Below are 57,671 nucleotides of genomic sequence, written 5' to 3' on the forward strand. Positions count from 1 at the left end.
CCTGACGCGCTTTACCGGCAGCTACGCGTCCGATTCCCACGTGGGCGGGCACCTGGATGTCAGCCGTCGATTCGGCTCGGAAAACCAGTTCGGTGTGCGCTTCAACGGCAGCCTCCAGGGTGGCGACACGGCTATCGACGACCAGGAGCGCGAGCTCGGCATCGGTGCCATTGCTCTGGATTATCGGGGCGAGCGTTTGCGCTTGAACCTCGACTTCATCAGCCAGAAAGAAAGCTTTGACGGCGCCTCGCGGCCCTTCACCGTCGCGCCTGGCGTTGAAATTCCATCCGCCCCCAACGGTCGTACCAATGCGTCACAGAAATGGGGTTGGTCGGACACCAAGGAGCAGTCGGCCTTGCTGGGTGGCGAATACGACCTGACGGACGCGGTCACGGTGTTTGCCCACGCCGGCGGTGGTCGCTCGGACGTCAAGCGGATGTCCGACCAGGTACCAAGAATCCTCAACAACGCCGGCGATATCAGCAACACGCCGGGGTATTACAAATTCAACGTAGACCGTTCGACAGCCGATGTGGGGGTTCGTGGGGTGTTCGACACCGGCCCTGTCAGCCACACGACCACGCTGATGGCGACCACTTACCAGGATGAACTGTCCCGGGGGATCAACAATGGGCCGGAGGTCCGCTCGAACATCTATCACCCGGTGGACGTGCCCAAGCCGGCCATCAATGCGCCCAAGGTGCTGCGGGTTTCCGAGTCGCAGCTGTCCGGCTTCGCCTTGACCGACACCTTGTCGGTACTGGATGACCGTCTGCAACTGACCCTGGGGCTGCGTCGGCAAAATATCGAGTCGCGCAACTACAATGCCAGCGGCTCGGTCAGTTCCCGTTATGACGACAGCGCAACGACCCCGCTGGTCGGCGTGGTGGTCAAGCCCTGGGAGGACGTGTCGCTCTACTACAACTATGTCGAGGGGCTGAGTAAAGGTGACGTCGCGCCAGGCAACGCGAGCAATGCCGGCGAAACGTTTGCACCTTATGAATCCAAGCAGCATGAGATTGGGGTCAAGTACGAGCACGGCACGTTCATGACCACCCTGGCGCTGTTCCAGATCGAGAAGCCCAGTGGCGAAATCGGTGCGAACAGCGTTTTCTCTGTGCAGGCTGAACAGCGCAACCGTGGCCTGGAGTTGAGCGTGTTCGGCGAAGTGGCCCCCGGCACACGCTTGATGGGGGGCGTGACATTGCTCGACGGTGAGCTGACGGATTCCGCCACAGCGGCCAACCGTGGCAATAAGCCGGTGGGTGTGCCAGACGTACAAGCCAACCTGTGGGCCGAATGGGACACCCCGTGGGTGGAAGGCTTTACCCTCACCAGTGGCGCGATCTACACCAGCAGCCAATACGTGAACCAGGCCAACACCCAGGAGCTGGATGCCTGGACCCGCTTCGATGCGGGCGCTCGCTACGCCACCAAGATCGAAGGTCGACCGACGACTTTCCGAGCCACGGTCCAGAACGTCTTTGACCGCGAGTACTGGTCGGGGGTCGCCTCGTACGGCGCCTTCTCCCCAGGTTCTCCACGCACATTGCAATTGTCGGCCACGGTGGATTTCTGAGGCATGGCGAGGGGTGGCTCTAGCACAGGGTCACCCCTCTCACTTTTCTTTCCCGATCTCTTCTATATAAGGTAATGCTGTTCACTTAGGAAAAACGATGAACCTGTGGCCAGACAAACCTTAAGCGAACAGCATTATTGGCCTTTGGCAGGCAGCCCCATCTTCGCCAGCGTCAGCGTTTCATCGGCGCGCCCCCAGCCACCGTCTGCCACCTCTTCGACCAGGACCATGGTGAATGGACGGACCCCTTCGCCGAAGTATTCGACGAACATTTCCGTGGTGCGATGGATGATCTCTTCCTTGCGGGCGTGGTCCAGGATTCCTTCGGGAAATTTGTAGTTGGCAAATGGCATGGATCGACTCCGTAGGTGTGAAAGATTCGCCAGGGGCGATGGCCCCTGGCGCGCATCTTTCTCCTTTATGCCCGTGGAATAAATCCTTCTGGATTGGCATCTGAATTCAACGTACGTGAACAATCGGCCGCTTGGACTCAGTGCGAATGACGCGGCTCGCCACTGCGGGCGATCACGCGCAGATGCAACGTGGCAGGCTCCAGGCAGCCCCCGGTGGACAATTGCCCGACCAGTTGCCGGTACAGTTCCTGCCAAGGCGTTTGCGACGGTGGGATGTTCGGTGTCCATTCGAGTCGACGCCGGGCCATCTCTTCGTCGTCGATCAGCAGGTTCACGGTGCGTGTATTCAGGTCCACTTTCAGCCGGTCGTTGGTTTGCAGCAACGCCAGGCCGCCGCCCACGGCTGCTTCAGGGGACATGTTGAGGATCGATGGGCTCGCCGAGGTGCCGCTCTGGCGACCGTCGCCCAGGCAGGGCAGGGAGTCGATGCCCTGTTTGATCAGCGCGGCCGGTGGGGCCATGTTCACCACCTCGGCACTGCCGGGGTAGCCCACGGTGCCGACACCGCGAATCACGAGGATGCAGCGCTCGTCGATGTCCAGCGCCGGATCGTCGATGCGGGCGTGGTAATCCTCCGGTCCTTCGAACACGATGGCCCGGGCTTCGAAACTGTTCTCGGCACCGGGCTCGGAGAGGTAGGTCTTGCGAAACGCTTCGCCCACCACCGACATCTTCATGATCGCGCTGTCGAAGAAATTGCCGCTGAGCACGATGAAGCCGGCGCGGTGCTTGAGCGGGGTGTCGAAGGGATGGATCACGTCGGCGTTGCTGGTCAGGCTGCTGCTGACGATTTCGCCGATGGTCCTGCCGCTGACCGTGGCGCAGTCTTCGTGCAGGCGTCCGGCTTTTTGCAGTTCGTGCATGACCGAGGGCACACCGCCGGCCCGATGGAAACCTTCACCCAGGTACTTGCCGGCTGGCATGCAATTGACCAGCAGCGGCACGTCCTCGCCAATTCGTTGCCAATCATCCAGGCTCAGTTCGACGCCCATGTGCCGGGCGATGGCGATCAGGTGCGGCGGGCAGTTACTCGAAGCACCCAGGGCCGAGGCGACGGCGATGGCGTTCTCGAAGGCCTGGCGGGTCATGATCTGTGACGGACGAATGTCTTGCAGCACCAGCTCGCAGATGCGCTTGCCGGTGGCATAGGCCATTTGCCCGCGCTCGCGATAGGGCGCCGGAATGCTCGCGCAACCGGGCAGCGACATGCCCAGGGCTTCGGCCAGGGCGTTCATCGACAAGGCGGTGCCCATGGTGTTGCAGTGACCCACCGATGGCGATGCCGCAGTGGTCATTTCCATGAAGCCTTCGTAATCGATCTCGCCGGCGGCCATCAGGTTGCGCGCATGCCAGAGCACGGTGCCCGAGCCGATCAACTCGCCCTTGTGATGGCCGTCGAGCATCGGCCCGCCGGACAAGACAATGGCGGGCAAGTCGGTGGTCGCCGCCGCCATCAGGCAGGCGGGCGTGGTCTTGTCGCAACCGGTGGTGAGCACCACGCCGTCCAACGGGTAGCCGTGGAGGATTTCCACCAGCCCCAGGTAGGCCAGGTTGCGGTCCAGGGCAGCGGTGGGGCGCCGTGACTGTTCGGCGATCGGGTGCACCGGGAATTCCATGGGGATGCCACCGGCGTCACGGATGCCGGCCTTGACCCGTTGGGCCAGTTCCAGGTGATGACGGTTGCAGGGGGTCAGGTCGCTGCCGGTCTGGGCGATGCCGATGATCGGGCGTCCCGATTGCAGCTCTTCGCGGGTCATGCCGTAGTTCATGTAGCGTTCGACATACAGGGCGGTCATGTCCGCGTGAGCCGGGTCATTGAACCATTGCTCGCTGCGCAGGCGGCGTTCAGGCGTGTCACTCATGATTCATGTCTCTCTTGTAATTGGATGAATCGGTCACGGTCGTAGCGTCAGCGGCCCAGCAGTCCGCGGGCAGCGAGGTTGCGCAACAAGGCGCTGACGCCAAAGGTCCAGGGGGCGGCGTCGCAGCTGTGGGTCACCTCATTATGCAGGCTGCCGAGCAAGGGGCTGCTGATGCTGACCCGGTCCCCGCGTTTGTGGGTGAAACCGCTGCCGGGATGGTCGCGGTCTTCGGTGGGGGCGAACAGGGTACCGAGAAACAGCACAAAACCATCCGGATATTGGTGGTTGGCGTTAAGTGTCTGGCTTGCCAGGTCCTGTGGGTCACGGCTGATCTGGCTCATGGAGCTCGAACCGTGCAGGCGGTAGCCATCTTCGCCTTGTACCTGGAGGTCGACCACGCAGGCGCGTACGTCATTCAGGCTGAAGTGTTCGTCGAACAGGCGAATGAACGGCCCGATGGCGCAGGACGCATTGTTGTCCTTGGCCTTGCTCAGCAACAGCGCGCTGCGACCTTCGATGTCTCGCAGGTTGACATCGTTGCCCAGGGTGGCGCCGTGGATCTGGCCACGGCTGTTTACCGCCAGCACCACTTCCGGTTCCGGGTTGTTCCATTGCGATACCGGATGAATGCCAATTTGGCTGCCGCTGCCCACGGCGGACAGGATCGGTGCCTTGGTGAAGATCTCCGCATCCGGGCCGATGCCGACTTCCAGGTACTGCGACCACATGCCCTGTTCGATGAGCAAGGCTTTCAGGCGCATGGCTTGCTCGGAACCCGGCACGATCGCCCGCAGGTTATCGTCGATCACGCTGTGCACGGTGGCGCGTACCGCCTCGGCCCTTGCCGCGTCGCCGCCGGCCTGTTCCTCGATCACTCGCTCGATCATGCTGGCGGCGAAGGTCACGCCGGCGGCCTTGATCACTTGCAAGTCCAGCGGCGGCAACAGAAATGGCTTGGCCGGGTCGGCATGAATGCCGGTGTTGGCCAGCAGCGCTTCGACGCTGGCGATGAAAATGCCGGGCGTTTGCCTGACTTCCGCCAACGGTGAGGACGTTTCCAGCAAATCGCTCAAGGTCGCGAAACGGTCCGACAGGTCGAACACCCCATCGCTGCGCAACACGACGGGTGAAGGTCCGGCGACACGGCCAGGCACCCAGGCACGACCGATGAGGGTGCCGGCGACGCCATCGACGGGCAGGGTGTTCTCGGGAGTAAGCATCAGTGACATGGGCAGTCTTCCGGGTTCGTAAAGCTTTCAAGCTAGGGCCCGCGGTTGATGAACTCCAATGAGATATATTCAGTATCTGATAACGTCCGGTTATTGCATCGTCGAGGATTGCCCATGTCCGATCTGTCTTTCTCCAGCTTCTGCGGCTGGCTCAAATTCCGCCATCTGCTGTTGATCGATACCTTGGGGCGAACCTGCAACATGCATCTGGCGGCCGAGCAGATGAACCTCAGCCAGCCCGCCGTGAGCAAGATGCTCAAGGAAATCGAAAGCCTGCTCGGCTTCGCCCTGTTCGAGCGCCGCTCCCGGAGCATGCCGCCCACCGCATTGGGTGAGCACGTACTGCGTTACGCGCAGATCGCCTTGAACGATGCCCGTTCGTTCGTCGAGCAAATCAGCAGCCTGCGCGAAGGTGGCCATGGCTACCTCAAGGTCGGCGGTATCTTTGCCGCGACGGCGGTGGCCTTGCCTGAGGCGATCCTGCAGATCAAGCAACGCTGGCCCTTGCTGTCCATCGAGGTGGTGGAGCAGACCAGCAACCATCTGATGAAGATGCTTGAAGAGAAAAAACTCGATCTGGCGGTAGCCAGGTTTACCGAGCAAAGCCAGCAACAGCGCTACGACTTCCAGCCCCTGGCCCCGGAACCGTTCTGCATCGTGGTCAATGACCGCCATCCCCTGGCGAACGCCGGGCCGACCTCCCTGCAGCAACTGGTGGACCTGCCGTGGATTCTCTACCCGGTCGGCACGCCGATCCGTGCACGCATGGAACTGGCCTTCGCCGAGGCCGGGGTGGGAATGCCGCGCAATACCATCGACACCATTTCCATGCAGACCTTCCTCCAGGTGCTGCAACGCGGGCCCATGATCGGCATGCTGCCCAATGCCATGGTCGATCCGCTGCTCGACAGCGGCCAGCTCAAGACCCTCGATACCCCGCTGCACCTGGTGCCCCAGGACTACGGCATCCTCACGCGAAAGGACGAACCGCTGGTGGGCGCGGCGCTGGAGTTCGCCGAGATTCTCAAGGACAACGCCCGTCTGAGCGGTTGAGTGTGCCGCCGCCATCGCGAGCAAGCTCGCTCCCACAGGAGGCGGGAGTGTCGCGGATCTTTCAGTCAACACGAAACAACTGTGGGAGCGAGCTTGCTCGCGATGGCGGCGGATCAGCCTGCACTGAACCCTGTGGCGAGGGAGCTTGCTCCCGCTGGGCTACGCAGTAGCCCCCTTGCCAAACCCAAGCCTCGATAACAATACGTTATCGACTAATCCAAAAATGCCATTGGGAAAGAATCGATTCCCGACAGTAGAGTCCTCGTTCAATCGCCGGATGAGTCACTCATTCGACGTGACCCAATAAAAACAATCAGGGGTTACCTCATGCAAACCATCTCCGAGCCGTTGCCCGCCCAGGCACAAGCCGGCCAGCTGGATTTCGAAGACCGGACCTACCGCAAGGTGATCTGGCGGATCCTGCCCGTGTTGCTGTTGTGCTACATGGCGGCGTACCTCGATCGTGTGAACATCGGGTTCGCCAAGCTCGACATGCTCAACGAGCTGCAATTCAGCAACACGGTGTATGCCTTGGGCGCCAGTATGTTTTTCTGGGGCTATTTCCTCTTCGAAGTGCCCAGCAACCTGTTGCTGCATCGCTTTGGCGCACGGTTCTGGATCGCCCGGATCATGCTCAGTTGGGCGGTGATCTCCATGGCCGTGGCCTACACCGTGCCGCTGGCGGCTTTCTTCCACATCGAATCGAGCACGATGTTCTATGTGCTGCGCTTCCTGTTGGGCATCTGCGAAGCGGGCTTTTTCCCTGGCGTGATCCTCTACCTCAACTACTGGTTTCCGACCCACCGGCAGAGCCGGGTGATGTCCGGGTTCCTGCTGGCGCTGCCCGTCAGCCTGACCCTGGGCGGCATACTTTCCGGCTGGCTGATGAACAGCATGCAAGGGGTGCATGGCTTGTCCGGCTGGCAATGGATGCTGCTCATCGAAGGCATTCCATCGATCATCATGGCGTTCGTGGTGATCGTCTGCCTGGCCGACAACATCGACAAAGCCAAATGGCTGACGGTCGCGGAAAAAGCCCTGCTCAAGGCCAATCTGCAAACCGACAACCAGGGCAAGGCCACGCGCTTGAGCGAAGTGTTCTTCAACCCGCGGGTGTGGTTGCTGGTATTGATCCTGCTGACCTTCAACACCGGTTTCTATGGCCTGGCGTTCTGGATGCCTTCGATCATCAAGAGCACCGGCATCACCAACAGCTTGCACATCGGTTTGCTCACCGCCATCCCTTATTCGGTGGCGGTGGTGGCGATGCTGCTCAACGCTCGGCACTCCAACCGCACCGGTGAGCGGCGCTTGCACGCGGCGATCCCGGCGTTCATTGGCGGCGTCGGCCTGATCCTCAGTGCCTTCTTCGCTGACAACCTGGTGTTGTCCGTGCTCTTTCTCAGCGTCTCCGCTTCGGGGATCCTCAGCCTGATGCCGATTTTCTGGACCCTGCCGGGCACCGTGCTGTCGGGGGTCGCCGCCGCAGCCGGCATCGGCATGATCAACGCCATCGGCAACTTGTCGGGCTTTACCGGCTCGATGATCACTGCCGTGGCCGAAACCCTCACGGGCAACATCAACAACGGCACTTATGTACTGGCCTTGTGTCTTTTGGTCAGCGGCGGGCTGATCCTGGCCATCCCCGCTTCGATGCTCGGCAGGACCCCCAAGCACGCCGCCACGGCAGCGCAACTGGAGGCCGCATGAACCTGCAGAACAAGCGCGTGCTGGTGACGGCAGCGGGGCAGGGCATTGGCTTGGCCAGCGCCATTGCCTTCGCCCGGGCTGGGGCCGAGGTGATCGCCACGGACATCGATATCTATGCACTGGCGGGGATCGAAGAGGTCACCGCCATGTCCCTGGATGTCACCTCGACCGCTGCCATTAGCGCCGCCTGCGAGCGCATCGGCGGGCTCGACGTGCTGTTCAACTGCGCAGGCTACGTGCACAGCGGCAACATACTGCAATGCGACGAAGCGGCCTGGGCGCGTTCGATGGACCTCAATGTCACGGCCATGTATCGGATGATCCACGCGTTTTTGCCGGGCATGCTGGCCCGTGGCGGCGGCTCGATCATCAACATGTCGTCGGTGGCCTCCAGCGTCAAGGGTGTGCCCAATCGCTTCGCCTATGCCACCAGCAAGGCGGCGGTGGTGGGCCTGACCAAGGCTGTCGCCATCGACTTCGTCAACCAGGGCATCCGTTGCAACGCGATCTGCCCGGGCACCGTGGACTCGCCTTCGCTGCGCCAGCGCATCGCCGAGCAGGCCGTGCAACAGGGCGTCGATGAGGCGCAGGTCTACCGGCAATTCCTCGACCGTCAGCCCATGGGACGCATCGGCAGCACTGAAGAGATCGCCCAGTTGGCGGTGTACCTGGGCAGCGATGCATCGGCCTACACCACGGGTGCCATTCACGTCGTCGACGGTGGCATGAGCATCTGAACCCCGGTCTTCACTTGAGCAGGAGCACGACATGAAACTATTGCGCTACGGCGAAAAAGGCTCGGAAAAACCCGGGCTGTTGGATACCGACAATCAGCTGCGCGATCTCTCCGGCCATGTGCCGGACATCACCGGGCAGGTCCTGGGCGCGGACAGCCTGGCAGCGCTCGCCGCCCTCGACCCGCGTAGCCTGCCGCTCGTTGCCGGCCAGCCGCGTATCGGTGCCTGCGTCGGCCAGGTCGGCAAATTCATCTGCATCGGCCTGAACTACGCCGACCATGCGGCCGAGTCGAACATGGAGGTGCCGAAAGAGCCGATCATCTTCAACAAATGGACCAGTGCCATCTGCGGGCCGAACGACGATATCCAGATCCCGCGCGGCTCCCTCAAGACTGATTGGGAAGTCGAGCTGGGCGTGGTCATCGGTAAAGGCGGGCGCTACATCGACGAAGCCAATGCCATGGAGCATGTCGCCGGCTACTGCGTCATCAACGATGTGTCCGAGCGCGAGTGGCAACTGGAGCGCGGCGGCACCTGGGACAAGGGGAAGGGTTTCGACACCTTCGGCCCACTTGGCCCCTGGCTGGTGACCCGGGATGAAATCGCCGACCCGCATACGCTGGATCTGTGGCTGGAGGTTGACGGACACCGCTATCAGAACGGCAATACCCGAACGCTGATCTTCAGCGTGCCGCAACTGATTGCCTACCTGAGCCGCTGCATGAGCCTGCAACCGGGGGATGTGATCTCCACCGGCACGCCACCCGGCGTCGGCTTGGGCATCAAGCCCGCCCCGGTGTTCCTGCGGCCGGGCCAGACCATCCGCCTGGGGATCGAGGGCTTGGGCGAACAGCGTCAGGTCACGGTGCAGGCGGACTGATCGCAGGGCTCGCTGCCCCCTCAGGCCCCTGTGGGAGCGGGCTTGCTCGCGATAGCGGTGTGTCTGCCGGCATCCATTCAACTGACCAGACGCCATCGCGAGCAAGCTCGCTTGTATGTTTAGACTTGAAGGGGTGGGCGGGACTAAAAGCTCGATTCCGACTCTAGCCAGTACGGACCGTGGGAGACTTCTCGTCCCGCCCCTTCTACCTAAAGCGCCGATAAGGAATTCATCGGTAAAACCGACGATAGAGGCAAGCCAGCGCTACGGTAGACCCCGACAAGCATCTAAACCCTAGCTCCGAGGATTCGAGATGACAATCCTTACCTCCTCAACGGTTATCGGTATTGATGTAGCCAAGGCCGAAATCGTCGCTTATCGCGAAGATCTGAACAGCACTCAAGTGATCGAAAACACCCGCGAAGCTATTGGTCGCTGGCTCAAAACGTTGCCAGCGCAAAGTTCGATTGCCCTGGAAGCCACCAGCATCTATCACTTGGACACTGCTGAGCTGGCTCATGGAATGGGGCATCGGGTTTACATTGTGGATGCTTATCGAGTGGCCCATTACCGCGAAAGCATTGGGCAGCGGGCAAAAACTGACCCCTGCGATGCACGTCTGCTAGCACGCTATCTGACAAGTGAGCAACAACGGCTACGTATCTGGAGTCCACCTCCGCATGCCTACAAGCTATTGAAGAGCTTGCTAAAAAAACGAGCAGAACTCATCAAGGCGCGCGTCAGCATCACGCTGAGTTGGTCGGGAGAGCCGCTTCTGAAGGATATCCTGGATCAGCAGATGGAGGCGTTCAAACAAAGTGAGCGAGCCATTCAGAAGTTGATGCGTGAGGTCAGTCAAGAGGCGGGGATTACTGAGAATATCAAGCGCTGCAAGGCCATCGAGGGGATTGGCGAGCTGACGGCAATGGGCTTGGCAACTGCGTTCATGCGGGGGCACTTCGTCAACGGCGATGCGTTCATTGCCTTTTTAGGATTGGATTTAAGACCAAAGGATTCCGGGAAAAAACATAGCCCCAGGTATCTGAGCAAGAAAGGAGACGGCGAGCTACGACGTTTGGCACACACCGCAGCTATGGCGGCTTGCCGGTCCCCCACCTGGAAACCTTACTATGAGTCCTATTTGGCGCGAGGCCTCGCCAGAACCCAGGCTCTTGTAATCCTTGCCCGCAAGTTGTGCCGAGTGGCATTCGCTCTGATGAAAAAACAGAGCGAATACCGGCCAAATTTAACGGTGCAGGGTTCCCCTGCAACATAGAATCTCCCACACTGTTCCGAGGCGCTACACATATTGATGCCTTACCAATCCCCCTGTGGGAGCGAGCTTGCTCGCGATAGCGCTGGCCCGGCCGGGCCTCACTTTGGATCAACCCGCCTGACACGCTTCATCACCACCACGAAAAACACCGGCACGAACACCACCGCCAGCGTGGCGGTGATCATCCCGCCGATCACCCCGGTGCCGATGGCCTGCTGGCTCGCCGAGCTGGCACCGGTGGCAATCGCCAGCGGTACCACCCCGAGGATGAACGCCAGCGAGGTCATGATGATCGGTCGCAGGCGCAGGCGTGCGGCCTGGAGCGTGGCGTCGATCAGGTCGTGGCCTTCGTCGTACAGGCTCTTGGCGAACTCGATGATCAGGATCGCGTTCTTCGCCGACAGGCCGATGATGGTGATCAACCCGATCTTGAAGAACACGTCGTTGGGCATGCCGCGCAACGACACGGCCAGTACCGCGCCAAGCACACCCAGTGGCACCACCAGCAACACCGAGGTCGGGATCGACCAGCTCTCGTACAGAGCCGCCAGGCACAGGAACACCACGAGCAACGACAGGCCCAACAGGATCGGTGCCTGGCTGCCGGACAAGCGTTCCTGCAAGGACAACCCGGTCCATTCCTGGCCCAGGCCCGTCGGCCCCAGGGCCACCAGCCGTTCTATTTCGGCCATAGCTTGCCCGGTGCTGTAGCCCGGTGCCGGTTCGCCGGAAATGCTCACCGCCGGATAACCGTTATAGCGGGTCAATTGCGCCGGCCCCTGGGTCCAGCGGGCCTGGACGAATGCCGACAACGGGACCATTTTCCCGCTGTTGTTGCGCACGTGGATCTTCAGCAGATCCTCGACCTGGCTGCGCTGGTCGCCCTCGGCCTGGACCACCACCCGCTGCATCCGCCCCTGGTTGGGGAAGTCGTTGATGTAGGCCGAACCCACCGCCGTGGACAACACGCTGCCGACATCGGCAAAGGAAATGCCCAGGGCATTGGCCTGCTTGCGGTCGACCTCCAGTTGCACCTGCGGCGCCTCCGCCAGGGCGCTTTCGCGCACATTCATCAGCATCGGGCTTTTTTCGGCGGCGGCGAGCAATTCGCTGCGGGCCTGCATCAAGGTGGCATGGCCGAGTCCGCCACGGTCCTGCAAACGGAACTCGAAACCGCTGGAGGTGCCCAGGCCATCCACGGGCGGCGGCAGCACCGAGAACGCCATGGCATCCTTGATTTGACCCAGGGCCAGGTTGGCGCGGTCGGCAATTGATGCCGCCGAGTCCTCGGCGCCGCGTTGCGACCAGTCCTTGAGGGTGGTGAAGGCCAGGGCTGCGTTCTGCCCGCTGCCGGAAAAGCTGAAACCGAGAATGATCGTGCTGTCGCCAACCCCCGGCTCGCCGGCGTTGTGGGCTTCGATCTGCTCCACCACCTGCACCGTCCGGTTTTTGCTCGCACCCGGTGGCAGTTGGATGTCGGTGATGGTGTAGCCCTGGTCTTCCACCGGCAGGAACGAGGAGGGCAGGCGACTGAACAACAGGCCCATGCCCACCAGCAGCACGCCGTAGATCAGCAGATAACGGCCGCTGCGTTTCACCGCATAGGCCACCCACCCCTGATAGTGGTCGCCGAAACGGTCGAAGCCACGGTTGAACCAGCCGAAGAAGCCGCTTTTGGCGTGGTGATCACCTTGGGCGATCGGTTTGAGCAAGGTCGCGCAAAGCGCCGGGGTCAAGGTCAGGGCGAGAAAGGCCGAGAACAGGATCGAGGTAGCCATCGACAGCGAGAATTGCTGGTAGATCACCCCCACCGAGCCCTGCATGAACGCCATCGGAATGAACACCGCCACCAGCACCAGCGTGATGCCGATGATCGCACCGGTGATCTGCCCCATGGCCTTGCGCGTGGCCTCCTTGGGCGACAAGCCTTCCTGGGCCATGATCCGCTCGACGTTCTCCACCACGACGATGGCATCGTCCACCAGGATACCGATGGCCAGCACCATGCCGAACATGGTCAGCACGTTGATCGAGAACTCCAGCGCGAGCATCGTCGCGAAGGTACCCATCAATGCCACCGGCACCACCAGGGTCGGGATCAGGGTGTAGCGGATGTTCTGCAGGAACAGGAACATCACCGCGAACACCAGCAACATCGCCTCGCCGAGGGTGTAGATCACCTTGGTGATCGAGACCTTGACGAACGGCGAGGTGTCGTAGGGGATCTTGTACGCCACGCCGGCCGGGAAGTAGCGCGACAGCTCGTCCATTTTGTTGCGTACCAGGGTCGCGGTGTTCAAGGCATTGGCGCCCGGCGACAGTTGCACCGCCACCGCGGTGGACGGCTTGCCGTTCAGGCGTGTGGAAAACTGGTATTCCTGGCTGCCGATCTCCACCCGTGCCACGTCGGCGATGCGCACCGTCGAGCCATCGGGATTGGCCTTGAGCACAATGTCGGCGAACTCTTGCGGCGTGTTGAGCTGGCCTTTGACGACGATGGTCGCGGTGATTTCCTGGGTGCTGCGGCTCGGCAATTCCCCCAGGCTGCCTGCCGACACCTGGGCGTTCTGCGCCACGATGGCGGCATTGACATCGGCCGGGGTCAGGTTGAAGCCGACGAGTTTCTGCGGGTCGATCCAGATCCGCATGGCGCGCTCGGCCCCGTACAACTGGGCCTTGCCGACACCGTCCAGGCGCTTGATCTCGTTCATCACGTTGCGCGCCAGGTAATCGCTGAGGGCCACGTCGTCGAGCTTGCCGTCGCTGGAGGTAAGGGTGATCAGCAGCAGGAAGCCGGCGGAGACTTTGTCCACTTGCAAGCCCTGCTGCGTGACCGCTTGCGGCAGGCGCGACTCCACCGCCTTGAGGCGGTTCTGCACGTCGACCTGGGCCAGTTCCGGGTTGGTACCGGGGTGGAAGGTCGCGGTGATGGTGGCGCTGCCCAGGCTGCTTTGGGATTCGAAATACAGCAGGTTGTCGGCGCCGTTGAGTTCTGCCTCGATCAGGCTGACCACGCTTTCGTCCACGGTTTGCGCCGAGGCGCCCGGGTAGACGGTGTAGATCTCGATTTGTGGCGGCGCCACCACCGGGTATTGCGCCACCGGCAGTTGTGGAATGGCCAGGACACCGGACAACAAGATGAACAAGGCGACGACCCAGGCGAATACCGGACGGTCGATGAAAAATTGCGGCATGGCTTAGTGTCCTGCCTGTGGCCCGGGAACCTGGGCGAGGGGGAGTGGAGCATCGTCTATCCGGACATGTTCGCCGGGACGGGCGTGTTGCAGGCCTTCGATGACGATGCGGTCGCCGGGTTTCAAACCGTGGGTGACGACCCAGCGATCGTTTTGCGCGGCGCCCAGTTGCACCGGTTGCTGGCTGACCTTCTGCTCGGCGTCCAGCAGCAACACCTGGGCGATGCCGGCGCTGTCGCGCAAGATGGCCCGTTGCGGCACGGTGATGCCCTGGCTGTTGACCGCCTGTTCCAGGCGCACGCGGATGAAACTGCCCGGCAGCAGGTCCAGGTCGGGGTTGGGGAACTCGCTGCGCAGGGTGATCTGGCCGGTGCTCGGGTCGACGCTGAGGTCGGTGAACAGCAACTTGCCGGGCAGCGGATAAGGGCTGCCGTCGTCCTGGATCAAGGTGGCCTTGGCCTGGCCCTGGCCGACCGCTTGCAGTTGCCCTGCGCGAAAGGCGCGGCGCAGGTCATTGAGTTCGCGGGTCGATTGCGTGAGGTCGGCGTGGATCGGGTCCAGTTGCTGGATCAACGCCAACGGCGTGCTTTCGTTCTGCCCCACCAAGGCACCTTCCGTCACCAGGGCGCGGCCGATGCGCCCGGATATCGGCGCGGTCACCGTGGCATACCCGAGGTTCAGTTTCGCCCGTTCCACCGCGGCTTTGTTGGCGGCGACGTCCGCGGCCGTCTGGCGCACGTTGGCCCTGGCGTTGTCGTAGTCCTGGCCACTGATCGCCTTGTCATCGATCAATTGGGCGTAACGCTGTGCCTGCAAGCGGGCCTGGAACGCATTGGCCTCGGCCTTGCGCAACGCCGCCTCGGCACTGTCCAGGTCGGCCTTGAACGGCGCCGGATCGATGCGAAACAGCACCTCGCCTTGTTTGACGTCGCGGCCTTCGTGAAACACCCGCTGCAAGACCACGCCGGCTACCCGCGCACGGACTTCGGCGACCCGTGGCGCGGCGATCCGACCGCTCAGCTCGTTGCTGATCGACAGTGGCCGGGCCTGGACCGTTTCGACACGCACGCTTGCCAGCGGGGCGGAGGCTTGCGGGTTCGAGGCATTATCACAGCCACTGAGCAGCAGCGCGCCGACCAACAGGCCCAGTGTGACGAAAGGAATCTTGGACATGGTGCTTCCCCAATATTGAGCCGCCCATGGTAGGGGTCGAGGCCAATGCCAGGGGTGAAGCTTTGTAGGCGCTCTGTGAAATTGTGTAAGCGCACAGGCCACTAGATCCGGAAATGCCCCACCAACTGCTGTTGATGGTTGGCCATGGCATGCAACGAGTGGCTTGCCTGCGACGCTTCTTCCATCCGGCTGGTCAAGGTTTCGCTGATTGCGCGAATGTCGCTGACGCGATGGCTGATGTCTTCCACTACAGTGCTTTGCTCCAGGGCGGCGCTGGCGATCTGTTGGTTCATGTGTTCGATCACTTCCACGGCGTCGGTGATGTGTTGCAACGCCACATGGGTCTTTTCGACTTGGGCGACGCTGTCCTTGGCCTGTTCGCGGCTCAGTTGGGTGCTGTGCACGACCTCCTGGCTCAACTGTTGCAACGCTTCGATCACTGTGCGTATCTGCTCGACCGAGTTCTGGGTGTTGCTGGCCAGATGGCGAACTTCGTCGGCCACCACGGCGAAGCCGCGCCCCTGTTCACCGGCCCTGGCCGCTTCGATGGCGGCATTCAAGGCCAGCAGGTTGGTCTGTTGGGCAATGGCACAAATCACGTCCAGCACCTGGCCAATGTGTTGGCTGTTGCCGGCCAGCGCCTGCACTTGCACGAGTGTGGTTTCCAGGCGCCGGTCGAGACTGTCGATGCTGGTGACTGCGTTGGCGAACAATTCCCGCCCCGATCGGCTTGCGTTTTCGGCGACGGTGGCGGCATCGGCCGCCTGGTGGGAATGGCGAGCCACTTCCTGGGCGCTGGTGCTCATTTCATGCAAGGCGGTCGCTGCCAGCTCGACTTCCCGGTACTGCGTGTGCATGCCGGCGCTGACTTCCCGGGCCACCCGCGCCGACGTATCGGCGGTGTTGCGGGTGTCCAGGGAGGCTTGCTGGATATCGCGGATAATGGGCTGCAACTTGTCGAGAAAGCGGTTGAAACCCCTGGCCAGATGGCCCAACTCATCATGGCGGTCGTTGGGCAGGCGCTGGGTGAGATCGCCATCGCCTTCGACAATCGCATCGAGCATATGCGCCACCCTCAGCAGTGGCCGGGTCACGCCGTAAGCGGTGAGCCAGATGAGCAACAGTCCCAAGCCGGCAGCCAGCAGGCCCAGGCTGAGGTTGAGCCAGTTGGCCTGGCGATACTTGTCGTCCAACTGCGCCTGCATGTGCAGAGCTGGCGCTTGCACAAGCGCTTCAGGTACGCGTATCTGCAATTGCCAGGGGCTATTGTCGGGAGCGGTTTGCACGGCTTGCCGAACGTCGACCGAGGTGCCGTCAACCGTGCCGCTATGGCCGGCAACTTGCCCTGATGGGGAAAGAATGTTGATCTCGCTGTGGCCGGGATACAGGTCGTTGGCCAGGCTGGCGGCCAGTTGCTGGAGGGTATCGAGGCTGATGTCCATGCCCACCACGCCGATGACGTTGCCCTGGTCCAGCAGCGGTATGGAGATGCTGCTCATCAACGTCTTCTGGCCTTCGACCTCGATCGCGTAGGGCTCTGTCACGCAGGTGCGTCCCAGGGTCTGCGGGCAGACGTACCAGGCGTTGGCCGGCTCGCTGCCCGGTGGTGCGGTGTTGGCGCTGATCTGGGCTTCGCTGAGCACCTCCTGCACCAAGTGGCCGGGTTGGCTTTGCGACCAGTACAAGGCGAAGCGACCCTTTTCGTTGCCGGCCAGATCGCGCTGGCCAATGAAACCGGCATCTTCACCGACCAGCGCGTCGGGAAGCAGCACCACGTAGAAGCCGAGGACTTTTTCGCGGTTCTGGAGGGCTTGGCGGGTCGCGGCGATCAGGTCCTGGCGCAGTTGCCCCGGTGTCAGTCGCCCGTTCCACGCCTGGGCGCGCAGTTGCAGGACCTGCTGGGCAAAACCTTCCCCATAGATCGCGGTTTCGCTGAAAAAGCGCTCCACCCGCTGACCGTGTGCCAGGCCCTGCGCCTGCAGGCCTTCCAGGGCCGAGCGCCCGAGCAGTTGACTGCTTTGCTGCTTGAGCAGCGTTGCGCCTTGCTGGTTCTGATACAGGGAGGTACCGGTCAATGCCCCGACGACGGCCAGCAGGCACAGCCCACTCAGGAGCGTGATCCGCCATTGGATAGAGAGACGAGCGAAGAACATGCTGAGATTTTCCTGCGCTTAGGGATTTTTATTGTTCTGTGCCCCGCACTGTTTGAACGGCGGGCGAGGCTATCTTGCGGCAGGAAGCGCTTGCCGGTTATCCCGAATCGGCAGCCGTTGTGCCCAGGCGTTGGGCAATGCGGTTCCGCCAAGAAAACACAAAACCTGTGGCGAGGGAGCAAGCTCCCTCGCCACAGGTTGTCGTTTGGTCCAGGGACATGGTCAGCGTTACAGCATTGGGCTGACCTGTTTTGGGGCGCCGCCTCGGATGCTGCCGTTTTGGGATAGCGAAGGGTTTTGGCAAGGGCCTAGCATCGAATCCAGCGTGCAAGCAGAACAATAAGCTTTTGGACGTCGGCGAAACTGGCCGTCTCCGATCCAGCAACAACTGCCTCATACAATAAGGTCAAGAACAATGAGTGTATCTTTCCCGATCAGCAGCTCGACGGAGTTGAAGCGCGGCGCCCTGGGCGTCGGCTTCATCATCTTCTTTGTGATTTCGGCGGCGAGCCCCTTGAGCGTCATCGCCGGCGGTTTCCCCATCGGCATCATGCTGGGCAACGGCGCGGGTACGCCGGCGTTGCTGCTCCTGGCGCTGTTGGTGTTGCTGGCCTTCTCGGCGGGCTACACGGCCATGTCCCGGCACATGACCAACGCCGGTGGTTTCTATGCGTTCACCTCTCGCGGTTTGGGTGGCCTGGCCGGTGGCGCGGCGGGGGTGCTGGCGATGTTCGCCTACAACATTCTCCAGGTCGGGCTGTACGGCATGTTCGGTGGCGTGGTCAGCGGCACGATGGCCAGTGTCTTTGGCCTGGATTTGCCGTGGTGGACGTATTCGCTCCTGGCGATGGCGAGCATCGCGATTCTCGGTTATCGCAAGATCGACCTGTCGGCCCGGGTGCTGTCGGTGGTGGTCATTGCCGAGTACCTGGCGATCCTGACGCTGGATTTCGCCATCCTCAAGACCGGTGGCGACAGTGGCATCAATCTCGATTCGTTCGATCGCAGCCATGTGTTCAGCGGCACGCCGTCCATCGGCTTGCTGTTCTGCTTCGCGGCGTTCATCGGCTTCGAGGCCACCACCATCTACGGCGAGGAGGCCAGGAACCCGCACCGTACGATTCCCATCGCCACCTACAGCTCGGTGCTGTTGATCGGCGGGTTCTATGCCCTGTCGGTTTGGGCCATGGTGGTTGGCGTAGGCGCGGACAAGATCGTACCGACCTTGCAGGCGCTCCAGGATCCCACCACGTTCATCTACGGCATGTCCGATCACTTTGTCGGCCCACACCTGACCCAGATCATCCGAGTGCTGTTCATGGTCAGCATCTACGCCGGCCTGCTGGCGTTCCACAACGCTGCGGCGCGTTATTTCTATGCCATCGGGCGTGACGGTTTGCTGCACAGCCGGTTGGGCACCACCCATCGCGTGCACCAGAGTCCGCACATGGGCTCGGTCCTGCAAAGCCTGATCGCAGCGGTGGTGGTGCTGATCTTCGCCGCACTGGACGCCGATCCGATCCTGCAATTGTTCGCCTGGTTCTCCAACCTGGCCACGTTGTGCGTGATCCTGCTCATGGCCCTGACCTCTGCGGCGGTATGGGTCTATTTCCGCTCGCATCCGGAGTTGAAGCTGGGGCTCTGGCGCGGACGGATTCTTCCGGGTTTTTCGTGCCTGGCATTGCTGGCGGTCCTGGCCCTTGCGGTGATGCATTTTGACGTGCTGACCGGCGCCAGCCAACTGTTGTCCTACGGCCTTTGCGCCGTCATTCCCGCCGCGCTGATTGTCGGCGTATTCCTCGCCGCCCGATTGCGCAAGTCCTCGCCCGAGCGGTTCATGGCGTTGGGCAGCCACAAGCTCTAGGGCGCCACGCGACCACGTCAAACCACACAAAAAATTGCGCTGTCGTTCGGGACGGTCCGGCCGCGCGTGAAAGGAAGATGTTATGCACGATTATCAAATGCTCATCAATGGGGCCCGGGTCGACGGCGAAAACGGCCACTTCGATGTGATCAATCCGGCGACCGGCACCGTGTTCGCCCGTTGCGCGGCCGGTTCCCTGGCCCAGCTGGACCTCGCCGTCGAAGCGGCGCAGTCGGCCTTTATCGAATGGCGATACAGCAGCCATGAAGATCGCCGCCAGCGCCTGCTGAGCATCGCGGCGGACATCGAACAGGACGCCGAGTCGTTGGCCCGTCTGATTGTCCTGGAGCAGGGCAAGCCGCTGGAGCTGGCGTTTTCCGAGGTGATGGGCGCGGTGGCCTGGACGCGTTACGCCGCCGAACAACAGATCCCCGTGGAGTTGGTGGAGCAGACCCCGAGCCAGCGCATTGAACTGCACCGCAAGCCGTTGGGCGTCGTCGCATCGATCACGCCCTGGAACTGGCCCTTCATGATTGCCGTCTGGCACATCATGCCGGCGTTGCGGGCCGGCAACTGCGTGATCAGCAAACCGTCGAGCCTGACCCCGCTGAGCACTTTGCGCCTGGTGGAGATCATCGCGCGCCATGTCCCTGGGGGCGTGATCAATAGCGTGACCGGCGAACAGGGTTTCGGCAGCGCGATCACTGCCCACGCCGGCATCCAGAAGATCGTCTTCACTGGCTCGACCGCCACCGGCCAAAGCGTGATGCGCGGCGCCGCGGGCAACCTCAAGCGCCTGACCCTGGAACTGGGCGGTAACGATGCCGCCATTGTGCTGCCCGGCACGCCGGTCGAGGCAGTGGCCGAAGACATTTTCCAGGCGGCCTTCCTGAACATGGGACAGACCTGCGCCGCCCTCAAGCGTTTGTACATCCACCAATCCCAGTACGAGGCCTTTGCCGAGACCCTGGCCGTTATCGCCAGGCGTCAGGTGGTGGGTGACGGCCTGGCGCCTGGGGTCACGTTTGGCCCGGTGCAGAACCTCGAACAACTGACACTGGTTGAGGAACTGGTGGCGGACGCCCGTGCCCAGGGGGCGCGGGTGTTGTGCGGCGGTGCCCGTCTGGACCGCCCGGGCTTTTTCTATCCGCCGACGCTGGTCGCCGATGTGACCGACGGACAGCGCCTGGTGGACGAGGAACAGTTCGGTCCGGTGTTGCCCCTGATCGCCTATCAGGATGTCGAGGATGTCTTGCGCCGCGCCAATGCCGGCGACATGGGCCTGGGAGGGTCGGTCTGGGGCCGCGACAGCGAGCAGGCACAGGCATTGGCCAGTCGCCTGGAATGTGGCATGGCCTGGGTCAATTGCCATGCGCAGATCCAGCCGAATACGCCGTTTGGCGGCAGCAAGATGTCCGGGTTCGGCGTCGAGTTCGGCCTTGAAGGGCTGCTGGAGTTTACCGGCCAGCAGCTGCTGTACGTACGCAAGCGTGAAACTGAGTGAGGACTGCAACCATGTACGAGCACTACAAGACAGCGCAGAAGAAATTCTGGCACCCGATGAGTTCTTCGGCGCCAGCCAACCGCTCCAAGACGTTGATCATCGCCCGTGGCGACGGCAACTACATCACCGATATCGAGGGCCATCGCATGCTCGATGGTGTGGGTGGCCTCTGGAACGTGAACGTGGGCCATAACCGGCCTTCGGTGAAGGCGGCCATCGCTGCGCAACTGGACGAACTGGCCTATTACCAGACCTTCGACGGCATCGCCCACCCGCGGGTGTTCGACCTGGCCGAGCGGCTGACGTCGATGTTCGCCCAGGAAAACATGGCGCGGGTGCTGTTCAGTTCCGGCGGTTCCGATGCGGTCGAGACGGCCCTGAAAATGGCCCGTCAATACTGGATCGCCAGCGGCGAGCCAGGGCGCACGCGCTTCCTGTCGTTGCGCAATGGCTACCATGGCGTGCACGTGGGCGGCACCTCCGTGGGCGGCAATGGGGTCTATCACTACAACCACGGGCCGCTGTTGGCCGGCTGTCATCTGCTCGATACGCCGTGGCTGTACCGCAATCCCTGGGACTGCCGCGATCCGGAGGAATTGACGGCTCACTGCATTCGCCAGTTGGAAGACCAGATCGCGCTGCTGGGTTCGCAGACCATTGCCGCGTTGGTCGCCGAGCCGGTGCAAGGTGCCGGTGGCGTAATCGTGCCGCCGGCGCATTACTGGAAAAGGCTGCGTGAAGTCTGTGATCGCCACGGCATCTTGTTGATTGCCGATGAAGTGGTCACAGGGTTCGGCCGCACCGGCTGCATGCTCGGCAGTCGAGGTTGGGGCGTCGCGCCCGACGTGCTGTGCCTGGCCAAGGGCATCACCGCCGGCTACATCCCCATGGGGGCGACGGTGTTCAACCAGCGTATCGCCGATGCCATCGAGAACGGTCCGGGTTTCAGTAGCGTGATCATGCACGGCTACACCTACAGCGGCCACCCGACGGCGTGTGCGGCGGCCCTGGCGGTGCTGGACATCGTCGAAGCCGAGGACTTGCCGGGCAATGCCGGGAAAGTCGGGGCCCAATTGCTGGAGCAACTGCAGCCGCTGACCGAACGTTATGCGGTGGTGGGCGAAGTGCGCGGCAAGGGCTTGATGATCGCCGTGGACCTGGTGGCGGACAAGGTCACCCGCGAGCCGCTGGACCCGGCCAACGGCCTGGCCTCGCGTATCGCCGAGCAGGCGCGCCGCGCCGGCGTACTGGTGCGCCCGATAGGCAACAAAATCGTGATGTCGCCACCGCTGACCCTGACCTCCGACGAGGCCGCCATGATGGTCGGTGCGTTGGACGGCGCGCTCGCAGATTGCCGCTAGCCCGACCCGCCGGCGCAGCGTGCTGCGCCGGCTCCTGAATATAAAGACAGCCTTTGAAGGCGCACCACAAGGAGCTCCCGCCATGCGGAACCTATCGCGTATGGAATTTTTCGGCAGTGGCCTTGCCTGTACGCTGGCGCTCTGCGCCGCGAGTCAGGTCCAGGCCTATGCGTTGTATGCCGATGACGACACTCACCTCAACGCCGACATGCTAGCGGTGTTCGGCCATTTCAACAGTCGCAAGAACTACGACGGCAGGCCCGGCGGTTCAACCTGGCGCGAAGGCTTCATCAAGTATGGCGTCAGCGGCGACCAGGGCCTGGCCGGTCGTGGCAGCGCCTACGGTGCGTTCAGCCTGGTCAGCTCCGCCACCTGGGGCGATGGCGACGCGGCCGGCAATACACTGGGCAGCGAGCGCACGACGAAGATCGAAGACGCTTACCTGGGCTGGCGCTCCGCCGATCTGTTCCCTGTGTTGGGGCAGGACGGTGTCGATATCTCCGGCGGTCGCCAGGTGGTCAAGCTGGGCAGGGGATTCTTGATCAACGATGACGGGCCGAACCTGGGCAAAGGGCCTGCCGATGGTCGCTTGAATCGCGGGGGGGCCTATTACCTGGCCGCCCGGCATGCGTTCGACCAGACCGCCGTATTGCGTCTGGGCGGGCAGGAGGGGTTGCATGGCAGTGCGGTCTGGCTCAAGTCCGACAACCGTGCCCAGGCCGAAGCCGAACTGGCCGCTGGCACGCTGGACTACACCGCCAAGGCCGGGACATTGGGCTTGACCTGGATCCATGGCCTGGATGTGAGCGACCAGTGGGCCAGTGACTTCCAGAAGCAACGCAAGGGCATGGATGTCTACAGCATTCGTGGTGAAGGCGACGCGGGCATCGAGAACGCCAGCCTGGCATTCGAATACGCCTGGCAGGACAAGGACGCCGGCCCGCAGAACGCCTGGTACGCCGAGGCCGGTTATAGATTTGCCGATCTCGCTTGGGCGCCCAAGCTGACGTACCGCTACAGCCGCTATTCGCAGAAGTGGGATTCGCTGTTCACCGGGCAGAGCACGGGTTATGGCACGTGGTTCCAGGGTGAAGTCGCGGGCAATTATGCCGGGCCCTTCAACAGCAACACGGGCATTCATCATGTCGGCCTGACAGCCACGCCGCTGGAGAACCTGACCCTCGGTGCGTTGTACTTCGATTACAACACCGTACGTAAAGACAACGCCCTGAACCTGGATGCCCGCGAGCTGGATGTGTATGCCGAGTGGGTCGTCAACGAGCATTTGATCGTCACCCCGCTGATCGGCCTCTACAAGCCGGATCGGGATGCGACGACGGGAGGCAATCAAGTGACGGGCAATGGCACCAACGTGTACAGCCAGGTGACGGTGGCCGTGCCGTTCTGAGGCCGGAGTTGTTCGATAAAACCTTGTGGGAGCGGGCTTGCTCGCGATGACGGCGGCCCCATCAACATCCATCTCAACTGACCCACCGCAATCGCGAGCAAGCTCGCTCCCACAGGGAATTTGGGGGGAATTCAAATCCTGCAGTCATCCCGAAACTCGGCCCAGAGCGGTTAGCTCCCTCGCCACAGGGCACTGGTATGGCTGCACCTCCGGTTTCTAGCCGACGGCAGGCTGGGTATGCATCCGCTCGGCAATCCGCCGGGTGGTGTCCATCACCATTTCAACCACGGTTTCCTGGCGCAGCAGTTTGAAGCTGTGGGTGCTGCCCACGGCCGAAAGGCTGCCCACCACCTCGTCGAGCTCCGGGTTGACGATCGGCGCCGCGATACCGGTGAGGCCCAGGTTGAGTTCGTCGTGGGTCATGCAATAGCCATCCTTGCGGATTTTTTTCGTGGCCTTGGAAAAGCTTGCCCAGTCATGGCCGCTGTCGGGGTCGTTGGCCAGGTGTTCTTCGAACAGGCGTTGCAGGCGCCGACCCTTTTGGAAGGCGATCAGTACCTTGGATTGCGCACCGCGAAAAAACGGCAGTGGTTGGCCGCGGCCGAATGAGAACTGGTAGGTGTCACTGGGTTCGGCGATGTAGGTGTTGATGATGCGGCCGTCGTAGAAAACGCTGGCGAACACCGCCAGGCCAGTGGCGTCGGACAGCTCGTGCATCAACTCGCGGCCTGCCACGAGGATCGGGTCGTACTGCCGCATCATCCAGTCCAGCTCAATGATGCGTGGCCCCAGGCCGTAGCTGCCGGCATCCACGCGCACCAGCAGGCCGGCATCGCACAAGTCCTTGACGTAGCGGTACACGGTCGCCCGTGAGAGGCCCATGCGCTCGGCGATGGTCTCGGGGTCGATCTTCAATGTGGCCGGGCCGAAAAGGTCCAGCACACTCAGCATTTTGCTCAGACTGCTCATTTCGCTCCTAAAGGGGGGAATGGCGCGTAGGGGGTCGTTGGGTGAGCACTATAGGTAGCCGCGGCGCTGATGAAAAGCCCGCGCACTCGCTCAGGAGCGCGTCGCCACGGTAACCCAATGCTTGAGAAATACAAGCGGATTTTCAGTCGTTTACCTTCATAAAATATGCATTAATCTCAAAATATGATTTTAATGCAGAAAAATAGCTTGTTTTGTCGATTGTGCTGTGTGATAAATCTCAGCCACTGCAAACGCTCGATGAAGAGGGCTGGAAATGAATGGTGCGCAACTGATAGTGAAGGCGGCGGTGGCAAGCGGTATCGAATACTGCTTCGCCAATCCCGGAACGACTGAAATTCCCCTGGTGGCAGCCATGGCCAGTGCGCCAGCCCTCAAGCCGGTGTTGTCCTTGTTCGAAGGGGTGTGCACCGGTGCTGCGGACGGCTACGGCCGGATTGCCGGCAAGCCGGCGATGACCCTGACGCACCTGGGGCCAGGCTTTGCCAATGGCATTGCCAACCTGCACAACGCGCGTCGCGCCAACACCCCGATCGTCAACGTCATCGGCGATCACGCGTCATGGCACGTCAATTACGATCCGCCACTGGCCAGTGATATCCAGGCCTTGGCCGGCAGCGTTTCCAAGTGGGTACGGACCTCGCGCACGGCGTCGGGCGTCGGTGAGGATTTCCAGGAGGCGGTGCGTGCCGCCTGGCAAGCCAACGGTCAGATCGCCAGCCTGATTCTGCCGATGGACCTGCAAGCCAACACCGTGCAGCACGAGAAAGCCTTCACGGCATTGCAGGCTCCGGTCCGGCGTTTTGCCGGTGACCGGATCGAGGCGGTCGCCCAGGCCTTGCGCGATGGTCGGCGCCTGGTGTTTATCGTCGGCGACCAAGGCTTGTCCGTCGCCGGCCTGGAAGCGGCGGGGCGCCTGGCGCAACTGCCAGGCGTGCGCCTGTTCGCCGAAACCTTTCCGCGCTTGAGTTATCGCGGTGGTGGCCTGCCAGACCTGGATCGCCTGCCTTACTTCCCGGAAGTGGCCATCGAGATCCTTGACCAATACGACGCGGTGGTCTGTGCCGGCGTCCCCGAGCCCATCAGCTACTTCGGCTACGAAGGCATTGCCTCCCGGCTGGCAGAGCGTGAACGCCTGCTGTGTCTGGCCGAGGTGGGGGACGACGTTGCCGGGGCACTCACTGCGCTGGCCGATGCGCTTGAGGCGCCGGCTTACGTGCCTACGCCAACCGGTATCGAACTGCCGCCCGGCGAAGCCACGTTGACACCGCAGTCGGTGGGCCAGGTGCTGGCCGCATCGTTGCCGGACGACTGCATCGTTTCGGTGGAAGGCGGCACGTGCGGTTATCCGTTCTTCACCGCTTCGGCCCATGCCGCACGGCATCGGGTCCTGACCAACACCGGTGGAGCCATCGGCCAGGGCATCCCGGTGGGCTTTGGCGCCGCCATGGCCGAGCGTGGCAACAAGGTGTTCTGCCTGCAGTCGGACGGCAGTGCCCAGTACACCATTCAGACCTTATGGAGCATCGCCCGCGAGCAACTGCCGGTGGTGATCCTGATTGCGGCCAACCACCGCTACGCCATCCTGCAGAACGAGCTGCGCCGCTTCGGCATGACCGAGCTGGGCCCCGAGGCCCTGAGCCTGACGGTGCTGGACCGTCCACGTATCGATTGGAAGGCCCTGGCCAAGGGCTACGGCTTGCCGGCCAGCACTGTGCACACCAACGGTGAGTTGCAACGCGCCTTGGCCAACGCCAAGGCCGACGGTGGTCCTTGCCTGATCGAAATGGCGCTGTGAAGGAGCGGATATGAACCCGATTCAATTGTTACCTGCGGTCGAGAAGTTCCTGTCGCAACCGGGGCGTCTATTTATTGGCGGCACTTGGCAGGACGCCGCCAATGGTCGCCGGTTTGCCGTGGAAAACCCGGCCACTGAACACCCCCTGGCTGAAGTCGCCGAAGGTGGCGAACGCGACGTGGATGCCGCCGTCGCTGCCGCCCGCGCGGCCTTCACGGGGACCTGGGCACAGCAGTCCCCAGCCCAGCGCGGGTTGCTGCTGTTTCGCCTGGCGGAACTGCTCGACCAGCATCGCGAAGAGCTGGCGCAACTGATCACCCTGGAAAACGGCAAGCCAATCGGCGCGGCCCGGGGCGAAGCGGCCAGTGCGGCCAATATCATTCGTTACTTCGCCGGTTGGCCGACCAAGATCGAAGGCAGCACGCTGCCGGTGTCGCCCTCCAGTGGCGCGCCGATGCTCAATTACACCTTGCGCGAGCCGGTGGGCGTCTGCGCGTTGATCGTGCCGTGGAACTTCCCGCTGACGATGTGCGTGTGGAAACTCGGCCCGGTGCTGGCGACCGGTTGTGTCGCGGTGCTCAAGCCCGCCGAGCAGACGCCCCTGGTTGCCATTCGCCTGGTGCAGTTGATCGAGGCCGCCGGTTTCCCGGCCGGGGTGGTCAACCTGCTCACTGGCCTGGGTGCGCAGACCGGTGCACCGCTGGCCCAGCACCCGGACGTGGACAAGATCGCCTTCACCGGCTCGACCCAGGTGGGACGACTGATCGCCCAGGCGGCCACTGGCAACATGAAGAAGGTCTCCCTGGAACTGGGGGGCAAGTCCCCCAACATCATCCTGCCGGACGCCGACATTGTCCGGGCCGCCAAAGGCGCCGCCGATGGCATTTTCTACAACCAGGGCCAGGTTTGCACCGCCGGATCGCGTCTGTATGTGCACGCCAGCGTTCTCGACCAGGTGCTTGAAGAACTCCAGCGCCACGCGGCCGCCCATGTATTGGGGCCAGGCCTGGATCCGGCCAGCAGCATGGGCCCGCTGGTTTCGGCCCGGCAATTGGGCACGGTGCGTGGCTACCTGCAACGGGGCCAGGAAGAGGGCGCCGAACTGATCTGCGGCGGTGATCGGCCGGCCCACCTGGAGCGCGGCCACTTCATCCGCCCCAGCGTGTTTCTCGACCGCGCCGAGCGCGCCTGTGTCGCCCGGGAAGAAATCTTCGGCCCGGTACTGACCGTCATGAGCTGGACCGAAATCGATGAACTGGTGCTGCGCGCCAACGACTCGCCTTACGGTCTGGCGGCAGGTCTCTGGACCCGTGACTTGCGCTCCGCCCATCGCGTGGCGGCGCAGTTGAAGGCCGGCTCGGTGTGGATCAACTGCTGGAACGTCGTCGACCCGGCCTCGCCATTTGGCGGCTACAAGCAATCCGGCTGGGGTCGGGAAATGGGTAAGAACGTGATCGATGCCTACACCGAAACCAAAAGTGTCTTCGTCGATCTGGCCTGAACCGAATAATCACAAGAGGAACTGCTATGGATCTGGAATTGCAAGGCCGCGTGGCGATCGTCACCGGCGGCGGTATGGGCATCGGCAAGGAAGTCGCGCGCTTTTTGTCCCAGGAAGGTTGCAAGGTAGTGATCTGTGCGCGACGCATGGAGTTTCTCCAGCAAGCCGCCGAGGAAATCACCGCCGAGACCGGCAACGAAGTGCTGCCGCTGTACTGTGACACCAACCAGATGTCGGCGGTGTCCGACATGGTCGAGGCGGCCCACAAACACTTTGGCCGCATCGACATCCTGGTCAACGGCGCTGCGGCACCGTCCGGCGTGGTGCGCAACGACATCGAACATGCCGGCGACGACGAATTGCTTTCGGACCTCAACACCAAGGTGATCGGCTATTTCCGTTGCGCCAAGGCGGTGACCCCGCACATGAAGGCCGGTGGCTTCGGTCGCATCATCAACATCGGTGGCTTGACCGGGCGTGGCAGCAAGGTGCTCTCGGGCATGCGCAACCTGGCCATCGCCCACATGACCAAGACGCTCTCCGACCAACTGGGCCCTTCCGGCATCACCGTCAACCTGATCCACCCCGGTGTGGTCGACACCCCGCACATCCAGGAGCTGTACGAGCGCGAAGGGGTCAAGCAGGGCAAGACGCCTGAGCAGGTGGAGCAGGGCTACATCGACGCGACGCCGATCCGGCGCACCCTGGCACCCATCGAAATGGGCTGGCTGATCGGTTTCCTCGCATCCCCCAAGGCGGGCGCCGTGACCGGGGAATCCATTGGCATCGACGGCGGCTTGACCCGTGGCATCTTCATTTGAGGAGCAGCAGTGATGAGTAACGGAACCCTTTTGGTCGCCACCGTAGGGCAAGCGGTGATCCGCAGCGCCGACGATGGCCGTACCTGGCATCGCCTGGGCCTGGGCCAGGACCTGGAATTCGATGCGATCACCCGATCCCTGAGTTTCCACCCGGCTACGCCCGAGGTGATCTATGCCGGCACCGACGTTGGCTTGTGCATCAGCCGTGATACCGGCGGCCATTGGCAGCAGGTGGATTCGCCGTTCAACGGGCAGACCGTCTGGAAGGTGGCGGTGGATCCCCAGGATGCACAGCGTATTTTCGTGGGCACCGGTGCGCCGTCGCGCGCCGTGCTGTGGCGCACCCTCGACGGTGGCCAGCACTGGGACCGTGCCCCCGTGGAGATCCCGGAGTTCTGCGACGGCGTCAGTCGTCCACGCCTGCTGGCTTTCGCCTACGATCCGACGGACCGCAACCAGCTCTGGTTCGGCCTGGAAGAGGGCGGGTTGTTCCACAGTCGCGACGGGGGCGAGAGCTGGACCCGTGTCGATGATCGCTTGTTGTGGGACTTCAACTCGGACGTGCACAACATCGTGGTCCTGCCCAACCATGGGCAGAAGGTCATCGTCGTGGTGTGCGTCAACGCCGTTTACCGCAGCCTCGACGAGGGGCAGACCTGGACCGGCATCGTCGCCCGGGAAGCTTTCGGTCTGTATTACGTGCGCGCCATGAATGCACCGTTGGGCGGCGAGGATACGCTCTACCTGAGCATCTCCGACGGCACCCCAGGCACCACCAGCAAGGTCCTGGTTTCCCGGGATGCCGCCCTCAGTTGGGAAGTGCTGCCGCTGCCGCAACAACCCAACTCCTGTGTCTGGGCGATTGCCTTGAACCCTGCCGACCCTCGCCAGATCGTCGCCGGCACCAAGTACGGGCATCTGTTCACCTCCGAAAATGGCGGTGACGGCTGGCAGAAGCAGTGGCGTGAGTTCAGTGAAATCGCTGATGTGCTCTGGACCCCCGCCGTGGCGAAAATCAAGTCCGGGCATCAATCCATCATCAAGAAAAACTGAGGTATCGCGCGATGAAAGTCGAAGTCGTTCGTACTCACCTGTCGTTGTTCGTGAGCGACCCGGAAGTGTCGGCCCGCTGGTACGCCGATGTGCTGGGCATGCATGAAAGCGCCCGGGGTGAAAGCTGGATCATGATGGCGTTTGGTGCCAAGCATCACGACATCGCATTGCTCCGCGCAGAGCCCGGCGCCCACCAGGGCGGCCTGGGGTTGCAGCACTACGGGCTGGAGATCGCGGGCGACATGACCACCCTGCGCAAGCTCTACGGCATGTTGCTGAACAAGGGCGTCGAGGTGGTGAAGATCACTGACCACGAGATCGGCAACGGCGTGTACTTCAACGACCCCGATGGCAATCGCATGGAGTTTTTCCTCGAGTCCGAACACGACGACGAGCGCGGCAAGGCCCGCTTCAAGGCCGCTGGGGCCCCCAGCCGGCATTTCGATCTCGACCCACTTTAAAGAGGCAAGTCTGATGAAGACCGCAAATTTCGCCAGTTACCACATCCGCAAATGGTACAGCTTCGTCGAGGAAACCCTGGCCAACGAAACCGGCCAGTTGGCCGATGGCGAGCCGCTGTTCAAGTACGCCATTGGGGCGGTGATCGCCAACCCTTATGCCGGACGTTTCAGCGAAAGCCTGGCCGAGTTGATAGAGCCGTCACCTTTGCTGGGCCAGGAGTTTGGTCGGCGTATCCAGGCCCTGGCCGGCGAGCGTGAGATTGTCAGTTACGGCAAGGCGTGCCTGGTGGGCAGCCAGGGCGAGTACGAGCACGGCAATGCGTTGCTGACCAATCCGGCGGCGGATCCGATCCGTGTCGCATTGGGCGGTGGCAAGTCCTGGGTGCCCTCCACCGGCAAGCGTGGCGGGCCTGGCGTGACCATCGACGTACCGCTGGCTCACAAGGACGCGCTGTATGTCCGCTCCCATTACGACAGCATTTCCCTGTCGTTCGGCGATGGTCCCTCGGCCGACGAGTTGATCATCATCTGGGCCTTCGCCACGCGTGGGCGTTTGCATGCACGTCTGGGTGGTCTGCAGGCCGCTGACGTCAAGGGCAATGACGGCCTGTATTGAGGTGCGCTGACGTGGGAAGCCAACGAATGTCTGCAAACAGCCGGTTCTTCACCAATCGTTCGGGGATGCGCCTGCACTACTTGTCGTGGGGCAATGCGTCAGGCATTCCCGTGTTGCTGCTGCATGGGCTGCGGGCCTATGCCCAGACCTGGGCGTCCCTGGCCAATGCCTTGGGCGAGCAATTCTGTTGCCATGCCCTGGACCAGCGCGGCCGTGGCGACAGCGACTGGGCAGAGGCTTCCAGCTACCGGACCGAAGCCTATGTCAGCGATCTGGAAGATTGGGTCACGCACCTGGGGCTGGAGCGTTTCGTCCTGGTCGGGCATTCCCTCGGCGGCACCAATGCGCTGGAATATGCCCGGCTCAATCCTGGACGCCTGCAAGCCCTGGTGATCGAAGACATTGGCCCTGGCTCGTCGATCAGCGGCGACGGTGCCGAGCGCATCCGTCGCGAGATGAGCCAGACGCCCCTGTTGTTTCCCGACTGGGAAAGTGCCGCGCAATTCTGGCGCCGCTCACGTCCCGGTCTGTCCGCCCAGGGGCTGGCGTCCAGGTTGACCCATTCGATGAAGGAAACCCCGGCAGGCATCGGCTGGCGTCATGATCAGGCCGGCATTGCCCAGGCGCGCCTGAGCATCACCCCGACCGATCTTTGGCCGGCGGTCCGGGCACTGGATTGCCCGACGCTGTTCATCCGTGGTGCGCGTTCCGATTTTCTGCCCGAGGCGACCCTGGAGGCCATGAAGGAGGCCAATCCACGCGTGCATACAGCGCAAATCGCCGACGCCAGCCATTATGTCCATGACGACCAGGAGGACACGTTCAACCGTGTCGTCATGGATTACTTGCACGACCAATGCCTACAACCACAACAACAAAGCGGTGAATAACGATGAAGCAGGAGAAGACCCAGGTTGTCATCGTGGGCGGCGGCCCGAACGGGATCACGGCCGCTCATTACATGGGGCTGTACGGTATCGACTGCATCGTCCTGGAATTGGCTGACGGCGTCCTGCCGTATCCCCGCGCGGTGGGCATGGATGACGAGGCGCTGCGGGTGTTGCAGGGCATCGGCATCGCCGAGCTGGCCGCGCGCGACATGATCTGCAACGTGCCCCTGCGTTACTACAATGCGCGAGGCGTCTGTTTTGCCGAGGTCAAGCCGAGCACGGCGAACTATGGCTGGCCGATGCGCAACATCTTCATGCAACAGTTGCTTGAAACGACATTGCGCGAGCAGTTGGGCAAACACACCACTGTCGAGTTGCGCCAGGGCCATGAAATGCTCGACCTGGAGCAGGATGCCGAGGGTGTGACCTTGCAGGTGCGCGATGCCTGGGGCGAGCTCTATCAACTGCAGGCGCAGTACGTGATCGGTGCCGATGGCGGACGCTCCAGCGTGCGCAAGAAACTCGGCATCGAACTGCTGGGGCTGACCCATCCGCGCAAATGGGTGGTGATCGATACGGCCAACGACAGCCTGGATGCACCTTATACGGCGTTGCATGCCGACCCCCAGCGACCTTTCGTCTGTATCTACCTGCCGTATCAGCAGCGGCGCTGGGAGTTCATGCTCCTGGAGGGCGAAGACGAAACCCGGATGTGCGAAGAGGCGACGATCCGGGACTTGATCCGTGGGCATATCGGCGACGCGGTCGACCAACTGGAAATCATCCGGATCCGCGCCTACACCCACAACTCCCGGGTCGCGGCGCGCTTTGTCCAGGGCCGTGTGGCATTGGTGGGGGACGCGGCGCATATTTCCCCTCCATGGGCCGGGCAGGGGCTCAATTCGGGCTTGCGTGATGTGGCCAACGTCAGCTGGAAGCTCGCCGCGATTCTCCAAGGGCGGGCGTCGCCGACGATCCTGGCCAGTTACGACCAGGAGCGCCGTGGGCATGCGACCGATCTCATCGCGTTGGCCGACAACATGGGCGCCGTCCTGGGGCTGACCAACCCGTTGATGGCGGGTGTGCGTGACTGGTTGTTCCAGGCCGTCAACAGCGTCGACAACTTGCGTTCGCATTTGCTGGAATTCAAGTTCAAACCCAAGGCGACCATCACCAAAGGCCTGGTGTATCACGAGCGCGCCGAGTTGCATGAGGATGATCTGGTCGGGCAGTTGTTCATCCAACCGTCCATCGAAGATGCCCAGGGCCAGCGCCGACGCCTGGACGAGGTGCTGGGGCATTCCTATGCAGTGCTGGGGTATCGGGTCGACCCGAGCGAACAGCTCAGCGAAGAAACCGCCGCCTGGTGGGCGCGCTGGGAGACGCGCTTCATCCAGATCAATCGCTCGCGCAGTGGCGTGGGGCGCAACCAACCTTTGTCGGCCAGCGGGGCCATTTGCGTCGAGGACGTCGATAATCGCTTGGGCGAATGGTTTTCCAAGGTGCGAGACTGCATCGTGGTGGTGCGGCCGGATCGGTTCGTGGCCGCGATCACCACGCCCGAGCGGCTTGAGGGCGTGTTGCGCAAACTGGCGGAGCAACTCTCATGAGCCGCGAAGATCATCTGTTGGTCCGGCTTCACGATGCCGCGCAGGCCGTGCACGCCTTGCCTTCGTTGGAGCCACAGGCCGTCGACCTGCCGATGGGCTACACCTTGCAGCGCGAGGCGCTGCGTCGGCGCCAGGCCGGTGGTGAGCGCTTGACCGGATGGAAAGTGGCCTTCGCCGGCCGCGCCGCCCAGGACCGTTTCGGTATTGATGAGCCGGTCTTGGGCGCACTGACCGATGCCATGGTCGTGGACCCCGGCCGTGGGGTGTCGCTTGCGCGGCTGATCCAGCCAAAGTTGGAAATCGAGCTGGCGTTTGTCCTGGGGCGTACGCTGGTGCCCGGTTTCTACAGCGACGAGGACATCCTCGCCGCGGTGTCCGAGATCGCGCCGGCATTCGAAATTGCCGATTGTCGCTGGCAGGGCTGGCGTTTCGGCGTCGGCGCGTTTCTTGCCGACAATGCCGCCGCGGGGCTGTATTGCCTGGGGCCGCGGGTCAGGTTCCATCCCGAGCAATTGGCCCACCTGAACTATCGCTTGGCGTGCGATGGGGTGCCCTGTGGCGAGGGCAATGCCCAGGCGCGCGAAGACACGCCCCAGGCCAACCTGTGCTGGCTGGTCCGGCGCTTGCTGGCCGACGGGCAGTGCGTTGACGCGGGCCAGGTGGTGCTGTCCGGCGCTTTGTTGGCACCGTTGGAGATCAAGGCCTCCGAGTACCGGTTGTACATGCTTGGCATGGAACTGGCTTTGGTTTTCCGGCAGTAAGCACCGTTCACCCAAAGGAGCCCGTGGCGAGGGAGCTTGCTCCCGCTTGAGTGCGAAGCGCTCACAAAAATGGGTCTGCTGCGCAACCCAGCGGGAGCAAGCTCCCTCGCCACGGGTTTTAGAGGTCCTTGAACAACGGTACCAGGCAATAAACGCAGGGCCACCGAGGAACAATGATCATGTTCGCCGAAGTCCGTACCTTCAATGATCCTCAGCAACACGCCGGTTCGATCCTGGGCTGGCAACAAGTCTATGACCAGCTCGGGCGTGGATGTCTTTCCAGCGAGCTGCGCCAGGTGTGCGCCGAACGTTTCCAGATTTTCCAGGAGGTGCTGGATAAACGCGTGGTGCAGCACGGTTGCGCGCCAAAAGGGCGCTTGTGCATTGCCATGTCGCTGGGCGGTGCGCCGGTGGTCCAGGGGCACCAAGTGGGCGCTCAGAGCGTGGTGTTGTTGCGTGATGGCGAGGACTTCGTCTTGCACGCCCCGGAGGGCATGCATTTCTTCGCGGCCAATGTCGACACGGTGCGGTTCGCCAAGCTGGCGGCCTACGAACTGTCGAGCGAACAGCTCAAGCGTTTGAAAAACGTGTCCCAGGTCAGCGTGGATGAAGTGGTACTGCGCCGCGTGCAACAACGCATCCACCCACTGTTTCGTCGCCTTTTGGAACAGGCGGACGCCGTCAATCCCGCCTCGGAAAAAATCCTCGAAGACGTTCTGCTCAATGCCTTTCTCGACCTGTTCAGCCACGCCTCGGACGAGGTGCGTGGCCGACGCGGCAACTTTGCCGTCAGTGCCTACCTGGTCAAGCGTTGCCAGGAGCTGGTCGTCGCCAGTGCCGATGTGCCCTTGAGCATTCTCGACTTGTGCGAGCAATTGCGGGTCAGCCGCAGGACCCTGCAGAACAGTTTCCAGGCGGTGACCGGGATGCGCCCGGTGGAGTACCTGCGCAACCTGCGGCTCAATGCCGTGCGTCGCCGTTTGATCACGACCCGTGCGGCGGCGCAGAACGTCGGTGAGATCGCCGTGGAGATGGGGTTTTTCCACCTGAGCCATTTTGCGTTCCATTATCGGGCGCTGTTTGGCGAGTCACCTTCGGATACGCCCAGGGCGCCGGCGTGATGAGCCGCCGTTTGCGGTGTTACCGAAGCACCATCGCGCACCTGTAAAGGGCAGCCACTGAGCTGTTTGGTAGCACACGGCTGCAGCCTCGCCAGTGGCAGGGCTCACGGCAGCCAGTCACTTTTCCTCGGTAAATTCCTTCAAATCAAACGCTTGCACGATTGCGTGAGAAGTTGGCACGCATTCTGCCTTTTTGAATTCATGGATAATTGGATACAAAAATGCAGAAGGTGCTGCCATGCAATTTGCTCCGACATACGCTGAACGCCCGCCCATGACCGCCGAGGAGGAGGCCTACAACTTCCTGCTCGATGCCATTTGTGGCGGTCGGTTACGCAAGGGTGACCGGTTGATTGCCGAGGACATTGCCAACGAGATCGGCATGAGCCGGATGCCGGTGCGCGAGGCCTTTCGCCGTCTGGATGCCCAGGGCCTGGTGACCCTGCGGCCCAATCGCGGGGCGGTTGTCAGCGGCTTGGACATTGATGAGCTGCACGAAGTCTTCGAAATGCGCAGCGCCCTGGAAGGCCTGGCGGTCCGTGTCGCGACAGCACGCATTGGCGAGCGCCAGTTGGCCGCCTTGGAGCGCTTGCTGGATGAGATGGACGACTACCGCGAGGAAAGCGCCGAGTGGGTCAGCCGCCATCGCGCCTTCCATGAATACCTGTGCAGCCTCAGCGGTCGCCCACGATTGCTCAAGCAGATCAGCGCGCTTTACTCCCTGATCGAAGCGCCCATGCGCCTATGGCTGCAGCATGTGGAAAAGCCCCTGAGTGCGCGTCAGGAGCACATGTTGATCCTCGATGCCCTGCGTGCGGGCGATGCCGAGAAGGCCGAGGCGGTGGTGCGTGGGCACATCGAAGGCACCGTTCCTGAATTGATCGAGTTCCTGCAATCGAAAAAATAACGAGAGCAGGCCCCGAGCCTGCCCGTGTTCTGACTTTGAGTACTGCCCGTTACCTACTGAACTGGAGTGTCTGGTCATGCATAAGCCTCGCCTGTTGGTTGCCGTTTTATCCTTGGGTTTCTGTGCGCAGTGGGCGGTTGCCGCGCCCGTTGTCCCGGAGCGTTTGCTCAAGGTCGACAAACTCGTCTACTGCTCAGGCATGGATTCGCCGCCGCTGGTGTCTTTTGATGAAGCGCAGAAACCCAAGGGATTGACCGTGGACCTGGGGCTGGAAATCGCCAAGCGCCTGGGTGACAAGAAGGTGGAGTGGCGGGTCATTCCCTTTTCCGGATTGCTCCCCGCGTTGCTGGCCCGCCAGTGCGACATGATCGTCGATCAGCTGTTTGACAAGCCCGAGCGCCGCGAGGTGATCGACATCGTCAACTACATGTATTCCAGCCAGGCGGTGGTGGTGCCCAAGGGCAATCCGAAGGGCCTCAAGACACTGCCGGATCTCTCCGGGCACAAGGTCGCGGTGCTCAACGGTTCCACCATCAAGACCCTGCTCGACGCCGAGAACGAAACCCTGGCCAAGGCCGGCAAGCCGGCGATGAAGCTGGTGGTCTACAACACCGACACCGATGCCTTCCAGGCCCTGCGCATCAGCCAGGTCGACGCCTACGGCACCACCGTGGAAACCGCCGGTTACTACGCGGCCATGGCGCCCGACCTGTTCGAGGAAGGCGTGCCGGCCTTCAGCCGGATCCTCACCGGCCTGGGCATCCGCAAAGACGATCCGCAACTGACCGCCGCCGTGCAGCAGGTGATCGGCGATATGCGCAGCGATGGCAGCTACAGCCAACTGCTTGGCAAATGGCATGTCGCCAGTGACACACTTGATTGAGGTGAACCATCGATGAATTTCAATTGGGATGTGTTCTGGCAGTACCTGCTGCAGCCCAGTGGGGTGTACCTCACCGGGCTCTGGCTGACCTGCCTGATCAGTGTGCTGGCGATGCTGCTGGGCTGTGCCCTGGGGCTGGCCGCCGCGTTGCTGCGGTTGTCGAGCAACCCGTTGCTGCATTTGCCGGTGCGCTTTTACGTGTGGCTGATGCGCGGCACGCCGTTGCTGGTGCAGATCGTCTTTCTCTACACCGCGCTGGCCGCCGGCGGGATTTTCCGCTTCGAAGACATCGACCTGTTCGGCCTGGTGATCCCCGGCAATATCCAGGCGGCGATCATCGCCCTGGGCCTCAACGAGGGGGCCTACATGGCCGAGATCATCCGCGCCGGCATCGGCGCGGTGGACAAGGGCCAATACGAGGCCGGGCGTTCCCTGGGCATGACCTTCGCCAAATTGATGCGCCGCATTGTCCTGCCCCAGGCGTTCCGGGTCATCGTTCCGCCGCTGGGCAACGAGTTCAACGTGATGCTCAAGAACACCACGCTGGTCAGTGTGATCGGCGTCCAGGAACTGTTGCTCAGTACCCAGATGGTCACGTCGGCGACGTTCCGGGTGTTCGAGCTGTACCTGGTGGTGGCGATCTACTTCCTGTTGCTGACCACGTTGTGGGGCTTTTTCCAGCGCTGGCTGGAGACCCGTTTCGGCCAATCGGATCGGCCTTCGTCGCCACCGCCGGCGTCGACGCGAATGTTCGGTCGCAGCACCTTGAATCTGCTGAGGGCACGTTAACCATGGCGCATAAAAGCGAAGAGCTGATCATCGAGGCGCTGGACGTTCACAAGTCCTTCGGCGAGCTGCAGATTCTCAAGGGCATTTCCCTGCAAGTGCGGCGTGGCGAAGTGGTGGTGCTGATCGGTGCGTCGGGCTCCGGCAAGACCACCTTCATTCGTTGCATCAATCTGCTGGAAGACATCCAGGGCGGACGCATCCGCGTCAATGGCCGGGCCATGGGGTATCGCGAGCGGGCCGACGGCAGCCTGGTGCGTGAGTCGGAGCGCAACATCGCCCGGCAGCGGCGGGACATCGGCATGGTGTTCCAGCGCTTCAACCTGTTCCCCCACATGACCGCCCTGGAGAACATCATCGAGGCGCCGATCCAGGTGCTCGGGGTGTCGCGTGCCGCTGCATTGAAACAGGCCCGCGGGTTGCTGGAGCGGGTCGGCCTGGCGGACAAGGCCGATCACTACCCGTCGATGCTCTCCGGCGGCCAGCAACAGCGGGTGGCGATTGCCCGGGCCCTGGCCATGAAACCCCAGGCCATGCTGTTCGACGAGCCCACCAGCGCCCTCGACCCGGAGACCGTCGGCGAGGTGCTGCAAGTGATGAAGGAGTTGGCCGAGGAGGGGATGACCATGGTCGTGGTGACCCACGAGATGGGCTTCGCCCGGGAAGTGGCCGACCGTGTGGTGGTCCTGGACCAGGGCGAGCTTATCGAGCAAGGGCCGCCGGAGCAGATCTTCTGTCACCCCATTCATCCGCGGACCCGGGCTTTCCTCAGCCGGGTGCTATGACCCCTGCAAAGTTGTTTACCCCCTTGAGTCCGGTCAATCAATTCCCGTATTGAAGAGTCTTCGCCATGCTGACATTTTCTGCCCACGAATACCCTTATCCATCCCAGCGCCAGAGCGTTTTCGCCCGTCGGGGCATGGTCGCCGCGTCCCAGCCCCTGGCGGCCCAGGCGGGCATCGAGATCATGCAAAAAGGCGGCAATGCCATCGACGCCGCCATCGCCACGGCAGCAGCGCTGACGGTGGTGGAGCCCACTGGCTGCGGCATCGGCGGTGACGCTTTCGCCCTGGTCTGGTGCAAGGGCCAGTTACACGGCCTCAACGGCAACGGGCATGCGCCGGCGGCCTTGAGCATCGAGGCGGTCAAGGCCGCCGGTCATGGGCAGATGCCGATCCATGGCTGGACACCGGTAACCGTCCCGGGCTGCCCATCGGCTTGGGCGCAGTTGTCGCAGCGCTTTGGCAAGCTGCCCTTTGCCGAGCTGCTGCAACCGGCCATCAGCCTGGCCCGGGACGGCTTTGCGCTGTCGCCGGTAGTTGCCCATCAATGGCAGATCGCGCTGAACGAGTTCACGCCCCATCGCGATGCCGTCCTGGAAGCCTGGTTCGAGACTTTCCTGATCGAAGGCCGGGCGCCCCGGGCCGGGGAGATTTTTCGCAACCCGGCCCAGGCGCGCACGCTCCAGGAATTGGCCGACACCGGCTGTGAAAGCCTCTATCGCGGGGCGTTGGCCGAACGCCTGGACGCCCACTCCCGGGCCAGCGGCGGCTACCTGCGCGCCTCGGACCTCAGGGATTATCGCGCCGAGTGGGTCGACCCGATCCACGTCAATTACCGAGGCGTGGATGTCTGGGAAATCCCGCCGAGCGGGCAGGGCCTGGTGGCCTTGATGGCGCTGAAGATTCTGGAAGGTTTCGACTTCGATCAGCGTGACAGCCAACAGACCTGGCATCGTCAACTGGAAGCGATGAAGTTGGCCTACAGCGACGGCCTGCACTACATCACCGACCCCCTGCACATGCGTGTGGCGGTGGCTGACCTGCTCAGCGATGACTACAGCGCCCGTCGGCGCGGGCAGATCGGCGAACAGGCCCAACCGCCCAAGCCCGGCGACCCCCACGCCAGCGGCACGGTGTACCTGGCCACCGCGGATGGGGAGGGCAACATGGTCTCGTTCATCCAGAGCAACTACCACGGGTTCGGCTCCGGCGTGGTGCTGCCCGACAGCGGAATCGCCCTGCAGAATCGCGGGCAGGAGTTCAGCCTCGATCCGAGCCACGCCAACTGCCTGGCCCCGGGCAAGAAAACCTTCCACACCATCATTCCCGGGTTCCTTACCCGTAATGGCGAGGCCCTCGGCCCCTTCGGCGTGATGGGCGGCTACATGCAGCCCCAGGGGCATGTGCAGATGGTCATGAACCTGGTGGATTTCGGCCTGAACCCGCAAGCGGCCTTGGACGCACCGCGTTGGCAATGGCTGGGAGACATGAAGGTCGGGATCGAACACGGGGCTTCAAGGGACCTGGCCAATGCCCTGGCGCGACGGGGGCATGAGGTGCAGATCGCCAGCGACCTGACCGACTATGGGCGTGGCCAGATCATCCTGCGCGACCCGGTCAGTGGTGTGCTGTGCGGCGGGACCGAGCCCCGGGCGGATTCGCATATTGCTGTGTGGTGATGAGCGCAGGTAAACGGGTTTCACTCATCGGCTATGCCTGAGTGGATCTTGATGACGACCTTGCCCTTGGACCGTCCTTGCTCGACATAATCCAGGGCATCCGCCGTCGCGTCGAAGGTGAAGGATCGGTCAACCACCGGCTTGATGCTGCCGGACTCGACGAGCGTGGTGATCTCACGCAGTTGAGGACCACTGGCGCGCATGAACACGAAGGCGTAGCTCACCCCCTTTCGGCGGGCCTTGCGGCGTATGCCACTGCTCAGCAGGCCCATGATCAGCCGCAGCGGCCAGGAAAATCCCTGGGCCTGGGCGAACTGTGGGGTGGGTGGTCCCGAGATGGAAATGAGTTGGCCACCGGGTTTGAGGATCTTCAGCGACTTCTCCAGTTCATCGGCGCCCAAGCTGTTCAACACGACGTCATAGTCCTGCAGCACGCTTGAGAAATCCTGCTGTTTGTAATCGATGACAACGTCCGCTCCCAGCGCCTTGACCCAAGGTACATTGGCGGTGCTGGTGGTGGTCGCAACGAAGGCGCCGAGGTGTTTGGCCAGTTGGATGGCGAGGGTGCCGACGCCACCTGAACCGGCGTGGATGAACACCTTTTGGCCTTTCTTTACCTGGGCGGTTTCAACCAGCACCTGCCAGGCCGTCAGGGCGACCAAGGGCAGGGCGGCGGCTTCCTCCTGGCTGACGTTTGTGGGTTTCAGGGCCAGGGCATTTTCGTTCACTGCAATCTGCTCGGCGAAGGTGCCGATGTGCCCATCCGGGACGCGGGCATAGACTTCATCCCCCGGTTTGAAATGCTCGACACGGGATCCCACCCGCATCACGACCCCGGCCACGTCATGCCCCAATACCAAGGGAAACGAGTAGGGCAGGATCAGCTTGAATTCGCCTTTGCGGATCTTTGAGTCCAGGAGGTTGACGCTGGCGGCATGCACGCGGACCAGCACGTCGTGGTCAGCCACTGCTGGGGCCGGTATGTCGCCCATACGGCCGCTGTGCTTGGCGTAGCGGTCGATTAAAAATGCCTTCATGGTGCTTTGCTCTCATAAGGGATGCTGCGGACTGGTCACCCGGCCAGGCATCCAGGAATGCCAGCGCTGTCCTTCGCGCCGGCGCCCGCTGAACGATGATTACGCCAGGTCTTGATAGCGCTCGGCAACCTGGGACTGCTTGATTTGCCCGAGCAGGCCTTGGCGCGCCGCCTGCAAGGCATCCCAGCGTGCCTCTTCCTGCAGCGGCGGGATGGTCACCGGCTCGCGACGGTCAAAACCGACCAGCGCGGCGTCGACCAGGTCACCGACTTCCATGACTTCATTCAAGGTGTTGATGTCGATGCCCGCGCGCTCCCAGATCTCGGTACGGGTCGCGGCCGGCAGGACGGCTTGCACGTAGACACCTTTAGGCGACAGTTCCAGGCTGAGTCCCTGGGAGAGGAACAACACGAACGCCTTGGTCGCGCCGTAGACCGACATGCCGAATTCCGGTGCCAGGCCGACCACGGAGCCGATGTTGATGATCGCACCGTCACCCGCCTTGACCAGGCGGGGGGCGATGGCGCTGGCCAATCGGACCAGCGCGGTGGTGTTGAGCGACACGAGGTTCGCGACGCTGTCGGTCGACTGCTCGATGAAGGTGCCGGACTGGGCGGCGCCGGCGTTGTTGACCAGGATACCGATGCTGGCGTCGTCCCGCAGGCGGGCTTCGACGCTCGTCAGGTCGCTGATCTGGGTCAGGTCGGCCTGGAGAATGTCGATGGCAACAGTGTGTTCGCTGCGCAGCTTGGCGGCCAGGGCTTGCAGGCGCGCGCCGTCGCGGGCCACCAGGACGAGATTGTGGCCGCGTTGCGCAAAGCGCTGGGCATAGACTGCGCCGATGCCGGTGGAAGCGCCAGTGATGAGAACGGTTGTGCGAGTGTCCATGGGTGATTCTCTTCTTCAGGGATTGATGAGCGAATCGCGCGCTGTTGTCCAGGCGCTCGGTTGGGGTCGGGGCAGTGTTACCGCGCGCTGGATTGCGCGAGCGTTGGGTAGTCGATGTAGCCCGCCGCACCGCCGCCGTAGAGGGTGGCGGGATTGAACGCCGACAGCGGCGAGCCGGTTCTGAGTCGTTCCACCAGGTCTGGGTTGCCAATGAACGGCCGGCCAAAGGCGATCAGGTCAGCCTGGTCTTCGGCGAGTCGCGAAGTGGCCAGGTCCAGGTCGTAGCCGTTGTTGGCGATGTAGGTGTTATTGAAGCGCTGGCGCAACGCGGCGAAGTCGAAGGGCGCAACATCGCGCGGCCCGCCCGTCGCACCTTCGACCACGTGCAGGTAAACGATGTCCAGGGCGTTGAGCTGGTCGACCAGGTAGTCGAACTGGGCTTGTGGCGCGCTGCTGGACACACCATTGGCCGGCGACACAGGCGAAATGCGCAGGCCGGTACGTTCGGCGCCGACTTCTTTCACGACGGCCGCGGTCACTTCCAGCAGCAGGCGAGCACGGTTTTCAATCGAGCCACCGTAGGCGTCGGTGCGCACGTTGGCGCCGTCCTTGAGGAACTGGTCCAGCAGATAGCCGTTCGCGCCGTGGATCTCTACGCCGTCAAATCCTGCCGCGATGGCGTTCGCTGCCGCCTGGCGAAAATCGTTGACGATTCCGGGCAACTCGCTGATGTCCAGCGCTCGTGGTTCGGAAACGTCTTGGAAACTGTTGTTGACGAATACCTTGGTCGCCGCACGCAAGGCGGAGGGGGCCACGGGCGCCGCGCCGTTCGCTTGCAGGTCAACGTGGGAAACCCGCCCGACATGCCACAGTTGCAGGAAGATCCGCCCGCCTTTGGCATGCACGGCATCGGTCACCTTGCGCCAGCCGTCGATCTGCGCCGGTGTGTAGATCCCGGGGGTGTCCTGGTAACCCTGGCCCTGCTGGGAAATCTGTGAGGCTTCGGAGATCAGCAGGCCGGCGGACGCTCGCTGGCTGTAGTAAGTGGCCGCGAACTCGCTCGGTACAAAACCTTGCCCCGCACGGTTGCGTGTCAGCGGTGCCAGGACCACGCGGTTGGAAAGCGTGAGATTACCCAGCTTATGAGGTGTGAACAGATTCTGGTCGGTCATGGCGTCTTGTTTCCGTGGGTTGGATAAGAATTGCGTGCAACCTGCCGAGGTGAGCGCGGCTTTTCATTAGGATGATGACCGAAATCTAAACTGTCAACGAATTTGATTATGCTCGACATCTATGTATGATGTGAGCGTGATTTTCGAGCAGCACGAGGAGTTAAAAAATGCGGGTGACCAAGGCCCAGGCCCAGGCAAATCGGGAGCACATCGTCGAGACGGCGTCTGTCTTGTTCCGTGAGCGAGGCTTTGACGGCGTGGGTGTGGCGGATCTGATGGCGGCCGCCGGGTTCACCCACGGCGGTTTCTACAAACATTTCGGCTCCAAGGCCGACCTGATGGCCGAAGCGGCCGCGCGCAGCCTTGCGCAATCGCTGACCAACAACGCGGGTCTCGACGTGCCCGGGTTCGTCAATCTCTACGTGTCCCGGGATCACCGTGACGCCCCGGGTGGCGGTTGCACCATGGCGGCACTGTGCGGGGACGCTGCCCGTCAATCGCCCGAGCTGAAGGCGACTTTTTCCAGCGGTATCGAAAACATGCTGGCGGCGCTCGCGAGCCGGTACGAGACCGGGCAAGACGCGCCGCAGGCAGAGGTCAGGGCGAAAATGCTCGACATGTTGGCCCATGTCGTCGGCGCGGTCATGTTGTCGCGGGCCTGCCCGGACGATTCCGCCCTGGCTGATGAAATCCTCGAGGTCTGCCGCACCCGGATCATCGCATCACTGCCGCCATCGCCCGCGCAGCAGCCCTGACGGATACCGGTTGGCCTTACAGCGACGCCCTGACCACCAGTGGGCAATCCACCGGCTGGGCGCCCGTCAGTTCGAGGGTCTCGATCAGGTGCCGGGCCGCCTGGCGACCGATCTCGTAGTAGGGCAGTTGGACCGTGGTCAGCGGCGGCATGAACAGTTCGGCGATGCCGATCATGTTGTCATAGCCCAGCACTGCGACATCGTCAGGAATTTTCAAGCCGCGACCCAACAGCAGTTGATAGGCGCAGAAGGCGATGCGGTCGTTGCCACAGACCAGGATGTCGAATTGCGGACGGCCGTCGACGATATGCCGGTCGAGAATGGCGGCGGTTTCACCGTAGGCATCGTGATCGGAAAGGTCGTATTGCAGGAGTGCTTCAGGCGCCAGCCCGAATGCCTGGCAGGCGCGTTGCAGACCTTGTTGGCGCAGATTCCAGGCGACACTCTTCCTGGGCAAGTTGATACACAGCGGGCGCCGATAGCCTTGGCTCAAGGCATGATGCACGGCGCGGTACTGCCCGGCTTCATCATCCGGCACGTAGCTGACCAGTTGGCTGTCATCGGCCAGGCAATTGGCGAGTACCAGCGGCTTGCTCTTGAGTCGCTCGGGAATGCTCACCTGGCGCAACCCCATGGCACTGAAGATCAACCCGTCGGGGCGATGCGACAGCATCAGGTCGATGTTCTGGTCGGTGGGCGGGTTGCTCAGCAGGTTGAGGATGAAGACGTTCCAGCCAGCCTGCTGCGCGGTCTGTTCGATGGACAGCAGCAACTCGACGGCGAACGGCGTGGTCGCGGTGTCCAGGGCGAACACACCGATGGTGCGCGCCTGCAAGTTGTCGCCGCGCATCCTGCGCGCCGACAGGCTCGGTACGAATTGCAGTTCATCGATGGCGCGGCGTACCCGCTGAAGGGTCTCGGGGCTCAGTTTTTCCGGCGTGTTGAGCGCGCGCGAAACCGTCATCAGGGATACGCCGGCCAGCTGTGCAACGTCTTTCACGGAAGTCATGCGAAGTGCGGCCAGTCAGGTTGACGCAGAATCATGACACAGCGCCCGGGCTTCTCGCGACTCGAATGACGCGACTCACAGCCAACCCGAGGCCAGGGGCCAGGCGTTGGAAATGGCGACGTGCCCGCCCGTCCCGCTCGCCAACAGCTTCACCCCGAGGCTGTCGGGCCGCGGATAGAGGCGACTGCTGAGGCTGAAGCGGCCGCTTTGCTCAAACACCTCGATGGATGAACGATCGAGAAACACCCGCAGATGCAGTTGCGTTTGCGCCGGCTCTATCGGCACGCTGCGCTGGCCGCTCACTTGCGCACCCGAGCGACTGCGATCGAGCACCAGGCGTCGCAGTGACGCGTCGTAGTACAGCAGGGTCTGTTCCTGCTCATCGGCACTGCAGCGCAAGGCGATGCCCAACTGACCTTCGGTGCAATCGAGCAGGTCCAGATGCACATGGATCTCCAGTCGGTCGCCACTTACTTGCGGCACCCAGCGGCTGCCCGACTCGCCCCACGGCGCAATGCTCGGCAACGGCGCCTGGCGCAGCGCAACCAGTTCCCGCGCCGGAAACACGCCGAGGCGATCGCCCTGCAGTTCCAGCTCCCGTGGCAAACCGAGCATGCCGCACCAGTGATGGGCCTGGCTCGGCATCGGGCTTTCCCACATGTCCAGCCAGGCCCACACCAGGCGCCGGCCATCAGCGGCCACCAAGGTTTGCGCGGCATAGAAATCGTGGCCGTTATCCAGCTCGATGAACGGCCCGCCGCTGAAGTGCCATTCGCTGTCGAGTTGGCCAATGCGATAACCGGTCTGATACTTGTTGAGCCGTTCGTACCCCGCCGGTTGCATGCCTTGGGGGGAGTACAGCAGTACGTCGCGTCCGTTGAGGCGAAACAGGTCTGGGCATTCCCACATGTAGCCGTCGCCGTCAGTACCCCTGGACACGTAATCGAGAAACTCCCAGGCGCGCAGGTCCGTGGAGCGATACAGCGGCAGCAGCGGCGTGTCGCCCAGGCGCGCCCCGGCAATCAGGTACCAATAACCATCCTCCTGCCAGACCTTGGGGTCGCGAAAGTGCATGATCGCCGCTTGCGGCGCGTCCTCGATAACGGCGCCATGCTTGACGAAGCGGACGCCGTCGACACTGGTGGCCAGGCACTGGACCTGGCGGATCAGGCGTTCGTCGCCCACTTCTCCCAGCCAGGTGTGTCCGGTGTAGATCAGCGCCAGGGTGTCGCCACACACCACCGCGCTACCGGAAAAACAGCCGTCGCGGTCGAAATCGTCGCCCGGTGCCAGGGCAATGGGCAGATGTTGCCAATGAACCAGGTCGGCGCTCTTGGCGTGGCCCCAGTACATCGGGCCCCATTTGGCGTCGAAGGGGTGGTGTTGGTAGAACACGTGGTACTCGCCCCGAAAAAACACCACCCCGTTAGGGTCGTTCATCCAGCCCGTTGGCGGGGCCAGATGATAGTCGGGTCGATAGTCGTGGATCAGGCGAGACAGGCCATCACGCAGGGCCTGCTGCGCATGTTCAAGAGAGGCGGGCATCGGATTGCTCAGGCTATTCAAGGATAAAGTCATAGGGCGCCCGCATGGGCCGGGCGCAGGGCGACGTCATCGGGCAGGCGGTCGATGGCGTGGCGCTGCAACGCCGTGCCGTGTGTGTCGAACACATGCAGATTGTCGATATCCAGTTGCAGTTCGACCCGATCGCCCACTCGCCATCCGGCGTTGACCTCACAACGACAGACCATGGGGTCGTCCTGGCCGGTGTCGAGGTGCACATAGGTTTCACTTCCCAGGTATTCGACCCCGCTCACCGCGATGCCGGCCGTTCCCTGGGCCGCCTTGAGGGCGATATGTTCCGGACGAATCCCCAGGCTCAGTTGCGTATTCGCCGCCAGCCCCGAGCTGTCGAAGGGCAGGGACGTCATGCCCAGCACCAGGCTTTCAACCTGGCTGGTTTCGCCTGGCGTATGCAGGAACGCGGCAAGGAAATTCATCCTGGGTGAGCCCAGGAAACCGGCGACAAAGCGGCTGGCCGGACGCTCATAGAGTTCCCGTGGCGAGCCGACCTGCTCGATGCGGCCGCCATTGAGCACGACAATCTTGTCGGCCAGGGTCATCGCTTCAACCTGGTCGTGGGTCACGTAGATCATGGTCGAGCCCAGTCGTCCATGCAGCCGGGCGATTTCGTTGCGCATCTGCACGCGCAGGGACGCGTCGAGGTTGGACAGTGGCTCGTCGAACAACAGAATGTCCGGCTCCCGCGCCATGGCCCGGCCCATGGCCACGCGCTGGCGCTGGCCGCCCGACAGTTCCCGTGGCTTGCGTTGCAGCAGTTTGTCCAATTGCAGGATCTGCGCGGTTTTCAGCACCCGCTCGCGCAGGCTGGTCTTTTCGGTCTTGGCCAGCTTGAGGCCAAAGCTGATGTTGTCGTAGACGCTCATGTGCGGGTACAGCGCATAGGACTGGAACACCATGCCGACGCCACGCTCGCGCGGCTCCAGGTCGTTGACCCGGCGTCCGTCGATCAGCAGGTCGCCGCCACAGATCGAATCCAGCCCGGCGATCAGCCGCAGCAGGGTCGACTTCCCACAGCCCGAAGGGCCGACGAAGACCACGAATTCGCCTGCCGAGATTTCCAGGCTGACGTCGCGAAGAATGCGTGCGCCGCCCAATTGTTTGTTCACGTTGTCCAGCTTCAACTTGATCACGATGCTGTTCCTTTTTTTGTCTGTGTTGGGCCTCAACCCTTTAACGCACCGGCAGTGAGGCCGGAAACAATGCGGCGCTGGAAGATCAGCACCAGAATCACCAAGGGCACCGTGACCAGCACCGACGCCGCCATCAACAGGCCCCAAGGCAGCTCATGGGGACTGCCGCCGGAAATCAGCGCGATGGCGACTGGGACCGTGCGTTGCGAGTCGGTCAGGGTGAAGGTCAGGGCAAAGAGGAACTCGTTCCATGCGGCGATGAAGGCCAGAAGGCCGGTGGTGACCAGTGCCGGCCAGAGCAGCGGCAACAGCACGCGGGTCAGCGTGACCCAAGGTGACGCACCGTCCATGATGGCGGCCTCTTCCAGCTCATGAGGCAGTTGCCCCATGAAGGTGGTCAGCACCCAGACGGTGAAGGGCAGGGTGAAAATCGTGTAGCTCAGGATCAACGCCCAGGAGGTGTTGTACAGGCCCAGGGCACGGATCACTTCGAACAACCCCGACAGCACCGCGACTTGGGGAAACATCGAGACGCCCAGGACCATCATCAACACCGGACCGCGCCCGCGAAACTTCACCCGGCCCAAGGCATAGGCGGCGGTCAGGCTGAGGAACAGCGCCAGCGCGACCACGCACAGCGCAACCACTAACGAGTTGCCGATAGCCCTCAGGAACGAGGCCTGGTTGAGTACGGCGGCGTAGTTGGAGAAGTCGGGCTGGTCGATCCAGTAGCTCACCTGGAACAAGGCGCTGGACGGTTTCAGCGACGTTACGATGGCGTAGTAGAAAGGGAAGACCGCATACACCAGCAAGATAGCGATCAGGCACCAGAACCCGAGGCGCAACAGGGCTTTTTTCAGTAGGCGCGGGCTCATGAGCGGACCTCCAACTGACGGCGTCCGAGGTACAGATAAACCATGGCGATCACCGCGACGACCAGGAACAGCAAGGTCGAGGCGGCGCTGCCATAACCCACGTCCTGGAATTCCACCAAGTGCTGGCGGGCATAGACCGACATGCTCATGGTGCTCGACGAGTTCGAGGTCAACACATAGATCACGTCGAAGACCCGCAGGGAATCGAGGATCCGGAAGATCGCCGCCACCAGCAAGGCCGGCATCAGCAGTGGCAGGGTGACCCGCCAGAACACTTTCACTGGGTGAATGCCATCGACCCTGGCGGCTTCGTAGCAATCGCTGGGCAGCATCTGCAAGGCTGCCAGCATCAGCAGGGTGACGAAAGGCACGGTCTTCCAGACGTCGACGATGATCACCGCCCACATCGACAGGTCCGCGTCGGCGGTCCAGGCCAGGGGCGCGTCGATCAGGCCGAGGCCGAGCATCAGGTGATTGATGATGCCGAACTGGTCGTTGAGCATCCATGACCAGATTTTCGCCGAGACGATGGTCGGGATCGCCCAGGGAATCAGGATCAACGCCCGCACCAGGGCGCGTCCGCTGAACCGGACGTTGAGCAGCAACGCCACCAGCAGCCCCAGGACGATTTCCAGCCCCACCGACACCACGGTGAAATGCAAGGTGTTGCGCACCGCATTCCACCACTGTGGATCGACGAGCAGGCCTGACCAACCGGCACTGCTGTGGAACAGATAATTGCTCAAGCCGACAAAGGTTGCATCCCCCGTATCGGCGAGGCTGGCGTCGGTCAGGCTGAACCAGAATGTACGCAACAGCGGCCAGGCCGCCACCAGCGCCAGGCACAGCAGCATCGGGGTCAGGAACAGCCAGGCGGCGCGAACGCGACGGCGTTGTACCGGCGTTTCCCGGGCGGGCAGGTACTCGTCGTCGGGGACGAGTGTGGTGGAGACAGACATGGTGATTTCCTTCCTTGTGGCTTACCAGTTCCGGCGTTTGATCCGCGTGAGTTCGCTTTCCAGCTCGGCCAGGGCCTGATCCACCGGCCGCTCGCCCGCCAGCACGCCGTGCACTTGATCGAAGAAGGCATTGGAGACCCGTGGATAGCGGTCGGCAGTGATCGAGGCGGGGCGCATGACCCCATCGTTGAGAATGCTGTGCAGTTGGCTGTAGTAAGGCATGGCCGCGAGCAATTCGGGATCTTGGTAGAGCGATTCGATCACCGGGTTGTAGGCGCCGACCAGGGCCCGATGTTTCTGTTGTTGGGCGCTGCTCAAGTAGCTCACCAGTTCCGCGGCAAGCTTGGGGTTGGCGCTGTAGCGCGACACCGCCAGGCCCCAGCCGCCGAGGGTGGACGCGTGAGTACCCGTCGCGCCGCCACGGGGCAGGGGCGCGACGCCGACCTTGTCTTTGACGGCGCTGTCCTGGCTTTGCACCAGGGCCCAGACATAAGGCCAGTTACGCATGAACAGCGCATTGCCCGACTGGAAGACGCCGCGTCCTTCTTCCTCGGTGTAATTGAGCACGCCACGGGGGGCGATGTCTCCGACCCAGCTTTTGGCCAGGGTCAACGCCGCCCGTGACGCCTGGCTGTTGACCACGATATCGCCTTGGGCGTTGACCAGCCCGCCTTGCGGTTGGCTGCTGATCCACTCCAGGGCATTGCACGTCAGGCCTTCGTAGGCGCGTCCCTGGAATATATAACCCCAGGCATTGGCGTTCCCGGCAGCGCGCTCCGCCTGCTGGACAGTCCTGGCGGTGGTCGTCATTTCTTCCCAGGTCTGGGGCACGGGCTTGTTGTATTTCTCGAGCAAGTCCTTGCGGTAATACAGCAACCCCGAATCGGTGAACCACGGCATGGTCACCAGGCGCCCGTTCACCGTGGCGTTATCCACCTGGGCCTGGAAATACCCCTGGGTGGCGTCGGCCGCAAGCACCTGGCGCAAGTCCAGCAAGTGTTTGGCCAACATTCCCGGCCACACCATGTCGATCTGGATGATGTCGATGTCGCTGGATTGCGCACTGAGGATCTGCTGGTAGAACGACAACCGCTCGGTCGCCGAGTTAGGTGTGGAAACCACTTCGACACTGTTGCCGGTCTGCTTCGACCACGCTTCGACGGCCTCTTTGCACAGTTGCAATTCGGCACCCACGGCACCACAGGAAATCGTCAGGTTGGCGGCAGTCGACAGGGCTGGAAACCCGACGCAAAGGCCGAGCAGCGCCGCTGGAAGGAGCGATTTGAGCTGTTTCATAAAGCCCTCTTTATTTTTTTTTTTAGAAAAGTTAACGTTAACATCGCCAAATGTAGCAGCGTATTTGCGATGAGGCATCCTTTTTTTCCTCTGTTTTGACAATTCAGAACCTGGGTGGAAAAGGCGGGTCGCGGCAACAGAACAATAAAAACAAAACAGGGAAAATCCACATGCAGAAAGCATCAAGCTGGCTACTCGCAAGCGTGCTCGGCGCCTCGGCGGCCACCTCTCAGGCCGCGACTCTGGAAGAGCGCATGGCGGCGTTCGAAGCCCGTGCCAGCGCAGCGGAAAAGCGTGCAGCCGCCGCCGAACAACAAACCCAGGCACTCGCCAGGGAACTGCAGCAAATCAAACTCGCCACCCCCGCCGCGCAACCGACCGTGTCCGCCGTTGCGACACCCACGCTCGATGCCCGCCTGGCAAAACTCGAAGCCCGCCAGCAAAGCACGGAAAAGCAGGGCGGTAGCGCCCACCTCACTGACGGCTTCAGCTTCAAGGGCTACGCCCGCTCCGGGTTGCTGATCAACGATGGGTTGGGTGGCGGACGCGGCGGTCCGTACACCACCCCGGCCGGTTCTGTCGGCGGCGCCGTGGGGCGACTCGGTAACGAGGACGACACCTACATGCGCATCGACCTGTCGAAAGAGCTGTACGCGCAGAACGGCACCCGCTCCAAATTCACGGTGTCCATCGCCGATGGCGTAGAAAGCTCCAACGACTGGACTGCCGAGGAAAGCAATCTGAACGTGCGCCAGGTGTTCACCGAACTCGATCACCTCGCGGCATTCAAGGGCAACTCGATGTTCGAACATTCCACCTTGTGGGCTGGCAAGCGCTTCGACAGGGACAATTTCGACATCCACTGGCTGGACTCCGACGTGGTCTATCTGGCCGGCACCGGGGGTGGCATCTACGACATGCAGATGACCAAGGACTGGCGCTCGAACTACTCGTTGATCGGGCGTAACTACGGGGATTTCAGCGAGGGCGGGGTCAATGCCGATGTGGAAAGCTACATCCTGACGTCCAACCAGTTTTTCGACGGCGGGCAGTGGCAGTGGATGTTCAACGCCATAGGCTCGAAGAAAAACGACTTCGGCACTCGCACCAATGAAGCGGGCCTGGCGCCGGCCGACTCCGGTTTGCACAGCATGGTCGCCAATCACCAGAAAACCTTTTTCGGTCGCGAAGGCTTCTTCAAGACAGCGCTGCTCTATGGGCAGGGGTTGGGGGCTGAGGTCAAGAACGTCGGCGCCGATGGCGAATTGATCGACGATGCCCGGGCTCTGCGTGTGGCACTGTACGGCGAAACGCCCCTGGCCTCCGACTGGCGCATCGGCCCGAGCCTGCTGGCCGAGCGAAGCAAGGATCGCTACGTCAAGGGCGACGACTACCGTTGGATGACCCTGAACGTGCGCTTGGCCAACGAAATCAACAGCAATTTCGAGATGGCCTACGAGATGAGTTGGCAAATCATGCAGCTCGACCCCAAGGGCTACCTGCAACGCAATGCGGTCGACGGTAACTTCTGGAAGTTCACGGTGGCCCCGACCTTCAAGCCCGACTTGGGCGATCTGCTTACGCGCCCTGAACTGCGTCTGTTCGCCAGCGTCATGAATTGGTCGTCGGACCTGGACAGGTACAGCTCCACAGACGCCTTCGGCAAGACGGACTTCAACGCCGGTGGCACCTGGCAGTATGGCCTCCAGATGGAAACCTGGTTCTGACACCAGCCAGTCGAGACCTGTGGGAGCGGGCTTGCTCGCGATAGCGGAGGATCAGTTTGCAGCGATGTTGGATGTGATGACGTCATCGCGAGCAAGCTCGCTCCCACAGGTTCGTCCACGGCTTTTGCGATTAACGTGTATGCCAGCCCAACTGGCTTGAGATCTGTTGGGTGGCTTGCATCAGTTGCTTGACGTAGTCCTGCTTCAACTCTTCCCTGAAGCGAAAGCACGGGAATGAAACACTCATTCCGCCGATCACATGGCCAAAACGGTCGCGGATCGGTGCCGCCAGGCAACGCATGTTGTCCTCGAACTCTTCATGGTCCTCGGCATAGCCTTGCTGGCGAACGGTCTCCAGTTCCTGCAGATACGCCTCGGCGCTGGTCAGGGTATTGGCCGTGCGACGCTCGAAGCTTTCCTGTGCCAGGTGGGCGAGCAACTCGTCTTCTTCGAGCCAGGCCATCAGCACCTTGCCGATGCCGGTGCAGTACAACGGCGCCCGTCGACCGATCCGCGAGTACATGCGCAGGTTGTACTTGGAGTCGATCTTGTGCACGTAGACGATGCTGCCTTCGTCGAGAATCCCCAGGTGGACGGTCTCGCCGGTCAGCTCGTTGATCCTGCGCATCCCGGGCTCCGCTTCCCGGACGATGTCCAGGTGGGGCAGGGCCTGGGCGCCCAGTTCGAACAGCCGGACGCTGAGGCGATAGCGATCCTCGGCGTCCTGCACCACATACCCTCGGGCCTTGAGCGACTGCAGGAAGCGATAGACCGTGGCCTTGGACATGTCCAGTTTGGTGGCGATTTCCGACACGCCGCTTTCTTCCGGATGCTCGGCCAGTGCCTCGAGCACGGCCATGGTCCGGCCCACCGCCGACACCAGATCGTTGTTGGGAATGACGCTGTTGTCCATGAAGGCTCCAACGTGAAAGTAAAACCCAAGGATATACGCAAGCAGAACAAAACGCTGTTTCATTTTTGCTTGACGAGGCCGGAAATCTGACTAGACTCGGGCCTTGAGATAAAAATGAAACGCCGTTTTAAAAACAAGAAAGGCGCGTTGATTATGGATTTAACGCTCAACCATGGCCCGCAGGCCCGCTTCGCCCGCCCGCTGAAAGTGGCGCTGGTGGGAGAGTGCATGATCGAGATGCGCGGTGAGCCGGGTACCGCGATCACGCAGACCTTCGGTGGCGATACGCTCAACACCGCGGTCTACCTGGCCCGATTGAATCCCCATGGCGCAGTGGCCGTGGACTACATGACGGCCGTGGGCAGCGATGCGTTCAGCGTCGCCATGCGCCGGTCCTGGCTGGAAGAGGGGATTGGTGATGCTCATGTCCGCGTGATCGAAGACGCGCTGCCGGGGCTGTATTTCATCCAGACCGATCCACACGGCGAGCGGCGTTTCCTCTACTGGCGCGGGGAAGCGGCGGCGCGGCGCATGTTCGAGGGCCCCGAGGCCGACGCCATGCTCGATGCACTGGCCGATTACGACTACGTCTACCTGAGCGGCATCAGCCTGGCGATCCTCACACCGGAAGGGCGCCAACGCTTGATCCAGGCCCTGCCCAGGGCTCGTCGAGCGGGCACGCGCATCGTCTTCGACAACAACTACCGTCCCCACCTCTGGCCCGATCCTGAGTCGGCCCGGCAGGTCTACCGCGACCTGTTGCAGCTGACCGACCTGGCCCTGCTCACCTGGGAAGATGACGTGGCCCTGTTCGGCTATCGCGACCCGGACGCCTTGTTCAGTGCCTACGCCCAGGTGGGAGTACGCGAAGTCGCCCTCAAGCGTGGCGCCGCCAGCTGCTTGATCCAGTGCCCGACAGGGCGTTTCGAGGTGCCCGCGCAAACCGTTTCCCATGTCGTCGACACCACCGCTGCCGGTGATTCGTTCAGCGCCGCCTACCTGGCCTGTCGCCTGCGCGGCGGCGATCCCCAACAGGCCGCCCGCTGGGGGCATCGCCTGGCGGCCCAGGTCGTCCAATACCGGGGCGCGCTGATTCCCCAGGCGGCCATGCCGAACATGGGCGCGTCCTCACTTCCTTCTGTTGCACAGGTCTGATTTTATGAAAATCGTTGAAGCGCGCGTCATCGTTACCTGCCCGGGGCGCAACCTGGTCACGTTGAAAATCGTCACCGATGAGGGCCTCTACGGCATTGGCGATGCAACCTTGAATGGCCGCGAACTGGCGGTCGTCGCCTACCTGGAGGAACACGTCCTGCCCGCGCTGATCGGCCGCGATGCCCACCGTATCGAGGACATCTGGCAGTACCTGTATCGCGGCGCGTACTGGCGCCGGGGACCGGTGACCATGACGGCCATCGCCGCCGTCGACGTGGCGCTCTGGGACATCAAGGCCAAGGCCGCGAACATGCCCTTGTACCAATTGCTTGGCGGCAAGAGCCGCGAGCGGGTGATGGTCTATGGGCATGCCACCGGCAAGGACATCGAAGGGTGCCTGGACGAAGTCGCCCGTCACGTCGAGCTGGGCTATAAGGCCGTGCGTGTGCAATGCGGCGTGCCCGGCATTGCCACCACCTACGGTGTCGCCAAGCGCAGCGGCGAGCGTTATGAACCGGCCGACAGCGACCTGCCCGCCGAACACGTCTGGGACACCGCCAAATACCTCAACTACGTCCCCAAGCTGTTCGCCGCCGTGCGCGAACGTTTTGGTGATGACCTGCATATCCTCCACGACGTGCACCACCGCCTGACGCCCATCGAAGCCGGACGCCTGGGTAAGGCCGTGGAACCGTACAACCTGTTCTGGCTGGAAGACTGCACACCGGCGGAAAACCAGCAGAGCTTCCGCCTGATTCGCCAGCACACCACCACGCCGTTGGCCGTGGGCGAGGTGTTCAACTCCATCCATGACTGCCGCGAGTTGATCCAGGAACAGTTGATCGACTACATCCGCACGACGCTGGTGCATGCCGGCGGCATTACCCATGTGCGGCGCATTGCCGATTTCGCCGCGCTGTTCCAGGTGCGCACGGGTTTTCACGGCGCCACCGACCTGTCGCCGGTGTGCATGGGCGCGGCCCTGCATTTCGATACGTGGGTGCCCAACTTCGGTATCCAGGAACACATGCCTCACGAAGACCGCATCGATGAAGTCTTCCCCCATGCCTATCGCTTCGAGGACGGCCACTTCACGCCGGGCGAAACCCCGGGGCATGGCGTCGACATCGATGAAGACCTTGCCCGCCAATACCCCTACAAGCGCGCCAGCCTGCCGGTCAACCGTCTCGAAGACGGCACGCTCTGGCATTGGTGAAGCGGTTTCAACCCTTTGAGGAAACGGGGCGAATGCCCCGTCAGGAGTGACTGATGAAAGCGTTCCAGGTAAGAGCACCCTTCGAGTTCGGGCTGGCCCAGGTCGACCAACCCCAGGTCGCCCACGGCGAGGTCCAGGTCGATGTGGCGTATGCCGGCATCTGTGGCTCGGACATGCACATCATTCATGGGCAGAACGCATTCGTGCGTTTTCCCCGTGTCACCGGCCATGAGTTTTCCGGGGTGATCCGGCAAGTCGGTGAAGGCGTCGAGCACCTGCAGGTGGGCGACCGGGTGTGCATTGATCCGGTGATCAGTTGCGGCACCTGCTATCCCTGCCGCATTGGCCGGCCCAATGTCTGCACGCGGCTGCAAGTGATCGGCGTGCACCGCGACGGTGGCTTCAGCGAGCAGGTCTGCGTACCGGCCGAAAACGCCCACCGCCTGCCCGACGCGATGTCCCTCAGCCACGGCGCTCTGGTCGAGCCTTATTCCATTGCCCTGAACGTACTCGATCGCATGCAGCCGCACCCTGGCGACAGCGTGTTGATCTATGGCGCCGGGGTAATCGGCCTGACCCTGGTGCAAATGGCCCGGGCGTTGGGATTGACCGACATTACCGTCACCGATGTCATCGACAGCCGCCTGGAGACGGCCCGGGCGCTGGGCGCCAGCCGGACCCTCAACGGCCAGCAAGTCGATGTCGAAGCCGTCATGCGTGAGCTGACCCAAGGCGAGGGCGTGCCGTTGATTGTCGATGCCGCCTGCATTCCGGCACTGATGCCGCAGATGGTGCGCCTGGCCTCGCCGGCCGGGCGTATCGGGTTGCTGGGCTTCAATGCCACGCCCAGTGATCTGGTGCAGCTGGAAATGATCAAGAAGGAACTGACACTGGTGGGGTCGCGGCTCAACAACCGCAAGTTCCCCCGGGTGATCGAATTGATCGCCAGCGGCAAGTTGCAAGTCCAGGACCTGATCAGTCATCGCGTCAGCTTCGACGAAATGCCCGGCGCCATCGACCTGATCGAAAAGCACCCCGAGCAAACCCGAAAAGTGCTGGTGGAGCTGACGAACGCCCATCACTGAGCCGTCGGTACCACCGGTTTCACCGTGCCTGTCATGGGCACCCTCACCGAATAAACACAACAAGCGGGAGGTTCCACCATGTTTGGTCAAGGACGTAGCTTAATCATCATCATGCTGTTCCTGGCTGGGGTCATCAATTACCTCGACCGGTCGGCATTGTCTGTGGCGGCACCTTTCATCCAGAAGGACTACGGTCTGAGTACGGGTGAGATGGGCATGATCTTCAGCAGCTTTTTCGTCGGCTATGCGGCCTTCAACTTCATCGGTGGCTGGGCCGCCGACCGTTACGGCGCCAAGACCACCTTGCTGCTGGCCATGGTCTTGTGGTCATTGTTCAGCGGCCTCACGGTGCTGACAGTGGGCTTCGCTTCGCTGGTGCTCATCCGGATCCTGTTCGGCATGGGCGAAGGACCGCTGAGCGTCACCACCAGCAAGATGGTGAACAACTGGTACACCCCCAAGCGCAGGGCGCGGGCGATTGGCGCATCAATGTCCGGCACGCCGCTGGGTGGGGCGATTTCCGGTCCGGTGGTGGGTTTTATCGCCGTCACCTACGGCTGGAAGATCTCGTTCATTATCATCATGCTGATCGGCCTGGTCTGGGCGGCGGTGTGGTTCAAGTTCGTCAAGGAACGGCCCGAAGGCGAGGGTGCCGAGGATATTCTCCGAGCCGAGGGGCAGGGCGAGCTGGCGGCACAACCGGTGTTCCCTTTGCGGTTCTACCTCAAGCAGCCGACGGTGCTGTTCACCTCCCTGGCGTTCTTTTCCTATAACTACACCTTGTTCTTCTTCCTGACCTGGTTCCCCAGCTACCTGAC

49 protein-coding genes and 1 pseudogene (1 of these 50 running past the window's edge) are annotated in these 57,671 nt (G+C 62.5%); 31 read left to right on the plus strand and 19 right to left on the minus strand.

Going from position 1 to position 57,671, the window contains the following annotated elements; all coding sequences use genetic code 11:
• The coding region (locus J4E53_RS03795) for a TonB-dependent siderophore receptor (RefSeq protein WP_207268107.1) at positions 1-1,579 on the plus strand (1,579 nt) is incomplete at its 5' end.
• A gap of 134 nt (positions 1,580-1,713) precedes the next feature.
• Here J4E53_RS03795 and J4E53_RS03800 read toward each other — a convergent pair.
• The 3 genes from J4E53_RS03800 to J4E53_RS03810 all read right to left on the minus strand — a co-directional run bounded on the left by J4E53_RS03800 (position 1,714) and on the right by J4E53_RS03810 (position 5,083).
• Complete coding sequence (locus tag J4E53_RS03800) at positions 1,714-1,932, minus strand: 4-oxalocrotonate tautomerase family protein (RefSeq protein ID WP_003200762.1); 219 nt, start codon at positions 1,930-1,932, stop codon at positions 1,714-1,716.
• Positions 1,933-2,069: 137 nt separating this feature from the next.
• Complete coding sequence (locus J4E53_RS03805) at positions 2,070-3,854, minus strand: IlvD/Edd family dehydratase (protein WP_060742734.1); 1,785 nt, start codon at positions 3,852-3,854, stop codon at positions 2,070-2,072.
• A gap of 47 nt (positions 3,855-3,901) precedes the next feature.
• The gene (locus tag J4E53_RS03810; RefSeq protein ID WP_103308360.1) at positions 3,902-5,083 is read right to left on the minus strand and encodes a fumarylacetoacetate hydrolase family protein; all 1,182 of its coding nucleotides are present in this window, start codon (positions 5,081-5,083) and stop codon (positions 3,902-3,904) included.
• A gap of 114 nt (positions 5,084-5,197) precedes the next feature.
• Here J4E53_RS03810 and J4E53_RS03815 point away from each other — a divergent pair, with 114 nt between their 5' ends.
• The 5 genes from J4E53_RS03815 to J4E53_RS03835 all read left to right on the plus strand — a co-directional run bounded on the left by J4E53_RS03815 (position 5,198) and on the right by J4E53_RS03835 (position 10,739).
• Entirely contained in the window at positions 5,198-6,136 is a 939-nt protein-coding gene (locus tag J4E53_RS03815; RefSeq protein ID WP_060742732.1) for a LysR family transcriptional regulator, read from the plus strand.
• 327 nt (positions 6,137-6,463) lie between these two features.
• Positions 6,464-7,846: an MFS transporter gene (locus J4E53_RS03820; protein ID WP_103308359.1), complete on the plus strand. Its 1,383-nt coding sequence runs from the start codon at positions 6,464-6,466 to the stop codon at positions 7,844-7,846.
• Entirely contained in the window at positions 7,843-8,583 is a 741-nt protein-coding gene (locus J4E53_RS03825; protein ID WP_103308358.1) for an SDR family oxidoreductase, read from the plus strand. The genes J4E53_RS03820 and J4E53_RS03825 overlap by 4 nt, the downstream gene beginning before the upstream one ends.
• Before the next feature lie 31 nt (positions 8,584-8,614).
• Entirely contained in the window at positions 8,615-9,463 is an 849-nt protein-coding gene (locus tag J4E53_RS03830) for an ureidoglycolate lyase (RefSeq protein WP_103308357.1), read from the plus strand.
• A 313-nt stretch (positions 9,464-9,776) separates the two neighbouring features.
• Entirely contained in the window at positions 9,777-10,739 is a 963-nt protein-coding gene (locus J4E53_RS03835) for a transposase (RefSeq protein ID WP_103308356.1), read from the plus strand.
• A gap of 98 nt (positions 10,740-10,837) precedes the next feature.
• Here J4E53_RS03835 and J4E53_RS03840 read toward each other — a convergent pair whose 3' ends face one another.
• From J4E53_RS03840 to J4E53_RS30965, 4 genes and pseudogenes are all read right to left on the minus strand, one after another.
• Positions 10,838-13,933 (minus strand): efflux RND transporter permease subunit, encoded by a 3,096-nt coding sequence (locus J4E53_RS03840; RefSeq protein ID WP_103308355.1) that lies wholly within the window; start codon positions 13,931-13,933, stop codon positions 10,838-10,840.
• 3 nt (positions 13,934-13,936) lie between these two features.
• Positions 13,937-15,106, minus strand: coding sequence for an efflux RND transporter periplasmic adaptor subunit (locus J4E53_RS03845; RefSeq protein WP_103308354.1), 1,170 nt, complete (start codon positions 15,104-15,106; stop codon positions 13,937-13,939).
• A gap of 101 nt (positions 15,107-15,207) precedes the next feature.
• Positions 15,208-15,963 carry a methyl-accepting chemotaxis protein gene (locus J4E53_RS30960; RefSeq protein ID WP_409077843.1) on the minus strand — a complete coding sequence of 252 codons (756 nt, stop codon included), beginning with the start codon at positions 15,961-15,963 and terminating at the stop codon, positions 15,208-15,210.
• A 102-nt stretch (positions 15,964-16,065) separates the two neighbouring features.
• Positions 16,066-17,259 (minus strand): annotated as a pseudogene (locus tag J4E53_RS30965) (HAMP domain-containing protein); the annotation flags it as partial.
• 415 nt (positions 17,260-17,674) lie between these two features.
• On the opposite strand from J4E53_RS30965, the gene J4E53_RS03855 reads away from it, so the two are divergent.
• From J4E53_RS03855 to J4E53_RS03870, 4 genes are all read left to right on the plus strand, one after another.
• On the plus strand, positions 17,675-19,123 hold the full coding sequence (locus tag J4E53_RS03855) for an APC family permease (protein WP_060742725.1): 1,449 nt from the start codon (positions 17,675-17,677) through the stop codon (positions 19,121-19,123).
• 82 nt (positions 19,124-19,205) lie between these two features.
• Complete coding sequence (locus J4E53_RS03860) at positions 19,206-20,627, plus strand: aldehyde dehydrogenase family protein (protein WP_103308352.1); 1,422 nt, start codon at positions 19,206-19,208, stop codon at positions 20,625-20,627.
• Positions 20,628-20,638: 11 nt separating this feature from the next.
• A complete protein-coding gene (locus J4E53_RS03865) occupies positions 20,639-21,988 on the plus strand; it encodes an aminotransferase class III-fold pyridoxal phosphate-dependent enzyme (protein ID WP_103308351.1) in 1,350 nt (449 codons plus the stop codon).
• An 82-nt stretch (positions 21,989-22,070) separates the two neighbouring features.
• On the plus strand, positions 22,071-23,396 hold the full coding sequence (locus tag J4E53_RS03870) for a hypothetical protein (protein ID WP_103308350.1): 1,326 nt from the start codon (positions 22,071-22,073) through the stop codon (positions 23,394-23,396).
• A gap of 216 nt (positions 23,397-23,612) precedes the next feature.
• Here J4E53_RS03870 and J4E53_RS03875 read toward each other — a convergent pair whose 3' ends face one another.
• Entirely contained in the window at positions 23,613-24,365 is a 753-nt protein-coding gene (locus J4E53_RS03875) for an IclR family transcriptional regulator (protein WP_060742721.1), read from the minus strand.
• 274 nt (positions 24,366-24,639) lie between these two features.
• On the opposite strand from J4E53_RS03875, the gene J4E53_RS03880 reads away from it, so the two are divergent.
• From J4E53_RS03880 to J4E53_RS03925, 10 genes are all read left to right on the plus strand, one after another.
• A complete protein-coding gene (locus tag J4E53_RS03880; protein ID WP_103308348.1) occupies positions 24,640-26,181 on the plus strand; it encodes an acetolactate synthase large subunit in 1,542 nt (513 codons plus the stop codon).
• Between the two features lie 10 nt (positions 26,182-26,191).
• Positions 26,192-27,682, plus strand: a complete 1,491-nt coding sequence (locus J4E53_RS03885) for an aldehyde dehydrogenase family protein (protein ID WP_103308347.1) — start codon at positions 26,192-26,194, stop codon at positions 27,680-27,682.
• A 26-nt stretch (positions 27,683-27,708) separates the two neighbouring features.
• On the plus strand, positions 27,709-28,503 hold the full coding sequence (locus J4E53_RS03890) for an SDR family NAD(P)-dependent oxidoreductase (RefSeq protein ID WP_060742718.1): 795 nt from the start codon (positions 27,709-27,711) through the stop codon (positions 28,501-28,503).
• 12 nt (positions 28,504-28,515) lie between these two features.
• Positions 28,516-29,556, plus strand: a complete 1,041-nt coding sequence (locus tag J4E53_RS03895; protein WP_103308346.1) for a YCF48-related protein — start codon at positions 28,516-28,518, stop codon at positions 29,554-29,556.
• An 11-nt stretch (positions 29,557-29,567) separates the two neighbouring features.
• Complete coding sequence (locus J4E53_RS03900) at positions 29,568-30,017, plus strand: VOC family protein (RefSeq protein WP_060742716.1); 450 nt, start codon at positions 29,568-29,570, stop codon at positions 30,015-30,017.
• Between the two features lie 13 nt (positions 30,018-30,030).
• Entirely contained in the window at positions 30,031-30,633 is a 603-nt protein-coding gene (locus J4E53_RS03905) for an amino acid synthesis family protein (protein ID WP_060742715.1), read from the plus strand.
• A 26-nt stretch (positions 30,634-30,659) separates the two neighbouring features.
• On the plus strand, positions 30,660-31,523 hold the full coding sequence (locus J4E53_RS03910) for an alpha/beta fold hydrolase (RefSeq protein WP_103308345.1): 864 nt from the start codon (positions 30,660-30,662) through the stop codon (positions 31,521-31,523).
• 2 nt (positions 31,524-31,525) lie between these two features.
• A complete protein-coding gene (locus J4E53_RS03915) occupies positions 31,526-33,133 on the plus strand; it encodes a bifunctional 3-(3-hydroxy-phenyl)propionate/3-hydroxycinnamic acid hydroxylase (protein ID WP_103308344.1) in 1,608 nt (535 codons plus the stop codon).
• A complete protein-coding gene (locus J4E53_RS03920; protein WP_103308343.1) occupies positions 33,130-33,894 on the plus strand; it encodes a 2-keto-4-pentenoate hydratase in 765 nt (254 codons plus the stop codon). The genes J4E53_RS03915 and J4E53_RS03920 overlap by 4 nt, the downstream gene beginning before the upstream one ends.
• 179 nt (positions 33,895-34,073) lie before the next feature.
• The gene (locus tag J4E53_RS03925) at positions 34,074-35,015 is read left to right on the plus strand and encodes a helix-turn-helix domain-containing protein (protein WP_103308342.1); all 942 of its coding nucleotides are present in this window, start codon (positions 34,074-34,076) and stop codon (positions 35,013-35,015) included.
• Between the two features lie 117 nt (positions 35,016-35,132).
• Here J4E53_RS03925 and J4E53_RS30700 read toward each other — a convergent pair whose 3' ends face one another.
• Positions 35,133-35,255 (minus strand): hypothetical protein, encoded by a 123-nt coding sequence (locus tag J4E53_RS30700; RefSeq protein ID WP_256587143.1) that lies wholly within the window; start codon positions 35,253-35,255, stop codon positions 35,133-35,135.
• On the opposite strand from J4E53_RS30700, the gene J4E53_RS03930 reads away from it, so the two are divergent.
• From J4E53_RS03930 to J4E53_RS03950, 5 genes are all read left to right on the plus strand, one after another.
• A complete protein-coding gene (locus tag J4E53_RS03930) occupies positions 35,254-35,922 on the plus strand; it encodes a GntR family transcriptional regulator (protein ID WP_060742710.1) in 669 nt (222 codons plus the stop codon). The two genes, J4E53_RS30700 and J4E53_RS03930, sit on opposite strands and share 2 nt — an antisense overlap.
• A 76-nt stretch (positions 35,923-35,998) precedes the next feature.
• Positions 35,999-36,805 carry an ABC transporter substrate-binding protein gene (locus tag J4E53_RS03935; protein ID WP_060742709.1) on the plus strand — a complete coding sequence of 269 codons (807 nt, stop codon included), beginning with the start codon at positions 35,999-36,001 and terminating at the stop codon, positions 36,803-36,805.
• Between the two features lie 12 nt (positions 36,806-36,817).
• The gene (locus J4E53_RS03940) at positions 36,818-37,594 is read left to right on the plus strand and encodes an amino acid ABC transporter permease (RefSeq protein WP_060742708.1); all 777 of its coding nucleotides are present in this window, start codon (positions 36,818-36,820) and stop codon (positions 37,592-37,594) included.
• A gap of 2 nt (positions 37,595-37,596) precedes the next feature.
• A complete protein-coding gene (locus J4E53_RS03945) occupies positions 37,597-38,376 on the plus strand; it encodes an amino acid ABC transporter ATP-binding protein (RefSeq protein ID WP_103308341.1) in 780 nt (259 codons plus the stop codon).
• A 65-nt stretch (positions 38,377-38,441) separates the two neighbouring features.
• Positions 38,442-40,052, plus strand: coding sequence for a gamma-glutamyltransferase family protein (locus J4E53_RS03950; RefSeq protein WP_103308340.1), 1,611 nt, complete (start codon positions 38,442-38,444; stop codon positions 40,050-40,052).
• 20 nt (positions 40,053-40,072) lie between these two features.
• Here the strand turns inward: J4E53_RS03950 and J4E53_RS03955 are convergent, their stop codons facing one another.
• From J4E53_RS03955 to J4E53_RS03965, 3 genes are all read right to left on the minus strand, one after another.
• Positions 40,073-41,089 (minus strand): NADP-dependent oxidoreductase, encoded by a 1,017-nt coding sequence (locus J4E53_RS03955; protein WP_103308339.1) that lies wholly within the window; start codon positions 41,087-41,089, stop codon positions 40,073-40,075.
• 99 nt (positions 41,090-41,188) lie between these two features.
• Positions 41,189-41,977, minus strand: a complete 789-nt coding sequence (locus J4E53_RS03960; RefSeq protein ID WP_060742704.1) for an SDR family oxidoreductase — start codon at positions 41,975-41,977, stop codon at positions 41,189-41,191.
• Between the two features lie 77 nt (positions 41,978-42,054).
• Positions 42,055-43,149: an alkene reductase gene (locus tag J4E53_RS03965; protein ID WP_103308338.1), complete on the minus strand. Its 1,095-nt coding sequence runs from the start codon at positions 43,147-43,149 to the stop codon at positions 42,055-42,057.
• A gap of 167 nt (positions 43,150-43,316) precedes the next feature.
• On the opposite strand from J4E53_RS03965, the gene J4E53_RS03970 reads away from it, so the two are divergent.
• A complete protein-coding gene (locus tag J4E53_RS03970) occupies positions 43,317-43,904 on the plus strand; it encodes a TetR/AcrR family transcriptional regulator (protein ID WP_060743234.1) in 588 nt (195 codons plus the stop codon).
• 16 nt (positions 43,905-43,920) lie between these two features.
• Here J4E53_RS03970 and J4E53_RS03975 read toward each other — a convergent pair whose 3' ends face one another.
• The 6 genes from J4E53_RS03975 to J4E53_RS04000 form a co-directional block, all read right to left on the minus strand.
• On the minus strand, positions 43,921-44,913 hold the full coding sequence (locus tag J4E53_RS03975) for a LacI family DNA-binding transcriptional regulator (RefSeq protein WP_103308337.1): 993 nt from the start codon (positions 44,911-44,913) through the stop codon (positions 43,921-43,923).
• A 75-nt stretch (positions 44,914-44,988) separates the two neighbouring features.
• The gene (locus tag J4E53_RS03980; protein ID WP_103308336.1) at positions 44,989-46,491 is read right to left on the minus strand and encodes a glycoside hydrolase family 32 protein; all 1,503 of its coding nucleotides are present in this window, start codon (positions 46,489-46,491) and stop codon (positions 44,989-44,991) included.
• Positions 46,488-47,627 (minus strand): ABC transporter ATP-binding protein, encoded by a 1,140-nt coding sequence (locus J4E53_RS03985; protein WP_060742700.1) that lies wholly within the window; start codon positions 47,625-47,627, stop codon positions 46,488-46,490. The genes J4E53_RS03980 and J4E53_RS03985 overlap by 4 nt, the downstream gene beginning before the upstream one ends.
• 32 nt (positions 47,628-47,659) lie before the next feature.
• Positions 47,660-48,502: a carbohydrate ABC transporter permease gene (locus J4E53_RS03990; protein WP_060742699.1), complete on the minus strand. Its 843-nt coding sequence runs from the start codon at positions 48,500-48,502 to the stop codon at positions 47,660-47,662.
• A complete protein-coding gene (locus tag J4E53_RS03995) occupies positions 48,499-49,461 on the minus strand; it encodes a carbohydrate ABC transporter permease (RefSeq protein ID WP_060742698.1) in 963 nt (320 codons plus the stop codon). The genes J4E53_RS03990 and J4E53_RS03995 overlap by 4 nt, the downstream gene beginning before the upstream one ends.
• Before the next feature lie 21 nt (positions 49,462-49,482).
• Positions 49,483-50,757, minus strand: a complete 1,275-nt coding sequence (locus tag J4E53_RS04000; RefSeq protein WP_060742697.1) for an ABC transporter substrate-binding protein — start codon at positions 50,755-50,757, stop codon at positions 49,483-49,485.
• 170 nt (positions 50,758-50,927) lie between these two features.
• Here J4E53_RS04000 and J4E53_RS04005 point away from each other — a divergent pair, with 170 nt between their 5' ends.
• Entirely contained in the window at positions 50,928-52,484 is a 1,557-nt protein-coding gene (locus J4E53_RS04005) for a carbohydrate porin (RefSeq protein WP_103308335.1), read from the plus strand.
• A 130-nt stretch (positions 52,485-52,614) separates the two neighbouring features.
• On the opposite strand, the gene kdgR is transcribed toward J4E53_RS04005, so the two are convergent.
• Positions 52,615-53,397 carry a DNA-binding transcriptional regulator KdgR gene (gene kdgR / locus J4E53_RS04010; RefSeq protein WP_060742695.1) on the minus strand — a complete coding sequence of 261 codons (783 nt, stop codon included), beginning with the start codon at positions 53,395-53,397 and terminating at the stop codon, positions 52,615-52,617.
• 153 nt (positions 53,398-53,550) lie between these two features.
• Here kdgR and J4E53_RS04015 point away from each other — a divergent pair, with 153 nt between their 5' ends.
• The 4 genes from J4E53_RS04015 to J4E53_RS04030 form a co-directional block, all read left to right on the plus strand.
• Positions 53,551-54,552, plus strand: a complete 1,002-nt coding sequence (locus J4E53_RS04015) for a sugar kinase (protein ID WP_103308361.1) — start codon at positions 53,551-53,553, stop codon at positions 54,550-54,552.
• 4 nt (positions 54,553-54,556) lie between these two features.
• Complete coding sequence (gene manD / locus J4E53_RS04020; protein WP_060742694.1) at positions 54,557-55,768, plus strand: D-mannonate dehydratase ManD; 1,212 nt, start codon at positions 54,557-54,559, stop codon at positions 55,766-55,768.
• A 53-nt stretch (positions 55,769-55,821) separates the two neighbouring features.
• The gene (locus J4E53_RS04025; RefSeq protein WP_060742693.1) at positions 55,822-56,853 is read left to right on the plus strand and encodes a Zn-dependent oxidoreductase; all 1,032 of its coding nucleotides are present in this window, start codon (positions 55,822-55,824) and stop codon (positions 56,851-56,853) included.
• Between the two features lie 78 nt (positions 56,854-56,931).
• A protein-coding gene (locus tag J4E53_RS04030) for an MFS transporter (RefSeq protein WP_060742692.1) crosses the window boundary here: on the plus strand, positions 56,932-57,671 show its 5' portion. Its footprint extends 553 nt past the window's final position; 740 of the gene's 1,293 nt are visible here — the first part of the coding sequence; the start codon lies at positions 56,932-56,934; the stop codon falls past the right edge of the window.

The sequence above is a fragment of the Pseudomonas sp. FW305-28 genome, from assembly GCF_017351395.1.
Taxonomy (GTDB): Bacteria; Pseudomonadota; Gammaproteobacteria; order Pseudomonadales; family Pseudomonadaceae; genus Aquipseudomonas; species Aquipseudomonas fluorescens_AA.

Coding starts and splice junctions, on each gene's coding strand:
- J4E53_RS04025 (WP_060742693.1), top strand. CDS start 55,822: ATGAAAGCGTTCCAGGTAAGAGCACCCTTCGAGTTCGGGCTGGCCCAG.
- J4E53_RS03940 (WP_060742708.1), top strand. CDS start 36,818: ATGAATTTCAATTGGGATGTGTTCTGGCAGTACCTGCTGCAGCCCAGT.
- J4E53_RS04005 (WP_103308335.1), top strand. CDS start 50,928: ATGCAGAAAGCATCAAGCTGGCTACTCGCAAGCGTGCTCGGCGCCTCG.
- J4E53_RS03840 (WP_103308355.1), bottom strand. CDS start 13,933: ATGCCGCAATTTTTCATCGACCGTCCGGTATTCGCCTGGGTCGTCGCC.
- J4E53_RS03920 (WP_103308343.1), top strand. CDS start 33,130: ATGAGCCGCGAAGATCATCTGTTGGTCCGGCTTCACGATGCCGCGCAG.
- J4E53_RS04000 (WP_060742697.1), bottom strand. CDS start 50,757: ATGAAACAGCTCAAATCGCTCCTTCCAGCGGCGCTGCTCGGCCTTTGC.
- J4E53_RS03820 (WP_103308359.1), top strand. CDS start 6,464: ATGCAAACCATCTCCGAGCCGTTGCCCGCCCAGGCACAAGCCGGCCAG.
- J4E53_RS03810 (WP_103308360.1), bottom strand. CDS start 5,083: ATGTCACTGATGCTTACTCCCGAGAACACCCTGCCCGTCGATGGCGTC.
- J4E53_RS30700 (WP_256587143.1), bottom strand. CDS start 35,255: ATGGCAGCACCTTCTGCATTTTTGTATCCAATTATCCATGAATTCAAA.
- J4E53_RS03815 (WP_060742732.1), top strand. CDS start 5,198: ATGTCCGATCTGTCTTTCTCCAGCTTCTGCGGCTGGCTCAAATTCCGC.
- J4E53_RS03995 (WP_060742698.1), bottom strand. CDS start 49,461: ATGTCTGTCTCCACCACACTCGTCCCCGACGACGAGTACCTGCCCGCC.
- J4E53_RS03855 (WP_060742725.1), top strand. CDS start 17,675: ATGAGTGTATCTTTCCCGATCAGCAGCTCGACGGAGTTGAAGCGCGGC.
- J4E53_RS03915 (WP_103308344.1), top strand. CDS start 31,526: ATGAAGCAGGAGAAGACCCAGGTTGTCATCGTGGGCGGCGGCCCGAAC.
- J4E53_RS03950 (WP_103308340.1), top strand. CDS start 38,442: ATGCTGACATTTTCTGCCCACGAATACCCTTATCCATCCCAGCGCCAG.
- J4E53_RS03865 (WP_103308351.1), top strand. CDS start 20,639: ATGTACGAGCACTACAAGACAGCGCAGAAGAAATTCTGGCACCCGATG.
- J4E53_RS03875 (WP_060742721.1), bottom strand. CDS start 24,365: ATGAGCAGTCTGAGCAAAATGCTGAGTGTGCTGGACCTTTTCGGCCCG.
- J4E53_RS03945 (WP_103308341.1), top strand. CDS start 37,597: ATGGCGCATAAAAGCGAAGAGCTGATCATCGAGGCGCTGGACGTTCAC.
- J4E53_RS04015 (WP_103308361.1), top strand. CDS start 53,551: ATGGATTTAACGCTCAACCATGGCCCGCAGGCCCGCTTCGCCCGCCCG.
- manD (WP_060742694.1), top strand. CDS start 54,557: ATGAAAATCGTTGAAGCGCGCGTCATCGTTACCTGCCCGGGGCGCAAC.
- J4E53_RS03980 (WP_103308336.1), bottom strand. CDS start 46,491: ATGACTTTATCCTTGAATAGCCTGAGCAATCCGATGCCCGCCTCTCTT.
- J4E53_RS03930 (WP_060742710.1), top strand. CDS start 35,254: ATGCAATTTGCTCCGACATACGCTGAACGCCCGCCCATGACCGCCGAG.
- J4E53_RS03990 (WP_060742699.1), bottom strand. CDS start 48,502: ATGAGCCCGCGCCTACTGAAAAAAGCCCTGTTGCGCCTCGGGTTCTGG.
- J4E53_RS03860 (WP_103308352.1), top strand. CDS start 19,206: ATGCACGATTATCAAATGCTCATCAATGGGGCCCGGGTCGACGGCGAA.
- J4E53_RS03925 (WP_103308342.1), top strand. CDS start 34,074: ATGTTCGCCGAAGTCCGTACCTTCAATGATCCTCAGCAACACGCCGGT.
- J4E53_RS03885 (WP_103308347.1), top strand. CDS start 26,192: ATGAACCCGATTCAATTGTTACCTGCGGTCGAGAAGTTCCTGTCGCAA.
- J4E53_RS03910 (WP_103308345.1), top strand. CDS start 30,660: ATGTCTGCAAACAGCCGGTTCTTCACCAATCGTTCGGGGATGCGCCTG.
- kdgR (WP_060742695.1), bottom strand. CDS start 53,397: ATGGACAACAGCGTCATTCCCAACAACGATCTGGTGTCGGCGGTGGGC.
- J4E53_RS03825 (WP_103308358.1), top strand. CDS start 7,843: ATGAACCTGCAGAACAAGCGCGTGCTGGTGACGGCAGCGGGGCAGGGC.
- J4E53_RS03970 (WP_060743234.1), top strand. CDS start 43,317: ATGCGGGTGACCAAGGCCCAGGCCCAGGCAAATCGGGAGCACATCGTC.
- J4E53_RS03955 (WP_103308339.1), bottom strand. CDS start 41,089: ATGAAGGCATTTTTAATCGACCGCTACGCCAAGCACAGCGGCCGTATG.
- J4E53_RS03835 (WP_103308356.1), top strand. CDS start 9,777: ATGACAATCCTTACCTCCTCAACGGTTATCGGTATTGATGTAGCCAAG.
- J4E53_RS03895 (WP_103308346.1), top strand. CDS start 28,516: ATGAGTAACGGAACCCTTTTGGTCGCCACCGTAGGGCAAGCGGTGATC.
- J4E53_RS03870 (WP_103308350.1), top strand. CDS start 22,071: ATGCGGAACCTATCGCGTATGGAATTTTTCGGCAGTGGCCTTGCCTGT.
- J4E53_RS03975 (WP_103308337.1), bottom strand. CDS start 44,913: ATGACTTCCGTGAAAGACGTTGCACAGCTGGCCGGCGTATCCCTGATG.
- J4E53_RS03890 (WP_060742718.1), top strand. CDS start 27,709: ATGGATCTGGAATTGCAAGGCCGCGTGGCGATCGTCACCGGCGGCGGT.
- J4E53_RS03830 (WP_103308357.1), top strand. CDS start 8,615: ATGAAACTATTGCGCTACGGCGAAAAAGGCTCGGAAAAACCCGGGCTG.
- J4E53_RS03905 (WP_060742715.1), top strand. CDS start 30,031: ATGAAGACCGCAAATTTCGCCAGTTACCACATCCGCAAATGGTACAGC.
- J4E53_RS03900 (WP_060742716.1), top strand. CDS start 29,568: ATGAAAGTCGAAGTCGTTCGTACTCACCTGTCGTTGTTCGTGAGCGAC.
- J4E53_RS03880 (WP_103308348.1), top strand. CDS start 24,640: ATGAATGGTGCGCAACTGATAGTGAAGGCGGCGGTGGCAAGCGGTATC.
- J4E53_RS03935 (WP_060742709.1), top strand. CDS start 35,999: ATGCATAAGCCTCGCCTGTTGGTTGCCGTTTTATCCTTGGGTTTCTGT.
- J4E53_RS03800 (WP_003200762.1), bottom strand. CDS start 1,932: ATGCCATTTGCCAACTACAAATTTCCCGAAGGAATCCTGGACCACGCC.
- J4E53_RS03845 (WP_103308354.1), bottom strand. CDS start 15,106: ATGTCCAAGATTCCTTTCGTCACACTGGGCCTGTTGGTCGGCGCGCTG.
- J4E53_RS03805 (WP_060742734.1), bottom strand. CDS start 3,854: ATGAGTGACACGCCTGAACGCCGCCTGCGCAGCGAGCAATGGTTCAAT.
- J4E53_RS30960 (WP_409077843.1), bottom strand. CDS start 15,963: ATGCACACGCAGTACCGGGAAGTCGAGCTGGCAGCGACCGCCTTGCAT.
- J4E53_RS03965 (WP_103308338.1), bottom strand. CDS start 43,149: ATGACCGACCAGAATCTGTTCACACCTCATAAGCTGGGTAATCTCACG.
- J4E53_RS03960 (WP_060742704.1), bottom strand. CDS start 41,977: ATGGACACTCGCACAACCGTTCTCATCACTGGCGCTTCCACCGGCATC.